54 protein-coding genes and 1 pseudogene (1 of these 55 only partly in view) are annotated in these 56,277 nt (G+C 66.5%); 28 read left to right on the top strand and 27 right to left on the bottom strand.

Going from position 1 to position 56,277, the window contains the following annotated elements; genetic code table 11:
• From HV681_RS23325 to HV681_RS23260, 14 genes are all read right to left on the bottom strand, one after another.
• Positions 1-668 carry the 5' portion of a quaternary amine ABC transporter ATP-binding protein gene (locus HV681_RS23325; RefSeq protein WP_254595051.1) on the bottom strand. 616 nt of this gene lie to the left of the window's left edge, so the window shows 668 of its 1,284 coding nt (coding positions 1-668); the start codon lies at positions 666-668; its stop codon lies beyond the left edge, outside the window.
• Positions 665-1,522, bottom strand: coding sequence for an ABC transporter permease (locus tag HV681_RS23320; protein ID WP_175125230.1), 858 nt, complete (start codon positions 1,520-1,522; stop codon positions 665-667). The genes HV681_RS23325 and HV681_RS23320 overlap by 4 nt, the downstream gene beginning before the upstream one ends.
• Positions 1,523-1,814: 292 nt before the next feature.
• Positions 1,815-2,816: an ABC transporter substrate-binding protein gene (locus HV681_RS23315; RefSeq protein ID WP_175125229.1), complete on the bottom strand. Its 1,002-nt coding sequence runs from the start codon at positions 2,814-2,816 to the stop codon at positions 1,815-1,817.
• Between the two features lie 466 nt (positions 2,817-3,282).
• Positions 3,283-4,275 (bottom strand): ABC transporter substrate-binding protein, encoded by a 993-nt coding sequence (locus HV681_RS23310; protein ID WP_175125228.1) that lies wholly within the window; start codon positions 4,273-4,275, stop codon positions 3,283-3,285.
• A 28-nt stretch (positions 4,276-4,303) separates the two neighbouring features.
• Entirely contained in the window at positions 4,304-5,083 is a 780-nt protein-coding gene (locus HV681_RS23305) for a class II aldolase/adducin family protein (protein ID WP_254595050.1), read from the bottom strand.
• Positions 5,055-5,837: an ABC transporter permease gene (locus HV681_RS23300; protein WP_175125227.1), complete on the bottom strand. Its 783-nt coding sequence runs from the start codon at positions 5,835-5,837 to the stop codon at positions 5,055-5,057. The genes HV681_RS23305 and HV681_RS23300 overlap by 29 nt, the downstream gene beginning before the upstream one ends.
• A 4-nt stretch (positions 5,838-5,841) precedes the next feature.
• Positions 5,842-6,603, bottom strand: a complete 762-nt coding sequence (locus HV681_RS23295) for an ABC transporter ATP-binding protein (RefSeq protein ID WP_175125226.1) — start codon at positions 6,601-6,603, stop codon at positions 5,842-5,844.
• A complete protein-coding gene (locus tag HV681_RS23290) occupies positions 6,600-7,685 on the bottom strand; it encodes an ABC transporter substrate-binding protein (RefSeq protein WP_175125225.1) in 1,086 nt (361 codons plus the stop codon). Before HV681_RS23290 ends, HV681_RS23295 begins: the two co-directional genes overlap by 4 nt.
• Before the next feature lie 94 nt (positions 7,686-7,779).
• Positions 7,780-9,318 carry a class I adenylate-forming enzyme family protein gene (locus tag HV681_RS23285; protein ID WP_175125224.1) on the bottom strand — a complete coding sequence of 513 codons (1,539 nt, stop codon included), beginning with the start codon at positions 9,316-9,318 and terminating at the stop codon, positions 7,780-7,782.
• A complete protein-coding gene (locus tag HV681_RS23280; RefSeq protein ID WP_175125223.1) occupies positions 9,308-10,162 on the bottom strand; it encodes a VOC family protein in 855 nt (284 codons plus the stop codon). The genes HV681_RS23285 and HV681_RS23280 overlap by 11 nt, the downstream gene beginning before the upstream one ends.
• A gap of 12 nt (positions 10,163-10,174) precedes the next feature.
• Positions 10,175-10,600 (bottom strand): PaaI family thioesterase, encoded by a 426-nt coding sequence (locus HV681_RS23275; protein WP_175125222.1) that lies wholly within the window; start codon positions 10,598-10,600, stop codon positions 10,175-10,177.
• A gap of 22 nt (positions 10,601-10,622) precedes the next feature.
• Positions 10,623-11,627 (bottom strand): zinc-binding dehydrogenase, encoded by a 1,005-nt coding sequence (locus tag HV681_RS23270; protein ID WP_217467867.1) that lies wholly within the window; start codon positions 11,625-11,627, stop codon positions 10,623-10,625.
• A 51-nt stretch (positions 11,628-11,678) separates the two neighbouring features.
• Positions 11,679-12,482, bottom strand: a complete 804-nt coding sequence (locus tag HV681_RS23265; protein WP_175125220.1) for an ABC transporter permease — start codon at positions 12,480-12,482, stop codon at positions 11,679-11,681.
• A 4-nt stretch (positions 12,483-12,486) separates the two neighbouring features.
• Complete coding sequence (locus tag HV681_RS23260; protein ID WP_175125219.1) at positions 12,487-13,293, bottom strand: ABC transporter ATP-binding protein; 807 nt, start codon at positions 13,291-13,293, stop codon at positions 12,487-12,489.
• A gap of 231 nt (positions 13,294-13,524) precedes the next feature.
• Here HV681_RS23260 and HV681_RS23255 point away from each other — a divergent pair, with 231 nt between their 5' ends.
• Positions 13,525-14,847 carry an acyl-CoA thioester hydrolase/BAAT C-terminal domain-containing protein gene (locus HV681_RS23255; RefSeq protein WP_175125218.1) on the top strand — a complete coding sequence of 441 codons (1,323 nt, stop codon included), beginning with the start codon at positions 13,525-13,527 and terminating at the stop codon, positions 14,845-14,847.
• Positions 14,844-16,011 (top strand): annotated as a pseudogene (locus HV681_RS23250) (CaiB/BaiF CoA transferase family protein). The gene HV681_RS23255 and the pseudogene HV681_RS23250 overlap by 4 nt, the downstream one beginning before the upstream one ends.
• A 4-nt stretch (positions 16,012-16,015) precedes the next feature.
• On the opposite strand, the gene HV681_RS23245 reads toward HV681_RS23250, so the two are convergent.
• Positions 16,016-17,041 carry an ABC transporter substrate-binding protein gene (locus HV681_RS23245; protein ID WP_105240043.1) on the bottom strand — a complete coding sequence of 342 codons (1,026 nt, stop codon included), beginning with the start codon at positions 17,039-17,041 and terminating at the stop codon, positions 16,016-16,018.
• A 307-nt stretch (positions 17,042-17,348) separates the two neighbouring features.
• Between HV681_RS23245 and HV681_RS23240 the strand changes: the two genes are divergently transcribed.
• The 5 genes from HV681_RS23240 (at position 17,349) to HV681_RS23220 (ending at position 23,237) form a co-directional block, all read left to right on the top strand.
• Positions 17,349-18,389 (top strand): ABC transporter substrate-binding protein, encoded by a 1,041-nt coding sequence (locus HV681_RS23240; RefSeq protein WP_175125217.1) that lies wholly within the window; start codon positions 17,349-17,351, stop codon positions 18,387-18,389.
• 4 nt (positions 18,390-18,393) lie between these two features.
• Positions 18,394-19,164 carry an ABC transporter ATP-binding protein gene (locus HV681_RS23235; RefSeq protein WP_175125216.1) on the top strand — a complete coding sequence of 257 codons (771 nt, stop codon included), beginning with the start codon at positions 18,394-18,396 and terminating at the stop codon, positions 19,162-19,164.
• The gene (locus tag HV681_RS23230) at positions 19,161-20,075 is read left to right on the top strand and encodes an ABC transporter permease (RefSeq protein ID WP_175125215.1); all 915 of its coding nucleotides are present in this window, start codon (positions 19,161-19,163) and stop codon (positions 20,073-20,075) included. The genes HV681_RS23235 and HV681_RS23230 overlap by 4 nt, the downstream gene beginning before the upstream one ends.
• A 1-nt stretch (position 20,076) precedes the next feature.
• Positions 20,077-21,774 carry an amidohydrolase gene (locus tag HV681_RS23225; protein WP_175125214.1) on the top strand — a complete coding sequence of 566 codons (1,698 nt, stop codon included), beginning with the start codon at positions 20,077-20,079 and terminating at the stop codon, positions 21,772-21,774.
• Between the two features lie 68 nt (positions 21,775-21,842).
• A complete protein-coding gene (locus tag HV681_RS23220; protein WP_175125213.1) occupies positions 21,843-23,237 on the top strand; it encodes an FAD/NAD(P)-binding protein in 1,395 nt (464 codons plus the stop codon).
• A 13-nt stretch (positions 23,238-23,250) separates the two neighbouring features.
• Here the strand turns inward: HV681_RS23220 and HV681_RS23215 are convergent, their stop codons facing one another.
• The 3 genes from HV681_RS23215 to HV681_RS23205 all read right to left on the bottom strand — a co-directional run bounded on the left by HV681_RS23215 (position 23,251) and on the right by HV681_RS23205 (position 26,623).
• The gene (locus HV681_RS23215) at positions 23,251-23,586 is read right to left on the bottom strand and encodes a 4Fe-4S dicluster domain-containing protein (protein WP_175125212.1); all 336 of its coding nucleotides are present in this window, start codon (positions 23,584-23,586) and stop codon (positions 23,251-23,253) included.
• The gene (locus tag HV681_RS23210) at positions 23,583-25,235 is read right to left on the bottom strand and encodes an FAD-dependent oxidoreductase (RefSeq protein WP_175125211.1); all 1,653 of its coding nucleotides are present in this window, start codon (positions 25,233-25,235) and stop codon (positions 23,583-23,585) included. Before HV681_RS23210 ends, HV681_RS23215 begins: the two co-directional genes overlap by 4 nt.
• 119 nt (positions 25,236-25,354) lie before the next feature.
• Positions 25,355-26,623 carry a class I SAM-dependent methyltransferase gene (locus tag HV681_RS23205; protein ID WP_175125210.1) on the bottom strand — a complete coding sequence of 423 codons (1,269 nt, stop codon included), beginning with the start codon at positions 26,621-26,623 and terminating at the stop codon, positions 25,355-25,357.
• Positions 26,624-26,780: 157 nt separating this feature from the next.
• Here HV681_RS23205 and HV681_RS23200 point away from each other — a divergent pair, with 157 nt between their 5' ends.
• From HV681_RS23200 to HV681_RS23175, 6 genes are all read left to right on the top strand, one after another.
• Positions 26,781-27,980: a Bcr/CflA family multidrug efflux MFS transporter gene (locus HV681_RS23200; protein ID WP_175125209.1), complete on the top strand. Its 1,200-nt coding sequence runs from the start codon at positions 26,781-26,783 to the stop codon at positions 27,978-27,980.
• Between the two features lie 301 nt (positions 27,981-28,281).
• Positions 28,282-28,518: a 50S ribosomal protein L28 gene (rpmB, locus tag HV681_RS23195; protein ID WP_076515521.1), complete on the top strand. Its 237-nt coding sequence runs from the start codon at positions 28,282-28,284 to the stop codon at positions 28,516-28,518.
• 37 nt (positions 28,519-28,555) lie between these two features.
• Positions 28,556-28,723 (top strand): 50S ribosomal protein L33, encoded by a 168-nt coding sequence (rpmG, locus tag HV681_RS23190; RefSeq protein WP_003810296.1) that lies wholly within the window; start codon positions 28,556-28,558, stop codon positions 28,721-28,723.
• 185 nt (positions 28,724-28,908) lie between these two features.
• Positions 28,909-30,144, top strand: a complete 1,236-nt coding sequence (locus HV681_RS23185; RefSeq protein WP_175125208.1) for an ABC transporter substrate-binding protein — start codon at positions 28,909-28,911, stop codon at positions 30,142-30,144.
• Positions 30,144-32,021, top strand: coding sequence for an ABC transporter permease (locus tag HV681_RS23180; RefSeq protein ID WP_175125207.1), 1,878 nt, complete (start codon positions 30,144-30,146; stop codon positions 32,019-32,021). Before HV681_RS23185 ends, HV681_RS23180 begins: the two co-directional genes overlap by 1 nt.
• A complete protein-coding gene (locus HV681_RS23175; protein WP_175125206.1) occupies positions 32,018-32,785 on the top strand; it encodes an ABC transporter ATP-binding protein in 768 nt (255 codons plus the stop codon). Before HV681_RS23180 ends, HV681_RS23175 begins: the two co-directional genes overlap by 4 nt.
• A gap of 71 nt (positions 32,786-32,856) precedes the next feature.
• Here the strand turns inward: HV681_RS23175 and HV681_RS23170 are convergent, their stop codons facing one another.
• From HV681_RS23170 to HV681_RS27950, 4 genes are all read right to left on the bottom strand, one after another.
• Entirely contained in the window at positions 32,857-34,626 is a 1,770-nt protein-coding gene (locus tag HV681_RS23170) for a SulP family inorganic anion transporter (RefSeq protein ID WP_175125205.1), read from the bottom strand.
• Positions 34,627-34,729: 103 nt separating this feature from the next.
• Positions 34,730-35,278, bottom strand: coding sequence for a hemerythrin domain-containing protein (locus tag HV681_RS23165; RefSeq protein ID WP_175125204.1), 549 nt, complete (start codon positions 35,276-35,278; stop codon positions 34,730-34,732).
• Between the two features lie 25 nt (positions 35,279-35,303).
• On the bottom strand, positions 35,304-36,458 hold the full coding sequence (locus HV681_RS23160) for a D-alanyl-D-alanine carboxypeptidase family protein (RefSeq protein ID WP_254595049.1): 1,155 nt from the start codon (positions 36,456-36,458) through the stop codon (positions 35,304-35,306).
• Positions 36,346-36,582, bottom strand: a complete 237-nt coding sequence (locus HV681_RS27950; protein WP_254595060.1) for a hypothetical protein — start codon at positions 36,580-36,582, stop codon at positions 36,346-36,348. The genes HV681_RS23160 and HV681_RS27950 overlap by 113 nt, the downstream gene beginning before the upstream one ends.
• 300 nt (positions 36,583-36,882) lie before the next feature.
• On the opposite strand from HV681_RS27950, the gene HV681_RS23155 reads away from it, so the two are divergent.
• From HV681_RS23155 to HV681_RS23115, 9 genes are all read left to right on the top strand, one after another.
• Entirely contained in the window at positions 36,883-37,341 is a 459-nt protein-coding gene (locus HV681_RS23155; RefSeq protein WP_063954526.1) for an HU family DNA-binding protein, read from the top strand.
• Positions 37,342-37,518: 177 nt separating this feature from the next.
• Complete coding sequence (locus tag HV681_RS23150; protein WP_175125202.1) at positions 37,519-38,031, top strand: MarR family winged helix-turn-helix transcriptional regulator; 513 nt, start codon at positions 37,519-37,521, stop codon at positions 38,029-38,031.
• A 100-nt stretch (positions 38,032-38,131) separates the two neighbouring features.
• Positions 38,132-39,292, top strand: a complete 1,161-nt coding sequence (locus HV681_RS23145; RefSeq protein WP_175125316.1) for an MFS transporter — start codon at positions 38,132-38,134, stop codon at positions 39,290-39,292.
• Between the two features lie 87 nt (positions 39,293-39,379).
• The gene (gene leuS, locus HV681_RS23140; protein WP_175125201.1) at positions 39,380-42,037 is read left to right on the top strand and encodes a leucine--tRNA ligase; all 2,658 of its coding nucleotides are present in this window, start codon (positions 39,380-39,382) and stop codon (positions 42,035-42,037) included.
• A gap of 11 nt (positions 42,038-42,048) precedes the next feature.
• The gene (locus tag HV681_RS23135; protein WP_175125200.1) at positions 42,049-42,708 is read left to right on the top strand and encodes an LPS-assembly lipoprotein LptE; all 660 of its coding nucleotides are present in this window, start codon (positions 42,049-42,051) and stop codon (positions 42,706-42,708) included.
• Positions 42,709-42,711: 3 nt separating this feature from the next.
• Complete coding sequence (gene holA / locus HV681_RS23130; RefSeq protein WP_175125199.1) at positions 42,712-43,767, top strand: DNA polymerase III subunit delta; 1,056 nt, start codon at positions 42,712-42,714, stop codon at positions 43,765-43,767.
• A 130-nt stretch (positions 43,768-43,897) separates the two neighbouring features.
• On the top strand, positions 43,898-45,178 hold the full coding sequence (locus HV681_RS23125; protein WP_175125198.1) for a glutamate-5-semialdehyde dehydrogenase: 1,281 nt from the start codon (positions 43,898-43,900) through the stop codon (positions 45,176-45,178).
• Between the two features lie 135 nt (positions 45,179-45,313).
• Positions 45,314-45,694 carry a hypothetical protein gene (locus tag HV681_RS23120; protein ID WP_175125197.1) on the top strand — a complete coding sequence of 127 codons (381 nt, stop codon included), beginning with the start codon at positions 45,314-45,316 and terminating at the stop codon, positions 45,692-45,694.
• A 4-nt stretch (positions 45,695-45,698) separates the two neighbouring features.
• Entirely contained in the window at positions 45,699-46,484 is a 786-nt protein-coding gene (locus HV681_RS23115; protein WP_175125196.1) for a 2-keto-4-pentenoate hydratase, read from the top strand.
• Between the two features lie 140 nt (positions 46,485-46,624).
• On the opposite strand, the gene HV681_RS23110 is transcribed toward HV681_RS23115, so the two are convergent.
• Entirely contained in the window at positions 46,625-48,040 is a 1,416-nt protein-coding gene (locus HV681_RS23110; RefSeq protein ID WP_175125195.1) for an amidase family protein, read from the bottom strand.
• Positions 48,041-48,124: 84 nt separating this feature from the next.
• Positions 48,125-48,994: a LysR family transcriptional regulator gene (locus HV681_RS23105; RefSeq protein ID WP_175125194.1), complete on the bottom strand. Its 870-nt coding sequence runs from the start codon at positions 48,992-48,994 to the stop codon at positions 48,125-48,127.
• A gap of 118 nt (positions 48,995-49,112) precedes the next feature.
• Here HV681_RS23105 and HV681_RS23100 point away from each other — a divergent pair, with 118 nt between their 5' ends.
• Positions 49,113-50,510 carry an MFS transporter gene (locus HV681_RS23100; RefSeq protein ID WP_175125193.1) on the top strand — a complete coding sequence of 466 codons (1,398 nt, stop codon included), beginning with the start codon at positions 49,113-49,115 and terminating at the stop codon, positions 50,508-50,510.
• Positions 50,511-50,530: 20 nt separating this feature from the next.
• Here HV681_RS23100 and HV681_RS23095 read toward each other — a convergent pair whose 3' ends face one another.
• Positions 50,531-51,157 carry a hypothetical protein gene (locus HV681_RS23095; protein ID WP_175125192.1) on the bottom strand — a complete coding sequence of 209 codons (627 nt, stop codon included), beginning with the start codon at positions 51,155-51,157 and terminating at the stop codon, positions 50,531-50,533.
• 214 nt (positions 51,158-51,371) lie between these two features.
• Here HV681_RS23095 and HV681_RS23090 point away from each other — a divergent pair, with 214 nt between their 5' ends.
• A complete protein-coding gene (locus HV681_RS23090; RefSeq protein WP_437340398.1) occupies positions 51,372-52,352 on the top strand; it encodes a 3-hydroxyacyl-CoA dehydrogenase NAD-binding domain-containing protein in 981 nt (326 codons plus the stop codon).
• 160 nt (positions 52,353-52,512) lie between these two features.
• Here the strand turns inward: HV681_RS23090 and HV681_RS23085 are convergent, their stop codons facing one another.
• Positions 52,513-52,710, bottom strand: a complete 198-nt coding sequence (locus HV681_RS23085) for a hypothetical protein (protein WP_175125191.1) — start codon at positions 52,708-52,710, stop codon at positions 52,513-52,515.
• A 195-nt stretch (positions 52,711-52,905) separates the two neighbouring features.
• Between HV681_RS23085 and HV681_RS23080 the strand changes: the two genes are divergently transcribed.
• Both HV681_RS23080 and HV681_RS23075 read left to right on the top strand, forming a co-directional pair.
• Entirely contained in the window at positions 52,906-53,178 is a 273-nt protein-coding gene (locus tag HV681_RS23080) for a GNAT family N-acetyltransferase (protein WP_175125190.1), read from the top strand.
• Between the two features lie 37 nt (positions 53,179-53,215).
• On the top strand, positions 53,216-53,620 hold the full coding sequence (locus HV681_RS23075; RefSeq protein ID WP_175125189.1) for a YchJ family protein: 405 nt from the start codon (positions 53,216-53,218) through the stop codon (positions 53,618-53,620).
• A gap of 24 nt (positions 53,621-53,644) precedes the next feature.
• Here HV681_RS23075 and HV681_RS23070 read toward each other — a convergent pair whose 3' ends face one another.
• Positions 53,645-54,514, bottom strand: coding sequence for a LysR substrate-binding domain-containing protein (locus tag HV681_RS23070; protein ID WP_175125188.1), 870 nt, complete (start codon positions 54,512-54,514; stop codon positions 53,645-53,647).
• A gap of 151 nt (positions 54,515-54,665) precedes the next feature.
• Between HV681_RS23070 and HV681_RS23065 the strand changes: the two genes are divergently transcribed.
• Positions 54,666-55,376, top strand: a complete 711-nt coding sequence (locus tag HV681_RS23065) for a haloacid dehalogenase type II (RefSeq protein WP_175125187.1) — start codon at positions 54,666-54,668, stop codon at positions 55,374-55,376.
• Between the two features lie 30 nt (positions 55,377-55,406).
• Positions 55,407-56,147 (top strand): aldolase, encoded by a 741-nt coding sequence (locus HV681_RS23060; protein ID WP_175125186.1) that lies wholly within the window; start codon positions 55,407-55,409, stop codon positions 56,145-56,147.
• The last annotated feature ends 130 nt before the right edge of the window (positions 56,148-56,277 follow it).

The raw sequence follows: 56,277 nt of genomic DNA, 5'->3' as shown, positions 1-56,277 counted from the left end.
TCGTGCGTGATGAAGACGATGGTCTTGTTGAGCTTGGCCTGCAGTTGCAGCAGCTGATCCTGCATTTCGCGGCGGATCAGCGGGTCCAGCGCGGAGAACGCTTCGTCCATCAGCAAAATTTCGGCGTCGGTAGCCAGCGCGCGCGCCAGGCCGACACGCTGCTGCATGCCGCCGGAAAGCTGATGCGGGTACTGGTTCTCGAAGCCCGACAGGCCCACCTGTTCCAGCCATTCGCGGGCGCGCTGCTCACGCTCGGCCTTGCCCACGCCTTGGACGGTCAGTCCGTACGCGGCGTTATCCAGCACCGTGCGATGCGGAAACAGGCCAAAGCGCTGGAACACCATGCTCATCTTCTTTTGACGGAAGACTTCCAGGTCGCGCTTGTTCAGGCTGACCACGTCCACGCCATCGACCAGGATGTGGCCCGCGCTGGGCTCGATCAGGCGGTTGAAGTGGCGGATCAGGGTCGACTTGCCCGATCCGGACAAGCCCATGATGACGTAGATGCTGCCTTCTTCGATGGACAGGCTGATGTCGCGCAGACCCAGCGTGTGGCCGCTTTTGGCCAGCAGCTCTTCCTTGCTCATGCCGCCCTGCGCGGCTTCCAGCCACTTCTTCGGATGCGCTCCGAAGATCTTGTAGATGTTCTTGACTTCGATCTTGCTCATCGCTGGCCTCCCATGCGCATGCGCTGTCCATACGATTGCGTGATCCGGTCGAACAGCACGGCCAGCACCACGATACCCAGGCCTGCCAACAGGCCCCGGCCCACTTCCAGGCGGTTGATGCCCAGCAGCACTTCATAACCCAGGCCGCGCGCGCCGATCATCGACGCGATCACGACCATCGACAGCGCCATCATCGTGGTCTGGTTGATGCCGGCCATGATGTTGGGCAGCGCCAGGGGCAATTGCACGCCGAAGAGCTGCTGGCGGGGATTGGCGCCAAAGGCGCGCGACGCTTCCAGCACTTCGCGGTCGACCAGGCGGATGCCCAGGTCGGTCAGGCGGATAAGCGGAGGCACGGCGTAGATGACGGTTGCGATGATGGCGGGGATCTTACCCAGGCCGAACAGCATGACGACGGGAATCAGGTACACGAAGCTGGGCATCGTCTGCATCACGTCCAGCACGGGCAGCATGCCCGAACGCAGCCAATTCACCCGCGCCATCAGCACGCCCAGCGGGATGCCGATCAGCACCGACAGGCCGGCGGCCATGATCATCAGCGCCAGCGTCTGCATGCCGGCGTCCCACAGGCCCAGCACGCCGATCACGCACAGCAGCGCGCCCATCGCCAGGCTCAGCCCGACGCGGCGGCTCACGCCATAGGCGATCGCGATGGTGACGGCGACAACCGCCCACCAGGGCGAGTTGCGCAAAAGTTGCTCCAACCACACCAACGCATGCAGCACGGGCTGGGACAACGTCTCCAGCGTGTCGGCATAGTTGGTGACCAGATGATCGACAAAGCCGTCGATCGCCCCCCGTACCTGACGGGCGGGAATAATTTCAGGAAACATCGTTTTGACTCCATTCTGGCGCGCTCGCCGCCCGTGTCGCCACCGGGCGCGCCGGCGCAGCGGAAAACAACGAGACTGAGACGGGTGCCTGGCACCTGGACGGATGATGGATCGCGCAGATCACATCCGCATCGGTGCCCTGCACCGGTATCACTGCCACCGCGGGTGGCGGCACAAGCACGCTTGCCGGGCCGGACGCATGCGCCCGGCCGGCGGCCATCCCGGCAAAGAGGTCCGGTCCCTCAAAGGGCCGGTACGCGCCACCGCGGCGCGCAGCCAGGATCACAGTGCTTTACAGCGCGCTTTGGACGCGCCCGGCGACGTCGGCGGGGACCCACTTGGTCCAGACGTCGGGTTTGTTCTTCAGGAACCACTTGGCCACGGCGGTGGATTCATCGCCGGACTCTTCCATGTGGGCCAGGGTTTCGTTGATGACCGGCAGCGGCACCGAAACCTTGGACAGGAATTCGGTCAGCTTGGGCGCATCTTCGGAGAACTTGGTGTTCACCGCCGTGAAGACGGGATTGTCGGGATAGGCGCTGGGCTCAGGCTTGGCGCACTTGGGCGACGTCAGGCACTTGTGCTTTTCGGCGTCGTAGGGCGGCAGGTCCAGCTTGACCAGATCCATGGCGCCGACCAGCGGCGTGGGGGACCAGTAGTAGAAGACAACGTTCTGCTTGCGCTTGTAGGCCGACATCAGGGCCGCCTTCTGCGCCGCGCCCGTGCCGGGCGAATACAGCGTGTAGGAGTCGTCAAGCTTCAGGGCATGGAACAGGTTGTTGCTGGTGACTTCGCAACCCCAGCCTGCCGGGCAGCCGTAGAAACGGCCCTTGCCGGGCTCTTCCGGATCCTTGAACTGGTCCTTGAACTTGGGCAGGTCGGCGGCGGACTTCAGTTCCGGCAGGCGCTCAGCCGTGTACTTGGGGATGTACCAGCCTTCGGCGCCCATGTACAGGTCACCGATGCGCTTGACCTTGCCGGTCTTCTCGGCGCGGGCCCAGGGGTCGGCCACGCTGTTCAGCCAGATTTCGGTATTGATGTCCAGATCGCCGCGCTCGAGGGCAGCCAGGGCGGGCAGCGTTTCGGTCGGCAGGGTTTCGGTCTTGCAACCGTAGCCCTTTTCCATGATGAAACGTTCGACGTCAACCAGGACCAGATTGGATTCCCAGTTCATGGCGCCGAAGGTGACCGGCCGCTTGATTTCGCATTGCGGCGCGTCGGCGGCTTGGGCCGAACCGGCAAACGCAAACAGAACGGCCGCGGCGGCCAGGGTCTTGACAGGGGTAAAACGCATTGGCTTTTGCCTCCATAGGTTCAGGCACGCACGCCGGGAACAAGCCCGGGAGGCACCGTGGAGCTAAGGGGGTTGTGCGGAAGACGGGCAGAACCGCCAATACAAACCGACACTAGCAACAAGACGGCCCGCGAGGGACGCGGCGTCTTGCAAGACAGGGAGCTTCAAAAACGGGTTTTTGAGAACTCAGAGAAAGAGAACAAACTGAACGAAGAAGGCGGCATCTTAAACGAAATTGAGATGCCGACCAACCCCGAGGGTGAATGAAACAGATACATTCGCCACGAAAAACGTCAGGGAAAACCCGGTATGCACTTGGGTAGATGGCCGTTTTCCCCAGGGGAAATTCGTCCGGGGATGTCCGATACATTTAGTTAACATTATGTTCGGATAAACACATACAGGGCGTTCCAAAGCGGGCTTGGGAAGCCCGAAATGGCCGGTTTGCGCGGCCAGTTCGGCACCCTTACTTGCGGGCCAGCGACTGCTGGTACGGCCCGGCGTCCAACGCCCCCGCCGGCAAATCCCCCTTCAGCGTCCCGTTGTCCTTGAAGATCTGGAACTCGCGGCCGAGCGTATCCAGATCCGCCGCGTTCAGCGACACCCGGTAATTTTCATCCCACAGGTCCGCGAACACCTGCGCATCCGCTTGCGGCAGATTGCCCGCTTTCTGCACCGCGCTCACCACCTGCGCGGGATTGGCCTGGCCGTATTCCAGCGCCTTGCGCAGCGCCACGATCGCCCGCACAACGGCGTCCGGATTCTTCTGCTGGTACTCCGCGCGGACCAGGCCCACGGCGTTGTAGGGCACGCTGTCGCTTTTGGTCAGCGTCTTCCACTGATCGCCAAACGTGGACAACGTGCGCACCTTCAGATCCTTCAACTGCGCGGTCGTGACATTGCGCAGCGCGGCGGCGTCCACTTCCTTTTGCGCCAGGAACTGCACCAGGCGCGGCTCATTGCCCGGCACCAGCGTGAAATCCTTCTCCTTGATCCCGTGGTTGCCGGCCAGCACGGCGCTGGCGATGGTCGCGGTGGAACTGCCCGCGGGCGACATGCCGATCTTCTTGCCCTTCAGGTCGGCCAGCGTATTGATCGGCGAATCTTCCAGCACCACGAAGGAAACGTTCGACGGCTGCGTCGCCAGCACGATCTTCACCGGGACGCCATCGGTCGCCAGCGCAAACGCGCCCGCGGCCGGAGATCCGAAAGCCAGGTCGATGGCGTTGGCGGCGATGGCGCGGGTCGGGCCATTGACGTCCGAGAAGTGCACGTACTCCACCTCCAGGCCTTGGTCCTTGAAGAAGGTGCCCGCTTCCAGCACCGCGCCGTAACCCAGCGTCAGCCCGCTGGGCCAGTAGCCGACGCGGATCTTTTCGGCATGCGCGGGCGCTGCGGCCAGGCCGCCGGCCATTACCGCCAAGAGCGCGGCGCGTTTGATCAATTGCAAGGGTTTCATAAGTGCTCCAGGTGTGAGTCCTGCCCGGTCAACGCGCCGGCGGCAGGTGTCGGTAAGTGGAATCGGTGCGGTCCAGCCCACGCAGCAGCGCGTGCCACAGTCGCGGGCTGCTGCGGCCGGCGGCGCGGTCGAAGGTTTCTGCCGCACGCTGGATGGCGTCGCGGTCGGGCACCGCGACGGACTGGCCGCTCGCCTGGATCTGCAACTGCGCACGGCAGGCAAATTCCAGGAAATACATCAGTTCGAACGTCTCGCCGACGGTCGCCCCGCACGTCAGCAGGCCGTGGTTGCGCAGCATCAGCGCCTTGTGCGGCCCCAGGTCGCGCACCAGCCGCGCGCGTTCGTCCAGGTCGACCGCCACGCCTTCGTAGGCGTGATAGCCCATGCGCCCATGAAAGCGCGCCGCGTGCTGGGTATAAGGCAGCAGCCCGCCGCGCAGGGCGGACACCGCCACACCGGCCAGCGTGTGGGTGTGCATGACGCACACCGCGTCCGGCCGGGCCTGATGCACCGCCGAATGGATGACAAAGCCCGCCCGGTTGATGCCAAGCCCGGTCGGGTCATCCAGGATTTCGCCGTCCGCGCCCACCGTCACCAGGTTGTCGGCGCGAATCTCGTCGAACAGCAGGCCGAACGGATTGATCAGGAACTGGTCTTCCGCGCCAGGCACACGCGCAGAGATATGCGTGTAGATGAGATCGGTCATGCCGAACTGCGCCGCCAGCCGATGGCAGGCGGCAAGGTCGATGCGCGTCTGCGCGCGCGCGGCGTCCAACACGTCAGGATCGGGCTTGGGTGTCTGCGCCACCGGCGGCCTCCCAGAAGACGATCTTGCGATGCAGCCAGCGCACCGTCTGCGCGCCGGCTACGCCGAATGCGGCCAACAGGATCACGCCGGCGAACATCGTGCTGACGTTCAGATTGACCGCGGCCGATCCGATCAGGTAACCCAGCCCGGCCTCCGACGACACCAGCTCGCCCACCACGGTGCCGATCAGCGCGAGCGACACGCCGATCTGCAAGCCGGCAAAAATGTCGCCGGACGCCGCCGGCAGCTTCACGTGCCGGAAGATGTACCAGCGCGACGCCGAGAACGCGCGGCACGCGTCGATCAGGTCCGGGTCCACACGCCGGATGCCGACGATGGTGTTGATGAACAGCGGGAAAAAGCAGATCAGCACCACCAGCACCACCTTGGACGCCAGCCCGAAGCCGAACCACACCAGGATCAGCGGCGCCAATGCCACCTTGGGCGTGGCCTGGATGGCGACCAGCAGCGGATACACAAATTTCTCGAACGTGCGCGATTCCGCCAGCAGCGCGCCCAGCAGCAGCGCCAGCGCGCTGCCGATGGCGTAGCCGATGAGCGTCGCGGCCACGGTATAGCCGATGTGGCGCCAGATCGTGCCGTCCTGGAATACCGACACCAGTGTGCGGAAGACGGCGCCGGGCGTGGTCAGGATGTAGTCGGGCACCTTGAAGTACGTCACGGAAAAATGCCAGGCCAGCAGCACCACGGCCAGCGTGGCCAGCGGGTACAGGACAGCGGTCAGTCGTTGCATGGATTCATCCGATGAAGTGGCGCCGAAGATGATCGGCAGCGGCGGTGAACGCGGGCTCGGCCAGCGTCGCCATCGTTCGCGGGCGCGGGATATCGACCTTGAAGTCCTCGACCACCCTGCCCGGCCGGGCCGACATGACCAGCACGCGGTCCGACAGCATCACGGCCTCGGGAATGCTGTGCGTGATGAACAGCACCGACTTGCGGTCGCGCATCCAGATCCGCTGCAACTCCAGCGTCAGCGCCTCGCGCGTCATCGCGTCCAGCGCGGCGAATGGTTCGTCCATCAGCAGCAGCCGCGGGTCGCGCTGCAGCATCCGCGCCAGCCCGACCCGCTGCTGCATGCCGCCAGACAGTTCGTTGGGATAGTTGCCGGCAAAGTCGCGCAGCCCCACGAGGTCCAGCAGTTCCCGCGCGCGGCGCTCGGCATCGGCGCCGCGCTCGCCGGCGGTTTCGCTCGGCAGCAAGACGTTGTCCAGCACCGTGCGCCACGGCAGCAGCGTTGGCTTCTGGAAGGCAACGCCGATGTCGCGGCTGGGCCTCTCAACCGGCACGCCGCCGACTTCGACCTGGCCGAGCGTAGGGGTGAGCAGCCCCGCGGCAAGCTTGAGCAGCGTGGACTTGCCGCAGCCCGACGGCCCGAGAATCGTGACGAACTCGCCCTCGCCCACCGCCAGATCCACCTCGCGCAGCGCATCGATGCTGCCGCGCCGCGTCTGGTAGGACACCGACACCGCGCGCGCCTGCAGCAAGGGCGCTGCCGTCATTGGACCGCCTTCGCCTGCGCGCGCACGGCGGCGGCATCGAACGCCGAGAACTTCGGCACGAGCTGGTTGCTGAAGATCTTGTCGACGGGAATGTCGGCGGTGTTGAACTCGCCGGCCTCGTGCATCGCGCCCACGAACGACCGGATCACCCCCAGATCGAATTCGCCCGCCACGCGTTCAGTGCCATCGGGACGGCGCAACGTGCTGTCCATGCGCTTCTTGACCAGCACGATGGCTTCGTCCAGGTTCTTCTGATAGTCGCCATCCTTGGGCTTGGCCTCGGGCTGGTACTTCCAGAACGTCTCGGCGCACAGACGCGGATTGGCGTCGCACGCCAGCACCGCCTTGGTGTAGGCGCGCCCGAAGCGGGCCAGCAGCTCGGGCTGGTCGCGCAGCGTGTCTTCATGCGCGATGAAGCCGTTGCTGTTGATCTTCTGGAAAATCGGCGGATACGGCAGGCGGCGGACCTTGGTGCCGGTCAGCTCAAGCATCGCGGTCCACGAGCTGTTGTAGTTCAGGGCGTCCACCCGGCCCTCCTTCAGCGCCAGAAAGCCGGACCCCAGCACGCCCACCGCCACGACGTCGACATCCTTGCCGGGCACCAGCGATTCCTGCCGCAGCAGCGCACGCGTCGACGGAATGGTGCCCCAGGTCAGCGCGCCGACCCCGATCTTCTTGCCCTTCAGGTCCTTGATCGTCTTGATCGGACCATCGGCCAGCACCGCCAGCTCCAGCTCGTTCGACGGGATGGTGTTGTAGAAGTAGCGCACCGGCAGCGGCGTCTTGCCGGTCTCGTAGCTGGCCAGAACGGGCTCGGGCAGCGGCAGCCCGATGGTGACCTTCTTGGACGCCACCTGGGGCAGCAAGGCGCCTGCGCCCTGGAACACGATCGTCTTGACCTCGATGTTCTCCTGGTCGAAGTAGCCCAGGTCCTTGCCCAGCCCGTATACGCCGCCGCTGGCGACGGTGAGCGGAATGCCCAGGGCCACGGTGACGGTGTCGGCGGCCTGCGCGGCCGGAAAGGCGGCCAGCGCGATGGCGGCCGCGGCTACGCGCGCCAGGGTGTGTGCGGGTTTGGTCATTGCAGTGTTCCGTTGGTGTGTGTTCGTATTCAGGTCGTGCTGGTGCGTGTTCATGCAGATCGGTACGGTGCGCGCCAAGGCGCACCACTGCGCATCAGGCCGCCGAGGCCTCGGGTTCGGTCGACGCCTCACGCGCCCGCTGCTTGAGCAGGTTGCGGTCGACCTTGTTGGTGGAAGCCAGCGGCAAGGCGTCCAGAAACCAGACGCGGCGCGGATGCTGGTAGGCCGGCGCGTGCGTCAGCACGTGCTGCTTGACGGCGTCTTCGGTCAGCACGCCGGGCGCGGCGGGCACAACGAACGCCACCGGCTTGTGGCCCTTGATGTCGTCCGGCACCGGCACGACGCAGGCCTGCTGCACGCCGGGCAGCGTCTCCAGCACTTTCTCGACCTCGCCGGGAAAGATGTTTTCGCCGCCGGACACGAACATGTCGTCGTCGCGGCCCACGAAGTAATAGAAGCCCTGCGCGTCGCGGCGCAGCACGTCGCCCGTGACGTAATAGCCGTCGGCGGTGATGGCCGCGCGGATGTCGGGGCGGTTGTGATAGCCCAGCATGATGCCGGGGCTCTTGACGTGCAGCACGCCCTGGTCGCTCTCGTGGCCCGCGGCGTCCACCAGCCTAACCTGCACCTGCGGATGCGCATGGCCGATCGACATGTCAGGCTGCGGCAGCCCTGCCGGATGGGGGCCGAACGTGACGGGGCCGGCCTCGGTGGTGCCGTACGAATTGATCACGCGAGCCTGGGGCAGCGCACGGCGGATGGCGGCCTGCAAGGCTTCGCTGACGGGCGCCGAGCCCATGCGCACGACCTCCACGCTGCTCAGGTCGGCGCGGGCAAGCAGATCCTCTTCGCGCAGCACCATCGCCATCATCGGCGGCACGGACGTGAGCCAGGTGGGGCGATAACGCGCGATGGCCTCGATGTAGGGCCGCGGCTTGAACTGCGGCAGCAGCACGATGGTCGCCTGCCCGGCCAGCGCAAGCTGGCACAGCGCCAGCGCGTTCATGTGATACATCGGCGCGGCGATCAGATAGCGCTGCCCGGCCAGGCTTTGGCCGGCGAGCCGCGTGCGCACCACCCACAGATGGCTGCGGTGCGACAGCACCACACCCTTGGGCTTGCCGGTGGATCCGGACGTGTACAGGAAGAACGCGGCTTCGTGCGGCGCCGGCGTCACGGCCTCGAACGGACCCGGGTCGAGCAAGGCGTCCAGCCCGGCCTCGCCGGACGCGCCGAACTCCACGACGGGCAGATCCGACGGTGTCTGCGCGCGCCGCGCGGCATCGCAGAAGACCAGCCGCGCGCCGCTGTCCTGGATGACGAAGTCCGACAAGGCGCGCGGAAACTTGTAGTTCACCGGCACGACAACCAGGCCCGCCCGCTGCGCGCCCAGCAGCACGGCCAGGAACTGCGCGCTGTTGGCGGCCAGCACCGCGACGCGATCGCCGCGTTGCAGCCCGCGGCGCAGCAGCCCGCGCGCGACGGCATTGCACAGACCATCAAGCTCCCCGACCGTCAGGCGCGTCTCGTTCTGCGCATCGTCCAGCGCGATCACCGCCACATCGTCGGGCTTGGCGCCCGGCGGGGTGAGCCCGCCCAGGTTGTAGGCATGAAAGCCGGGATCAGTGCTCATAGACGAAGTCCAGTAAGGTGTTCAAGCCCGGCAAAGCCACGGCCAGGCCGCTCAATCCATCGCGTTGCCAGGGCCGCGCGCGCAGGTCGTCGCCCAGCGCGGCGACGTGCCGTTCCAGCGCATCGGGATTGCCAGCGCGCAAGGCGATGGCGCCGAAGAAGCTGTCGCGGCCCAGCGCATCGCACGCAAGATCGCCGTAGCGCTGGGCATAGGCGTCGGCATCCAGCAGATCGACCGAAAAGCCGGGGCTGGGGATCGAAAAGCCGCGCCCGTCCAGATGGACCTGGCCGAACGCCGCCTGCGCGTACGCCTGCGCATCGGCCTGCGGGTGTGCGGACACCAGCGTCAGGCCCGCGAGGCCACGCACGCCATTGGCGTGCGACTGCCATTCAGGACGCCACACCAGTTCCGGCGTCAGGTGCTGGCAGTAATAGACGCGGCCGGCCTCGAAGGCGCCGGGCTGGTAGCGCACGGTGCGGAAGCTGGCTTCGTGCTGCACGCCGTCCAGTTCAAGCGGACGGGTGAAGGCATGCAGCGGCGCCACCGCCGCGCCGGCGCGCGTCAGCGCGGCATGCACGGCGTCGGCCGAGGCCGGCTTGTAGACCAGCCCGTCGATGCCCGCGGGGTTGTCCAGGATCTCCTGGCGCAAGGTGCCACCGTCGGTCGGCAGGCCGATCAGCTCCAGGTAATCGTCCTGGAACACCATCAGATGATTCACCGACCCGAACGCGTGGCGGCCTTGCGGCGTCAGCGTGAACCCCAGCGCCGCGAACAGGCGCGCGGCCGCATCGGTGCCAAAGCGCGTATTGATCACCAGGTGATCGAGCGGCAGAGCGCTGTTCATGCCCCTCTCCCCTCAGCCCTTGGGCGGCGCGGTCAGATACACGCCGCGCCCGCTGGCCAGCAGCGCGCCTTGGGCGTCCTCGATGCGCGCTTCAGCCACCGACAACTGCTTGCCGGCCTTGACGACCTTGCCACGGATGGTGAGGTCGCCCTGGATCGCCGGCCGGTGATAGTCGACCCGCAGGTCCACCGTCGGCACGCCACGGCCCGTGTGGGAGACGAGCGCCCAGTCCGCGGTCAGGTCGATCAGCGCGGCCAGAATGCCGCCGTGCGTGTAGGGGTTGTCGGGGTTGACCGACCATTCCTCGCGCCACGTGGCCTGCAGCACAATCTCGCCGTCGCCGACCGACAGCACTTTCAGGCCAAGCCATTGGTGATAGGGACTGCGCAGGAGACGCGCCTGGATATCGGCCGCGGCGGGCAGGTTCTGTTCAGACATGTTCAAAGGTTCCGATTGGGATTCAGGGAGCGACGATGATCTTGCCGATGACCTTGCGGTCGCGGATGGCGGCCAGGCCTTCGGCCGCTTCTTCAAGCGGCACCACGCGGTCGATCAGCGGCGCGATCTCGCCGCGGTCGACCTGGTCCAGCAGCGCAAGCAGGTTCTCGTCGTAGAAGCTGTTGGAACCCTTGACGGTCAGTTCAAAGCTCCAGATGTAGCGCAGGTCTTCCTTGGGGTCGTAGCCCGCGGTGGCCCCGCACGTCAGCAGGATCCCGCCTCGACGGATGCAACGCAGCGACGGCACCCAGGTGTCGCCGCCCGTGAAGTTCACCACCACGTCCACCCCGCCTTCCGTGCCGCGGCGCTGCGGCTTGCCATACTGCTGGATCGCCCATTTGGAGAAGTCAGTCTCGCGGTAGTCGACAACGTGGTCCGCGCCGATCTCTCGCAAACGCGCCAGCTTGTCCGCGCCGCTGGCGCATGCAATCACCTCGGCGCCCAGGCGCTTGGCCAGGATGACGCTGGCCGTGCCGACGCCGCCGCTGGCGCCCAGGATCAACACCTTGTCGCCGGCCTGCACGGTGCGGTGCGTGACGAGCATCCGGTGGGCGGTGCCATAGGCCACCGGCAAGGCGGCCGCCTGTTCATACGTGACGTTGGCCGGCAACGGCAGAAGCTGCGCCGCCGACACCAGGCAGTACTGCGCCATGCCGCCGTCCAGCATTTCGCCCATCAGGCCCTTCTCGCGATTCAGCGGATTGACCAGCACGCGGTCGCCCGCCTTCCAGCCTTCGACGTCCGCGCCGACCTCGGCGATGTCGCCGGCCAGATCCAGGCCGATGATCACCGGCAGCGGCACCTTGATGCCGGGCATGCCCTGCACCGTGAAGACATCGTGGTAGTTGAAGGACGAGGCGCGCACGCGCACCACGACGTGGCCGGGAGTCGCCTGGGGCACAGGCTTGTCATGGACGACCGACAGTTGGTCCAGGCCGCCGTGCGCGTTGAGCACGAGCGCCTTCATGGTTTGGGACATGTGATTGGATCCGTGAGGGGAAAAAAAGCGGGAAGAAGATCAGTCCGCCGCGGCGCGGCGCCAGCGGAACAGGTGCGTCTCAAGCGGCTTGAGCACGCAGAACTCGATCAGCACCATCAGGCCGACCAGCGTGATCGTCCATGCAAACACCTGATCGGTCTGCACGAGGTCGGCCGCCTGCCGCAGCCTGTAGCCCACGCCGTTGGACGCGCCGATGGTTTCGGCCACCAGCGACACCCGCCAGCCGAAGCCGAACGCCAGGCGCGCGCCTGAAAAGAAGTCGGGCAGGATGGAGGGCAGATAGATCGTGCGCAGGATGCGCAGCGGCGGCATGCGGAAGCTGCGCGCCAGCTCGACCAGGTCGGCGCGCACCGAGCGGGCGCCCTGCCAGACGTTGGTCAGGATCAGCGGCAGCGCGGTCATGAACACCACGAAGATGGTCGTGGCGTTGGAGATGCCGAACCAGATGATGGCGAAGATGGCCCAGATGGCCGAGGAAATTGTGTTGGTGACGGCCAGCACGGGTTCAAAGAACTCGCCCAGCTTGCGGCGGCTGCCGAACAGCAGCCCCAGCGCCGTGCCCGCCACGGCGGCCAACGAGAAGCCCGCGATGACCCGCCAGAAAGTCACGCCCAGGTCGCGCCAGAACGTATCGCTGGAAACCAACCGTCCCAGCGCGTCGGCCACGCGTGCCGGACCCGGCAGGATGTACGCGGGCACGCCGCGCGCGGCGAACGCCCATGCGGCCAGCAGCAGCGCCACCAGCAAGAGGCGCCGGCCCGCATTGCCGCCCAGGACACGCCATGCCGACACGCGGACGGCCGAAATCGAAGTCTGGTTCATGACGCTACACCCGCACGCGCAACTGACGGATCAGCTCGGCGACCTCGGGTTGAGACGGCGCGCGCGGCCTGGTCAGCGTCACGGGCGCGATCTCGCGGATGCGACCGGGCCGCGGCCGCAGAATTACCACCTGATCGGCCAGCACCACCGCTTCCTCGACGTCATGCGTCACAAACACCACGGTCATGCCGCGGCTTGCCTGGATGTCCAGCAGCTCGGCGTGCATCTGCGCGCGGGTGCCGGGGTCCAGCTTGGAGAACGGTTCATCCAGCAGCAGAATGCGCGGCTCGTTCACCAGACTGCGCGCCAGGGCCACGCGGCTGCGCATGCCGCCGGACAACTCATGCGGGTAGGCCGACGCAAAACCGGCAAGCCCCACTGATTCCAGCGCGGCCAGCGCCCGCGCCTGGCGTTCGGCGCGTGGCAAGCGCGTGGCCTCCAGGCCGAAGCAGACGTTGTCCCGCGCGGTGCGCCACGGCAGCAGCCGGTCGTCCTGGAACAGATAGCCCACCGCGCGCCAGTCGGTGTACGCCGCCGTGCTGGCGCCTTCCACCAGGATGTTGCCCTCGTCAGGATGCGCGAGACCCGCAATCAGATTGAGCAGCGTGCTCTTGCCGCAGCCTGACGCACCCAGTATGGCGACCACCTGGCCATGCGGTATGTCCAGGTCGATGCCCTCGAGCACCTGCAGCGGCGAGTCGTTGCGGCGCGCAAAGCGCTTGGACACCTTACGCAGCGAGATGGCGGCGGACGCGGGCTGGCGGTCGGGAGATATGCGATGGACGTGATGGATGGCGGAAAGATCGGTCATGAAAGGCACGGTTGATGACGATGCCTTGCACGCCGGGCTTGGGGCGAAACGACATCATGCTTCGCAGCTTATGCGTCATGCACATGCATGGGAACGAACGATTTCCCATCTGCAAATGGCGTGCAGTCCTTAGGTGAAAACCGGCTATCGGCATGCGGAAATCTTCGTAGCCAGCGGAATGTTGCGCACCTATGTTCAGGGGCTTTCACGCCCCAATTGGATACTCGAAGCATGCCAGCCCGTCTTGCCGTCACCCCCGCCGCCGCGTTGATCGACGTGCCCCGCGTCTTCTCGCTGGAGGGCTTTCATCCGCATTCCGCCGTGACCCTGACGCTGACTTCGCGACAGCCTGATGGCGAGGTCTGGCGCAGCCGCAACACCTACCTCGCCGATGCGAAGGGGACGGTCGACGTGTCCGGGCAGGCGCCCGTATCCGGCGGCTACCGCATCGCCGACGGCCAGGGTCCGATCTGGTCGCAGTCCCCGGCGCATGCCAGCGATGCTGGCGACACCGAGGACCTGCCCGCTCCCGAGGGCGCGGACGGCGTCATCCATGTACGCGCCTCGGCCAGCGACACGCACGGCAATCACGCGTCCGCCCGTTTCGAACAGCGCCACGTCGACAGCGGCGTCACGCGGCAGCCCTTGAACGAGGACGGACTGGTGGGCGTGCTGTATACCCCCGCCGGTCCCGGCCCGCATCCGGCCATCGTGGTGTTGAACGGATCGGGCGGCGGCATCAACGAAGCACGGGCCGCGCTCTTTGCGTCGCGCGGTTATGCCGCGCTGGCGCTGGGCTACTTCGGCGCGCCCGGCTTGCCTGACTACCTTTCCGAAATTCCGCTGGAATACTTCGAGCGCGCGCTGCAATGGCTGCGCGCGACGGTCAGGCCTGTTGAAAACTTCATCGCCGTCAGTGGCCATTCGCGCGGCGGCGAACTGGCGCTGCTGCTGGGCAGCCTGTATCCGCAGGCCGTATCGGCGGTGATCGCCTACGTACCCAGCTCGGTCGTACATGGCGTGTTGAACGCGGGCAAGCCGGGCACGGGCCGCTTCGGTCCCGCCTGGACGCAGGCGGGCCAGCCGCTGGCGCACGTCTGGGAGAACAACGCCGCGCAGGATTGGGGCCTCGTCGACAGCCTGCCCGAGCCCCGCCGCCAGGCGCAGGCGTTCGTGAACGCCCAGCAGGATGCGGCCGCCGTCGCGCGCGCCCGCATTCCGGTGGAACGGATAGCGGGTCCGGTCCTGGTGCTGTCCGCAGGCGACGACGGCTATTGGCCATCGACCCGGTACGCCGCCGACGTGGCACAAACCCTGCAAGCGGCCGGCCATCCGCACGCCGTGGCGCACCTGGACTATCCAGACGCCGGGCACGCCCTGCAGGCGCCCGGTGTGCCCACCACCGAGATTTCGCGCGCGCATGCGGTGTCCGGCATCGTGTTGACCGGCGGCGGCGACGCGGCCGCCAACGCGCGCGCCAACGCGGACTCGTGGGCGGCGGTGCAGCGCTTTCTGGCGGCCGCGGTCGCTGAACGCACCGCAGCCACCGCATGAGCGCGCAGCAGGCGCCCGGCGCGGGCGCACTGGCGGGCGTGACCGTCATTGAATTGGAAGGCATCGGTCCGGCGCCGATGGCGGCGATGCTGCTGGCCGACATGGGCGCGACGGTCCTGCGCATCCAGCGTCGGGATCCCGTCGAGCAAGGCATCCAGCGCGAACCGCGCTTCAACCTGCTGCTGCGAAACCGCACGTCGATTGAACTGGACCTCAAGCGGCCGGAATCCGCGGCGCTGGTGCTGGACCTCGTGGAAAGCGCCGACGCCCTCATCGAAGGCTTCCGTCCCGGCGTGATGGAACGGCTGGGCTTGGGGCCGGACGCGTGCCTCGCGCGCAATCCACGCCTGGTCTATGGCCGGGTCACGGGCTGGGGACAGTCCGGGCCGCTCGCCCAGTCGGCGGGACACGACATCAACTACCTGGCTATCACCGGCGCCCTTGACGCGATCGGCCGGCAGGGCCAGCCGCCCACGCCGCCGCTGGCGCTCCTTGGCGACTTCGCGGGCGGCGGGTTGTATCTGGCGCTGGGCATCCTGGCCGCGCTGATCGAACGCGCGCGCAGCGGTCTGGGACAAGTCGTGGACGCGGCCATGGTCGACGGCGCGGCGTCCCTGTCCACCGCTTTTCACGGGCTGGCTGCGGCGGGCATGTGGCGGGCCGAACGCGGCACCAACCTGATCGACTCGGGCGCGCCCTTCTACGACGTGTACGCCTGCCGAGATGGCCGCTATGTTTCCATTGGCCCGTTGGAGGCCAAGTTCTTCAAGCAACTACTGACGCTGTTGGAACTGCCGCCGGAGCTGGCCGGTTGGCAATCCGACCGCGCCCGCTGGCCGGCGCTGCGCGAGCAGCTGGCGCAAGCCTTTGCCGCCCGCTCGCGCGACGAATGGACCGCGCGGCTGGAAGGAACCGATGCGTGCTTTGCGCCGGTGCTGAATTTTGACGAAGCCCCGAATCACCCGCACTTGCGCGCGCGGCACGTTTATCGAGGTTGACGGCATTGCCCAACCTGCGCCCGCGCCGCGCTTGAGCCGCAGCAAGGCGCCGCCGATCGCGCCGGTCGCGGCGCCATTGCGCAGCACGTCGGCGCTGGCTGCGCTGGGCCGCTGGCTGCCGCCCGCCGCGCTTGAGCGCGCGCAGGCGCACGGCTTGCTCGACTAGACCCTCAGCTACCCGCAGCGGCGTGGGCCGGCGCGAAGAAGTAATCCTTCCAGCTTTCCGCCTGCCCTTGCAGCACGCCGATTTCGCGCAGCTTGTCGGCATATACCTTCGTCTGCTGCGGCGTGATCGTGAACTGGTTCTCGGGATCGTCCAGGATCTTCTTCACGAAATCCGCCGGCAGCTTGGAATTCTGCTGGCGGATGAAGATCGCGGCGGCCTCGTCCTTGTGCGCGGGAATCCATGCGGCGGCTTCCGCTAGCGCGGCGTAGAACGCGTTATAGGTTTTGGGATTGGCGTCGTGGAATTTCTGCGTGGTGTACAGCACGTTGAACGTCGCGGGGCCGCCCAGAATGTCGTACGAACTGATCACCTTGTGCACCGCCGGATTGCGCTCCAGCGCCTGGTAGTAGAACGGCGCGCTGGAAAAATGTGCATTCACCTCCAGGCCGCCAGAAATCAGGGCGGTCGTGGCGTCCGGATGCGGCAGGCTGATGGAGATGTCGTCAAAACGCTTGAAGTTGTCCTTGCCGTAGCGCTTGGCCGCTTCGATCTGCAAGGTGCGCGACTGGAATCCGACGCCCGCGGCCGGCACCGCAATGCGGTCCTTGGCGCCGAAGTCGTCCAGCGTCTTCACCGCCGGATTGTTGCTCAGCAGATAGTTGGGCAACGATCCCAGCGCCGCCACCAGCTTCACGTTCTGCTTGCCGCGCGTGCGGTCCCACAGCACCAGCGCGGGCGGCACGCCGGCCGACACCATGTCCAGCGCACCGGCGAGCAGCGCCTCGTTCATGGCCGATGCGCCAGATATCTGTGCCCATTCCACCTTGATGTCCACGCCGGCCTGCTTGCCGTGCTTTTCGATCAGCTTCTGGTCCTTGACCACATCAAGGATCAGATAGGCGATGCCAAACTGCTGCGCCACGCGCAGCGTGCCTTCGGCATGCACCGGTGCGGCGGCCGCGGCGAGCGTTGCAAAAGCCAGCGCGGAGGTCGCCGCAAAGCGCCGCAGGGGAAAGGGATTGATGGACATGAGGTCGCGGGCTCCTTGGGCCGGTGGGTTCGCCACGCCGCGTCATTCGCGATGTAGGGTGGCGACGCAGGGTTGCAACGTAGGTTGACCGGCGATCCTAGCAACGCGCGCGCGGCGGAGAAACGAACTATTTCTGCTATCCAAATAGCGTCGATGGCAGGCCGCTCAGCGCAGCCGCAATGCCCACGCCGAACGCGCCAGCGCAGCCGAAGGAAACAAGCATATGTCCAGATATTCTTTGTCGGCGCAGCCTTCGCTCCGTAGCATGACCCCAAGCTATTTCACATGCATATCGGGGTTTGGAATCATGAGTTCGTACAAGAAGCTGCCTTCCATCGACGCCGCGCGCCGGCGTTTGCTGTTCCATATCGGCTCGGTGGCGGCCGCTGGCGCGCTGCCCGGCGTGACGTTCGCCCAGTCCCGCGAGCAGGCCACGCTGGCCTCCGGCAGCGCGGGCTACACGTGGGCGCTGCCGTTCGTCGCCGAAAGCGCGGGCTACTGGAAGGCGCGCAACGTGGATCTGAAGGTGCTGGATTTTCCGACCGGACGGGACTCGATGCAGGCCCTGCTGGCCGGCTCGGCCAACTTCTCCACCACCACGGATACGCCGCTGGTCTTTGCCGTGTTGCAGGGACTCAAGCCCGGCATCCTGGCCAACTTCAGCCGCTACTCGTACGACATGAAGATCGTTGCGCGCGAAGGCAGCGGCATCGCCGCCGACAAGCCCGCCAGCCTGAAGGGCAAGAAGATCGGCACGCCCGCCGGCACGTCGGGCCAGTATGCACTGGCCAAATATCTGGAATTCGCAAAGCTGTCCGCCAGCGACATCACGCAGGTGAACCTGGCGCCCACCGATCTCATCGGCGCGCTGGTGCGCGGCGACATCGATGCGTTTTCCTGGACCGCGCAGGCCGGCAACGCCGCGGTGCGCCAAAGCGGCGGCAAGGCGTTCTTTCTGACCCAGGACGGCTACGAAAAATTCTTCCGCAGCCACCAGTTGCTGCTGGTCAACCAGAACACGCTGGACACGCGCCAGGCGCTGGTCAAGGACGCGATCGGGGCGTTGCTCGACGCTGAGAAGCGCATTGCGCAGGATCCGGCGTGGCCCGACCTGATCGCCACGCGCATCCGCAGCACGCCTGCGGAGGTCAAGCAGGCCACGTCGGTATTCGAGTTCAAGGTGGGATTCGATGACAGCTTCGTGGACGACCTCGTGAACCAGGCCAAGTGGGCTATCGACGCCAAGCTGGCGCCCGCGCCCGCCGGCGACCTGCGCGCGCTGTTCCGCGCCGCGATCAAGGACGCGCCGCTGTCGGCCGCCGCGCCCGACCGCGTCAAACTGGCCTGACGGCATGGGCGCCCTGATCGAATTCCAGCGCGTGTCGCAGTTCTTTGCCACGCGCGGCAACGCGCCCGCGCAGGCGCTGCACGAGGTGTCGCTGGACCTGGCGGCCGGCGAATTCACGTGTCTGATCGGCCCGTCGGGTTGCGGCAAGACGACATTGCTGCACCTGCTGGCAGGCTTTCTGCAGCCTACCGACGGCGCGGTCCGATTTCATGGCAATCAGGTGGAGCGCCCCGGTCCCGAACGCGGCGTGGTGTTCCAGGAATATGCGCTCTTCCCGTGGATGACGGCCAGGCAGAACGTGGAATTCGGCCTGCGCGCGCAATCGGTCGCCGCACCGCAACGCCGTCATCGCGCGCTGGCGGCGCTGGAGCGCGTGGGTTTGGCTGCGTCCGCAGACCGCTATCCGCACGAGTTGTCCGGCGGCATGCGCCAGCGCATCGCCGTGGCGCGGTCCCTGGTCGTCGAACCGAAGGTTCTGCTGATGGACGAGCCGTTTGCGGCCGTGGATGCCATGACCCGCGCCGCGCTGCAAAAGGACCTGCTGCGGCTGTGGCAGGAGACCGGCGTATCGGTCGTGTTCGTCACCCACAACATCGACGAGGCGATCTTCCTGGCGCAGCGCGTCGTCGTAATGGCCCCGCACCCCGGGACCATCAGCGACGACATCCGCATTGGCCTGGACTACCCGCGGCAGCGCGGATCCCTTGAATTCGCCCAACACTACAACCGGATCGAGGCCGCGCTGGCGGCCGGCGCCCAAAGGCAGGCGGCATGAACTCATTGACCCTGCGCCGCGAGTCCGTGGCCGAAACGACCCCCGATATTCCCGTCCGAGCCGATCACGCGGCCAGCGGCGATGCGCCGCCCGCGCGTGCGGGACTGGCCGACCGCTTCCAACTGGCGCACGCACATGCGGAACGCGTCCGGCGCCGCCGGCGGCTGCTGCTCAACCTGGCCGGCATCGCGCTGTTCCTGCTGGGATGGGAAGCCATTCCTCACGTGTTCTCGTGGATGAACCCGGCGCTCTTTCCGCCGCCGTCACGCGTGTTGCAGGCCGCGCTGCCGCTGATCGAATCGGGCGAACTGGCGGGCCACATCACAGCCAGCCTCACGCGGGCCGCGGCAGGATTCAGCATCGCGCTGATCCTCGGCATCACCGCCGGCATCCTGACGGCGCGGATCGCGTTTCTACACCATCTGAGCGAACCCGTGCTGCATGGCTTTCGCTCAGTGCCGTCGCTGGCGGTCGTTCCGCTGGCGGTGCTGTGGTTCGGCATCGGCGAGCTGCCGAAGATCGCGCTGATCGCCTGGGGTGCGTTCTTTCCCATCTGGATCACCACCTTCATCGGCGTGCGCGACACCAACATCGTCTACCTGCGGTCCGCGGCGGCGTTGGGCGCGGGCAGGCTGCGTACGCTCTTTCTCGTCATCCTGCCCGCCGCCCTGCCCTTCATCCTGGCCGGGGTGCGGCAGGCCATCGCCGTGTCGCTGATCGTGCTGGTAGCGGCCGAGCTATCGGGTTCGACCCGTGGCATCGCCTACATGATGTCGCTGGGCCATCAGCTCTTTCAGGTGGAGATCATGTTCATCGGCCTGGTGCTGCTGGGCACGTTCGGCTTTCTGGCGGACCGGCTGTTCGTGTGGGCAGCGCGCCGGCTCTTCCCTTGGTATCAAAGCGCCTCCTGACATGAGCCTTCCGCACAAGCGGGCAGAACCCCGCACGGTAGTGCTGCGCAACGCGCGCATCCATACGTTTCATGACGCCCGGCCTTCGGCCCACGCCATCGCGCTGGCCAACGGCCGGGTTGCGGCCTACGACGAGGAAGCCCTGGCGCTGGCCGACGGCGATTCGCAGGTGCTGGACCTGCAGGGCGCGACCGTGATCCCTGGCATCAACGACAGCCATGCCCACATGGAGCGCGAGGGGCTGAAAACACTGCGCCCCTCGCTGACGCACGCGCGCAGCGTGGCAGACGTGTTGCAGGTGGTGCGCGAGCAGGCGCGGCTGACGCCGCCCGGCGAATACATCGTCACCATGCCGGTGGGCACGCCCCCCTATTTCTTCGGCGGCGCGGCGCAGTTGGCGGAAGGCCGGCTGCCCAGCCGGCAGGAACTGGACGCCGCGGCGCCCGACCACCCCGTCTACATCCCCGCGCCCTTCGGCAACTGGGGCAAGCCGCCCGGCAGCGGCGCGCTCAACAGCCTTGCGCTGGCGCGCAATGGCCTGACGCCGGCATCGCAGCCGCGCTGCAGCGGCATCGAACTGGGCCGCGATGCCGCCGGAGAACTGGATGGCAGCATCGTCGAGCGCAACGCCCGCCCCGCCGTCGAATTCGACCTGCTGCCCGACGTGCCGCGCTTTGGCTTTGCAGATCGACTGAAGGGCCTGCGCATCTCGCAGCGGCTTTATCACGCCAAGGGAACCACCAGCATCTATGAAGGCCACGGCTGCGCGCCCGAGACCATCTCGGTCTATCGCAAGCTGTGGGAAGACGGCGAGCTGACCATGCGATCCACACTGGTCGTGAGTCCGGCGTGGAGCGACCTGGCCGAGGCGGCGCGCGCCATGCGCGACTGGCTGGCCACCGCGCGCGGGCGCGGACTGGGCGACCCGTGGTTTCGGGTCAGCGGCATCCATATTGCGTATGGCGGCGATCCCGTCGTGGCCTGCTGCGCACGTGCCAACCTGCCCGACACCGGCTGGTCCGGCTTCGTCGAACAGGCGGTCACGCCATCGGATTTCCGGGCGCTGTGCCTGCTGGCTGCCGAACATGACCTGCGCGTCAACGTCATCGTCTCCGACAAGCTGCACGAGGTCGTTCCAGTGCTGCGCGAGGTCAATGCCCGGTTCCGGCTGGCCGGCCGCCGCTGGGTCGTCCAGCACATCGCCCGCTCGCGCATCGACGACCTGAAGGCGCTCAAGGCGCTGGACGTGCTGGTCACGACCATTCCCACGTATTTCCTGTGGAAAGGCGGCGCGGCGTACCTGGACGACCCCGATGGCGGTGAAAGCGTGGTGCCGCATGCCGAGATGCTGGCGCTGGGGCTGGACGTGTCGCTGGCGACCGACAATATTCCCTATGATCCGTTTCACACGCTGTGGGTCGCCGGCGTTCGGCAGGAGCGGATGACGGGGCGCGTCATTGGCGACGGGCAGACGCTGACGGCCCGCGCGGCGCTGCGCGCGTTCACCGTGGCCGGCGCCCGGCTGAGTTTCGACGAAGACTGGAAGGGCCCGCTCGCGCCGGGGTTCGCCGCGGACCTGGCGGTGCTGGATCAGGACCCTATCGAGTTGCCGGCCGCGGCGTGGCGGGAAGTTCGCTGCACGATGACTATCGTGGGCGGGCACATCGTGCACGGCGGGCCGGACGCGGTTTCATCGTGATGCCGGCATCGGGGTTGCCGGCTTTGATCGCGATGGCTTCAATTTCGTCGGCTTCGATTCGATCCTCTTTGACTTCGCCTGCCTCGACTTCGCCGGTGGCGATCGTCGGCGGCGGCGCTGCAGGCACGCTGCTCGCCCTGCACCTGACCCGTTTGCACGGCATCCGCGTGACGCTCTACGACGGCGCGGGCGCTTTCGGCCGCGGCGCGGCCTATAGCGCCACGTCGCCCTGGCACCGCCTGAACGTGCCGGCGCACAAGATGGGCGGCTGGCATGCGGACGACGCCGACGGCTTTCTGCAATGGCTGGCCGACCGTGATGGCGGCACGGCGCAGTCGCATGGCCACCGGTATGTCGAGCGCGCCGTATACGGCGAATGGCTGTCGTCGCACCTGTTCGACGCAGTGCGCGCCGGCTATGTCCAGCTTGTGACCGCCCAAGTACGAGGGCTTCGGGTCAAGCCGGGCGGCGTCGCGCGCTGGGAGCTGCTGCTGGACAACGGCCAGCGGCACGACGCCCACGCCGTGGTGCTGTGCCAGGGCAACGCGCTGCCGCGTGCGCTGCCGGGCTTGGCGAACCATCCGCGCAGCATCGGCAATCCGTGGCTTGCACGGTCGCTGTCCCGCATCGGCAAGCACGATGCGGTCCTGGTGGCCGGATCGGGCGCCAGCGGTGTGGACGTCGTGCTGGAACTGCTGCACACGGGCCATTGCGGGCGCATCCATCTGGTTTCGCGTCGCGCCTTGCTTCCGCAGCCCGAGACCTTGCCCACTCACCCGGCCGCGCCGCGCCCCTTCCTGTTCGATCCGTCCCGCGATCCACCAGCCCTTCGCGACCTCTACCGCACGGTGCGCGGCGCCATCGGGGCCGATCTGGCCGACTCCCGTCCGTGGCAACCCACCATGGATGCCGTGCTGCGCCAGGCGGACACGCTGTGGGATGGCCTGACGCTGGCCGACCGCGCGCGCTTTCTGCGCCATGTGCGCCCGTATTGGATGGTGTTCCGCCATCGCGCCGATCCCGCGGCCCTCGCCCGGCTGCAAGCCGCGCAAGACAGCGGCCAGCTACGCCGCACCGCGGCGCGCATCCTGTCGGCCGCCACGGAGAACGAACGGCTGCACGTCACGCTGCAACGCGCCGGCCAGCCCGCATCTGCCATCACGGCGGACTGGGTCATCAACGCGACCGGTCCCGAGGAGCGCATCGCGCTGCGCAACGACCCGCTGATCGCGGGTCTGCTGCGCGACGGCCACGCGCGGATCAACGATTTGGGATTGGGGCTGCACGTGACGGCGGACGGCGAAGTCCCCGCCGCCGACGCACGGCAGACGCCCGCGCTGTTTGCGCTGGGGCTGCCCACGCGGGGCGTGTTCTGGGAAGTGACCTCGGTGCCCGCGCTGCGCGCGCGGGCGGCGCCCCTGGCCGCGCGTCTGGCGCAACGCCTGCGGCGGGAAACCCGCTGACGAACCAGCCGGACTAACGCGCCGGCCCGCCCCCCAGCAGCTTGAACGACTGGTCCGCCGCACGCAGATCGCGCGATTCGCGGTTCCAGCCAATCTGACGCCGGTAGCTGCCCAGCAATCCGGCCCGCACAAGCTCGTCTTCGGCCACCGGCGCAGGCGCGTCGGCCTGGGGCGACACGTACATGGCGTCTTCGGGGCACCACGCCTCGCACATGAAGCAGGTCTGACAGGCGTCCTGGCGCGCGATGACCGGCGCAGCCCCTTCCACGATGTCGAACACGTTGACCGGGCACACCCGGACGCAGATGTTGCAGCCGGTGCAACGGCTCTCGCTGATGAGCTCGATCATGCCGCCAGCCTCGTTTGCGGTGCGGATTGCGGCACGGATTGCGTTGTGGATTGCACGCCGCCCCCGTCGACCGCGCGCGGCTGCACCCACACCTCGTCCAGCCCGCCAGCGCTCAGGTGATGGTATTGCGCGGCGTCCTGTTCCAGATAGTCGTAGCGTTTGTGCATGCCGCGCGTCTCGCGGCGGGCGAGCGCGCTGCGGTACATCCAGCGTGACGTGGCCAGCATGGCCGCCGCCTCGCGTGTGGCCAGCAGATCCACCGCGGCCGCGGGCGCCGCTGACCGCAAGGCGTGCCACTGCGTGTCCAGCCGGGCGACCGAAGGCTCAAGCACGTCCGCCGTCCTGAAATAGTTCCGCTCGAATGGCATGACCTCGTCCTGCACCGCCTTGACCAGCGCGGCCGCATCCGCGGCACGCGCGCCGTTCCCGCGCAGGCCCGCAGCCCCCGCCGCGATGGAGGTACGTCCGCGGCCGCGCGCGGCCAGCGCATGGCCGGCAGCGCCGGCGCCGGCCCAGGACCCGGACGAAATGGCCCAGGCGGCGTTATGGCTGCCGCCCCCGGTAAAGCCGCCGCAGATGGGCTCGCGCGTTGCGGCATCACCAGCGGCGTACAGCCCCGGCACGGTGGTCGAACAATCCGGCCCCGCCAGCCGCAGGCCACCCGTGCCGCGCACGGTGCCCTCCAGGCGCAATGTCACGGGAAAGCGCTGCGTAAACGGGTCGATGCCGCTGCGGTCAAATGGCAGGAAGAAGTTCGGTTGGGCGGCGCGCATCGCCTGCCGCGTGGCCTCGTCGGCCTGATCCAGGCGCGCGTAGACCTTCTGACGCAGCAGTTCCCGCGCGATGACCGAGCGCCCACCCTTGGACGCCGCGCCCGGAATCGGCACACCATCGGCGTCGGTGAAGGTCGCCCAGCTATAGAACAGCGTCTTGGTCACCGAGCCGAATTCCGGCGAGATGCCGTAGGCATTGGAAAACTCCATGCCCGACAGCTCCGCGCCCAATTCGGCCGCCATCAGCAGGCCGTCTCCGGTCAGCACGTTGCAGCCCAAGGCCCGGCTCAGGAAGGCGCAACCGCCCGTGGCGATGACGACCGCCCCTGCGCGCACCGACCACGCACCGCCCCGCTGGCGGTCCACGCCCGCCGCGCCGGCGACCGCGCCGTGCTCATCGCGCAGCAGCTCCAACACCGGGTGATGATCGAGAATTTTGCCGCCGGCCTGCTTGACCTGCTTGCGCATCAGCCGCATGTATTCCGGGCCTTGCAGCGAATTGCGCCGCGACACACCGTCGGCATCCACCGGAAAGGGATAGCCCCAGTCCGCCAGGGTATTGATGCCGTCCCACGTCCGGTCCAGCACACGGCCCATCCAGCCATGGTCCGCGAGGCGGCCGCCCATGTCGTAGCGGCTGGCCATCGCGGCGGCGCGCTTCTGCGGATCCCGATCGACATACCAGACCGCGGTGCCGGCCGCCGCCGTGGCGCCGGACGAACCGCAATAGCCTTTGTCCGCCAGGATGACGCTTGCGCCGGCCTGGGCGGCGCAGACCGCGGCCCACGTCCCGGCGGGGCCGCCGCCGATGACCAGCACATCCGCCTCGTAGCCCGAATTGGCGCTGCCTTGCGGCGCCGCGTGTTTGCCGGCCATGAAACCCCCTGCTGTGATTGCTTGCAATAGGAAGGTTCGATGGTATGCCGCCAGTCCGCCGTCACGAACGACGGATCGGCGATTTGCAAATCACCGGGGTGATGCGCTTTGTCCGGCCATCACTGCCCGGGCGGGTCTCCGTACATATAGTCCCGCCGCCACGGATACGACAGATCGGCGGAAAGATCCAGTTCATCCGCGCGCCCCGTCGCGGGATGCTGCGCAAGAATCTGATGCAGCGCGATCCACCCATGCTCGAAGGCCATCGCGCAACCGGCCAGATACAGCCGGTAGGCGCGCAGCGAGCGCTCGCCCCGGTCCGCGCCCAGAATGCGCGCCGCGTCCGGCAACCGCGCTTCCAGCCGATCGCTCCACGCCCACAGCGTGCGCGCATAGTGCGGACGCAGGTTCTCCACGTCCAGGTCTTCCAGGCCGCCGTTGGCCAATGTCTGCATCACGACGCTGACGTGCGTCAGCTCGCCGCCCGGGAAGATGTACTTCTCGATGAACTCGCCCATGCCGTTGCCGAGTTCTGCGTTATCCACGCCGGCGGCGGTGATGCCGTGGTTCATGATGAGCCCGCCCGGCTTGAGCAGGCGGCGCAGCGTGGCGAAGTAGCTTTGCAGTTGCGCGCGGCCCACGTGCTCGAACATGCCCACCGACGCAATTTTGTCGTAGGGCTGCGATGCGTCCAGCTTGCGGTAATCCAGCAGTTCGATGCGCACGCGATCGGACAGGCCTTTTTCCTGGATCAGCCGGCTGACGTGCGCGTGCTGGTTGCGCGACAGCGTGATGCCCGTGGCGTCCACGCCGTAGCGTTCGGCCGCCCACAGCAGCAGCCCGCCCCACCCCGCGCCCACATCCAGGAAGCGCTCGCCCGCCGCCAGGCGCAGCTTGCGGCAGATGAGATCCAGTTTGGCTTCCTGCGCCTGCGCGAGCGTCATGCCCGGTTCGCGGAAGTACGCGCAGGAATACACGCGGCGCGGATCCAGCCACAGCGCGTAGAAGTCGTCGGACAGGTCGTAGTGAAATTCGATCTGCCGGGCGTCGCGCTCGATGGAATGGCGCCACACCGACATCACCTTGCGCACCAGGTCGGTCAGCCAGCCGCCGCGCGCCGCGTCCATCGGAGAGCCAGGCAGCAGGGCAGCGGCCGCCGCCATCACATCGCGCATGCTGCCCTCGATATCGATGCGGCCTTCGACATAGTCCTGGCCTAGCACGCCAACGGCCCCTTCGGCCAGATGCGCCAACGCGGTCTTGTCATGCGTCACGAACCGCACGCGCGGGTCGGGTGGGCCGAGCACGGCGCCATCGGACAGCACAAGCTGGACGGGAACAGGCAAGGCCTGAAGTTTGCGCTCCACGACAGATAGCAAAGGATTCACGGCTTATCCTCCGGATGCATAGGGACACCAGGGACGCTAACGGAAAATGCCCGCCATCTTCCTGTAAGCCCGCCCATGATAAAGTCCCCGGCTTGGCGCGGCGAATACAGCCTCTGCACTGCCACGCGCCCTGTCCCTGCGTTTTACCGCGATCTACATGCCCCCAATGCAATCTACCCGCAGCAGCCTGCCCGGTTGGCTCATTCTCATGGGCGCGCTGACGGCCATCGGCCCGTTCGCCATCGACATGTATCTGCCCGCGTTCCCCACGATCGCGGCGAACCTTGGCGTGGCCCGCGGCGATGTCGAACGCACCTTGGCCGCGTACCTGATCGGCCTGGCGCTGGCGCAGGTGTTCTACGGCCCGATGGCGGACCGCTACGGCCGCAAGCCGCCGCTGCTGGTGGGCCTGACGCTGTTCATGATCGCCTCGCTGGGATGCGCGCTGTCGGGTTCGGTCGAAGCCCTGACCGGCTGGCGCGTCGTGCAGGCCATGGGCGGCGCGGCCGGCATCGTGATCCCGCGCGCGGTCATCCGCGACCATTACGAAACCCATGAAGCCGCACGCGCGATGTCGCTGCTGATGCTCATCATGGGCCTCGCGCCCATCCTCGCGCCGCTGATCGGCGGCCAGCTGCTGGCCATCACCTCGTGGCGCAGCCTGTTCTGGGTGATGCTGGCGGGCGGTGCGATGCTGATGGCCGCGGTCATCATGATCATGAACGAATCGCTCACGCCGGACCGCGTGGTGCCGCTGCGCTGGAGCACCATCCTGCAGAACTACCGCGGCCTCTTCGCGCACCGCGGCTTCATGGCGCACAGCCTGGCGGGCGGGTTCGGGCAGGCGGGCATGTTCACCTACATCATCGGTTCGCCGCGCGTCTTCATCGAACTCTACGGCGTGCCGCCGCAGTACTACGGCCTGCTGTTCGGCACCAATGCGCTGTCGCTCATCATCTGCTCGCAGATCAGCGCCCGCCTGCTGCGCACCCACACGCCGCGACAACTGCAGCGCCGCGCGCTGGTCACGCTGGCCTGCGCCAGCCTCGCCGCCGTCGCCCTGACACTGGCCGGCCTGATGACGCTGCCGTTGCTGATGCTGTGCCTGATCGCCTACATGGGCAGCCAGGGCTTCGTGAACCCCAACTCGGCGGCACTCGCGCTGTCGGACCAGGGAAAGCGCCTGGGCGCGGCGTCGGCGCTATTGGGGACGCTTCAATTGTCGTGCGGCGCCCTGGCGGGTTTTGCCGTCAGCGCCTGGCAGGCCGACACCGCCCTGCCCCTGACGACCACCCTGGCGGCCTGCGCCTGCCTGTCCTGGACGGCCGGCCGTGTGGCGCGTTCGCACACGACTTAGTCCTTTGGCTTGATTTATTTAAGAATTCCGTATTAGAATCGCGGTCTTCACATGAAGTTTCCCGTGCGGGACTACTATGCTTTGTAGTTCAGCACTCTGACCCCCAACCGCGTGTTGTGAATTCAAGCGGGTGGCAGGCAGCGGGTATAAGCACTGGGGTGAAATCACTTTCCCCCTCATCCACTAAGACTGGGTGGCCGGCCAAGGCAGCGCACAGCGCAGCCCACACAGCCCGGCGGCTAAACCCCCGTCTACCCCCCGAAGCGATGCGCGGCAAGAACGACACTAAAGAGGTGCATCCATGGCACGCGTATGCCAAGTGACCGGCAAAGGCCCGATGGTGGGCAACAATGTTTCGCACGCGAACAACAAGACCAAGCGCCGCTTCCTGCCCAACCTGCAATCGCGCCGGTTCTGGGTTGAAAGCGAAAACCGCTGGGTTCGCCTGCGTGTTTCGGCCAAGGCCATCCGCACGATCGACAAGAACGGCATCGAAGCCGTGCTGGCCGACATGCGTGCCCGCGGCGAACTGGCCTAATCGGCCGCCCCGCCAATCTACATACTAGGAGCACGACATGGCCAAAGGTATCCGCGAAAAGATCAAACTCGAGTCGACCGCCGGCACGGGTCATTTCTACACGACCACCAAGAACAAGCGCAACATGCCCGAGAAGATGCTGATCAAGAAATTTGATCCGGTCGCTCGCAAGCACGTCGACTACAAGGAAACCAAGCTGAAGTAATTCAGCCGGTATCCCGCAAAAAAGGCCCTGTCATGCAGGGCCTTTTTTATTGCCGTTATTTTCTTGCCATTCGTTTTCCACCGCCATTTGCCGCCGCGCTGGAGGCCATGTTTCAATTAGGCCGCACCCGCGGCGCCCCAGGCGCGCGCAGGGGCCCGATTCATTCAACGCTGCGATAACCCGCCATGATCCGTCCCTGCCTCACCCTGCTGCGCCGCGCCGTTGCGCCCGCTCTCATCGCCCTGGCGCTGACGCCGGCCGCCCCCGCCGCCGCGAAAGACAAGGAACCGCCGATCCGCATCGGCGAGATCAACAGCTACAAGGCCATTCCCGCCTTTCTGGGCCCGTACAAGAAGGGCTGGCAGTTGGCGCTTGAAGAAGTCAACGCCGCGGGCGGCGTGCTGGGCCGAAAGCTCGAGGTTATCTCGCGCGACGATAACGGCAACCCCGGCGACTCGGTCCGCGCCGCGCAGGAACTGCTGGCGCGCGAAAAAGTCGAGCTGCTGTTCGGCGGCTTTCTTTCCAACACGGGTCTCGCACTGACCGACTTCGCCAAGCAGCAAGAGGTTTTCTTCCTGGCCGCCGAGCCGTTGACCGACAAGATCACCTGGCAGGAAGGCAACCGCTATACCTACCGCCTGCGTCCCTCCACCTGGATGCACGTGGCGGCGCTGGCCCCCAAGGCGCTCGCGCTGCGCAAGAAGCGCTGGGCCATCGTCTATCCCAATTACGAATACGGCCAATCCGCCGTAGCCACGTTCAAGGCCATGATGCAGTCGTTCCAGTCCGACGTCGAATTCGTCGCCGAACAGGCCGTGCCGCTGGGCAAGGTGGATGCCGGCGCGGTCGTGCAGGCATTGGCCGACGCCAAGCCCGACGCCATCTTCAACGTGCTGTTCGCCGCCGACCTGACCCGCTTCGTGCGCGAAGGCAACACGCGCGGCCTGTTTGAAAACATGCCCGTCGTGTCGCTCTTGTCCGGCGAACCCGAGTACCTGGAACCGCTGGGCGCCGACACGCCCACCGGCTGGATCGTCACCGGCTACCCCTGGTACGCCATCGACACCCCGGCCAACAAGACCTTCGTCGAAGCCTATAAAAAGCGCTTCAATGAGACGCCCAAGGTCGGTTCCGTCGTCGGCTATGCGTCGCTGATGTCCATTGCGCAGGGCCTGAAGGCCGCCGGTTCCGTCGACACGGAAAAACTCGTCGACGCTTTTGCCGGCCTGAAGGTGGACACGCCCTATGGCCCCATCCAGTACCGCAAGATCGACCATCAATCGACGATGGGCGTCTATGTGGGCGTGACGGCGGTCGAAGACGGCAAGGGCATCATGAAGGATTTCGCGTACATCGACGGCGCCCGCCTGCAACCGCCTGACGAGCAGGTGCGCAAGATGCGGCCGGCGCCGGCCCGCTGATGAATGTATCCGGGCTGCTGCTGCAGCTACTCAATGGCCTGGCCGACGCCAGCGCGCTGTTTCTGGTCGCCGCCGGCCTGTCGCTGATCTTTGGCGTGACGCGCGTGGTCAACTTCGCGCACGGCTCGTTCTACATGCTGGGCGTGTATCTGGCCTGGACCTTCACCAGCCACTTCGGCGGCGGCGCGGGCTACTGGTTCGGGCTGCTGCTGGCGGCGCTGGCCACCGGCCTGATCGGCGCCGCGGCCGAGCTGCTGGTGCTCAAGCGCCTGTATCGCGCCCCCGAACTCTTCCAGTTGCTGGCCACTTTCGCGCTGGTCCTCATCATCGGCGATGTGGCCCTGGCGGTCTGGGGTCCCGAAGACCTCTTCTCCGCCCGCGCACCGGGCCTGTCGGGCGCCGTGCAAATCCTGGGCCGGCGCTACCCCGAATACGACCTGCTGCTGATCGCCGCCGGTCCCATCGTGCTGGGCCTGCTGTGGCTGCTGCTCATGCGCACGCGCTGGGGCCGGTTGCTGCGCGCCGCCGCTGAAAACCGCACGATGCTCGCGGCGCTTGGCGTGAACCAGGCCTGGCTGTTCACGTCGGCCTTCACGCTGGGCGCCTTCCTTGCCGGCCTGGGCGGCGCGCTGGCCGCGCCGCGCGTGCCCGCCACGCTGGGCCTGGACCTGGAGATCATCGCCAGCGCCTTCGTGGTGGTGGTCGTGGGCGGGCTCGGATCGATACCGGGCGCGTTCCTGGCGGCCGTCCTGATCTGTTCGGTCAAGGCGCTGTTCGTGTTCCTGGGCCAGGTCGCCATCGGCCCCTGGGTATTCAACCTGTCCAAGCTCACGCTGCTGGCTGAATTCGCGGTGATGGCCGTGGTGCTGGTCGTGCGGCCTTGGGGCCTGATGGGCAAGCCGCCCGCGCCGGCCTCACACGCCGGTCCGCCCGAACGCCCCATCGCTCCCGCTGGGCCTCGGCTGCGTCTGGCCTACGCCGTGCTGCTGGTTCTGTTGGCGCTGGTGCCCGTCGCCACGCTGTACTGGCCCTATCTCAGCATCCTGATGACCGAGATCCTGATCGCCGCGCTGTTTGCCGCCAGCCTGCACTTTCTGACCGGACTGGCCGGCATGACCTCGTTCGGCCACGCCGCGTGGTTCGGGCTGGGCGCCTACGGCGCCGCGTTGCTGCTGAAACTGGCCGCCATCCCCATGGAAGCGGCGCTGCTGCTCGGCCCGTTCGCCGCAGCCCTTGGCGCGCTGGTGTTCGGCTGGTTCTGCGTGCGCCTGTCCGGCGTGTACCTGGCCATGCTGACGCTGGCCGTCGCGCAGATCCTGTGGGCACTCACCTATCAATGGGATGACGTGACCGGCGGCAGCAACGGGCTGACCGGCTTGTGGCCCTCGGCATGGCTCTCGCAAGGACCGTGGTTCTATTACCTGTCGCTGGTGCTGTGCGCGGCCGGGGTCTGGTGGCTGCGGCGGCTGGCGTTTTCCCCGCTGGGCTTTGCGCTGCGCGGCGTGCGCGATTCGTCCTTGCGCGCCGAAGCGCTGGGCATGGACACGCGCCGCATCCAGTGGGCCGGATTTGTGGCCGCCTCGTTCGCGGCGGGCCTGGCCGGATCGCTCTACGCATTTTCCAAGGGCAGCATCGCGCCCGACGTGCTGGCGGTAAGCCGCTCGGTGGACGGGCTGGTCATGGTGCTGCTGGGCGGCATCCAGACGCTGGCCGGTCCGCTCGTTGGCGCGGCGTCGTACACCTGGCTGCAGGATGCTGCGGCGCGCAGCACCGAATACTGGCACGCAGTGCTGGGCCTGGCCATCCTGGCGCTGGTCATGGCCTTCCCCGAAGGGCTGGCCGGCGCGGCGGCCCGCCTGCGCAGGAGGTCCGCATGACGACGGCAGCTCCCCTGCTGCAGGTGCGCAACCTGCGCAAATCCTTCGGCGGCATCGACGCGCTGGCCGACGTATCGTTTGACCTGCACGCCGGACACATGCTGGCCTTGATCGGCCCGAACGGCGCGGGCAAGTCGACATGCTTCAACGTGCTGGGCGGGCAGTTGCGCCCGGATTCGGGTTCGGTTCGGCTGGACGGGCAGGAGCTTGTTGGCCTGTCGGCCGGCAAGATCTGCCGGCTGGGCGTGGGCCGCAGCTTCCAGACCGCGGCCACGTTCCGGTCCATGACCGTGCTTGAAAACGTGCAGACAGCCCTGCTGTCTCGCGACCGGCTGCTCTTCAATCCATGGCGGCGCGCCGCCCGCCATGCCGTTGATGAAGCCAGGACCCTGCTGTCGCAAGTGCAGATGGCGGACAAGGCTGACGAGGCCTGCGGCACGCTGGCCTATGGCGACGTCAAACGGGTGGAGCTTGCGATGGCGTTGGCGCACCAGCCGCGTCTGTTGCTGATGGACGAGCCCACGGCCGGCATGGCCACCAACGAACGCCACGCGCTGATGCGCCTGACCCGCCAACTGGCGGATACGCAACGCCTTGCCGTCCTGTTCACGGAACACAGCCTGGACGTCGTGTTCAAGCACGCAGATCGCATTGCGGTGCTGGTGCGCGGCGGCCTGCTGGCCGAAGGCGCTCCCGCCGCCATCGCGGCTGACGAGCGGGTCAAGGCCGCTTATCTGGGCACCGAAGCGCCGCAAGGCGCCTGACGTCAACGCGGGCCGCGGACCGTCAGGACCGCGACGGCGCCTGCGTCAACAAGCCCGCCGCAACCATCGCATCACCCATCCCGCTGCGGGCTGTCCGGCTGGCATTCCCAGAAAATCCGGGCCGTGCATCCCGCGCAAATGTTCCGGTCCAGCTTCGCGTAGATCGCATGCAATGCCGTCGCCTTGTCCGGAAAGATGTGATCGGCGCCCAGCCGCTCCAGAAATCCTGTGCGGCGCCACATGTCCATGACCTCTGGCCGAGGCCGGTGGAAATAAAGGTCGCCGCCCATCGCGCGCCGGGCCGCCAGTTCGTCGTCCCAGACCTGCGCGCCGGCCAGGTCGATGAAATTCATGCTCTTGGCCATGATCAGCAGATGGCGGGGCGCGCCGGGCGCCGAGCGCAGGTCATGCAGCCGCTGCGCCACGTGCGCCGCCGCGCCGAAATATACCGACCCTTCCATGCGCAGCAGCTTCAGTTGGGGACATTCCGGCAACGCGTCCGGCTGATGCTCCAGCACGACGAAGCGGCGATCCAGCCCGCGCGAATCAAATCCCATCGTGCGCATGGCCGGCCGCGACGTGCGGTGCAGATACACCATCAGCGACAGCACCGTGCCCAGCAGGATTGCCACTTCCATGCGGATGGCGATCGTCGCGGCCAGCGTGGCGCCGGCGATGGCGCATTCGCCAGGCTGCGTGCGCAGCAGGTGCCGCCAGCGCGGCACGTCCAGCAGCGTCCAGGCCACCAGCAATAGCAACCCCGAGATCGCGGCATGCGGAATCAACGCCAGCAACGGGGCGGACACCGCCACCAGCAGCATCAGCAACAACGCGGAAAACACTGACGCCAGCGGCGTCTTCGCGCCGGCCTCGAAGTTGGGAATGGACCGATTGAGCGATCCGCACGACAGATAACAGGAAAAGAACCCGCCGACGACGTTGGACAGACCCTGCCCCACAAACTCGCGGTTCGCGTCGATGCGCTGCCCGGAACGCGTCGCCACCGCCTTGGCGATGGAAATGGACTGCGCCAGCGCCACGATGGTCAGCGCGAACGCCAGGCTCAGCAGATCGGGAAGCGCGCGCCAGTCGACGCTGGGCACATGAAACGGCGGCCACGGTTGCGCGATCGCGCCCAGCACGGGAACCGGCGCGTCCCCGGGGGCCAGGATCCACGTATTGAAAACCCATGCCGCGAACGTCCCCGCAGCCAGGCCGAGGAGCATGTAAGGTTTGCGCTTGTCGAACCTGCGTGCCAGCAATGCCGTGACCAGGGTGACCAGCGTCACCAGCAAGGCGCCGGGATGCACCTGCCCGAGATGCGTGGCGACGCTTTCCAGCACCGCCCCCGCGCCGTGCGCTTCTGGCGACGGCAGGCCCAGCGCGTCCTTCAAAGCATGCACCGCGATCAGCACGGCCGCGCCGCTGGTAAAGCCGAACAACGCCGACGGTGATATGAAGTGCGCCAGCGATCCCAGCCGCAAGACACCCACCAGCCACTGCATGACGCCGACCAGCACGGTCACGGCAAGTGCAAGCTGGATGTAGGCGGGGCTGCCCGCAGCCGCCAGCGGCGCCAGCACGGCAAAGAGCGCCAGCGAATTCGCGTTGGTCGGGCCCGACATCACATGGCGGCTGGAGCCGAACAATGCGGCCACGATACAGGGCACGATGGCCGAATACAGGCCGTACTCCGGCGGCAGGCCCGCCAGCGTGGCAAACGCAACGCCCTGCGGCAGCACCAGCAACGCCCCCAACAGGCCCGCCGCCAGATCGGCGCGCAGCGTCAACCGGTTGACGTCGTCCACCCACGAGCCGAAAAGCCGGCGCGCGACGTTCATTCCCCCCTGCATCATCCTGTCTTGTTCCCTGGGCATCGGCGTTCACGCCGGTCCGGCTAGGGTAAACGCTCGACCTTGACCACGCAACGCGGCAATCAGCGGATCAGCCCGCTTCACCGCCGCGGCGCGCCTTCATGGCCTGGCCGATCGCGGCCAGCGCATCGTCAGAAATCAGCCGCGCCGCCATCGGCAGCAGCTCGTCCTCTTCGCGCCGGATGTGCGCGTTGTAGGCGTCGGTGAAGGCCTGGACCTGCTGCGCCGGCAATTGCGCCGGCCGACCCGCCGCGATGTCGGACAGCGTCTCGCGCAGGGGTTCCCACAGTCCGGCCAAATGCCGATGATCAGCCATCAGACCGTCAACCAGCGCGTGCAGGCACACCGCGTCGGACCCCGCCATGGAATCGATCAGGGCGGGAAACAGGTCCTCTTCTTCGTCTTCGTGGTGATGGGCGGCGGCCGTGTCGAAATACCGGCGCACACTGGTGGCGGCAGTTTGCGCCGCAGCGTCGCTGCCATGCGCGGGCAGGTGCGCCGCCAGCCGCGCCAGCGTGGCGCATTGGCGCGCGATGCGTCCGTGGCACGCCGACAGCAGCGCCAGCGGATCGTCAGGGCCCGGCGCCGCGGCCGGTCCGCCTGGAAAGCTCACTGCCATCGCCTACCTCCGAAATCGTGTTGCGTTATCCCTGCGTGCCGCGCCACCACAAACGGATGGAATCCCACGCGCGGCCGGCAATGCCCGCCTCGGCCACCGGCTCCAGCGCGACAACCGGGAAGTGCATGGCGGGCTTGCCGTCGACCGTCACCCGCAGTTCGCCCACCGTCGATTGCGCGGCGATCGGCGCAACCAGCGGCGCCTGCGGCGCCCAGACCGATTCGACCTTCGCGCCGGCGGGCACGGTGACGTACGCGTCCCGCGAGAAGCCGACCTTCATGCTGTCCGCCTCGCCCTTCCAGACCTCCGGCGTCGCGACGGTTTGCCCGCTCGCGTAGAGCTTGATGGTATTGAACCCCTGGAAGCCCCATTCCAGCAACTCGCGGCTTTCCTGCGTGCGCAGCTTGTCGGACGCAGTGCCGACCACCACCGTGATCAGCCGCCGCTGATCGCTGCCATTGGGCCGGCGCGCCGAGGCAATGATGCAATAGCCGGCCGATGCCGTATGTCCGGTCTTCAACCCATCAACGCTGGGATCCAGCCACAGCAGCCGGTTGCGGTTGGGCTGCGTGATCTTGTTGAAGGTGAACTGTTTGGCCGAATCGTAGGTCTTGTAGAGCTGAGGAAAATCGCGGATGAAGCGCGTGGCCAGGATCGACAGGTCGCTCGCGGTGGAGTACGTATTCGGATCCGGCAGCCCGTGCGGACTGGCGAAACGCGTAGCGTGCAAGCCCAGACGCGCGGCGGTGTCGTTCATGCGTTCGACAAAGGCTTCGACGCTGCCCGACACGGCCTCGGCCAGCGCGACGGCCGCGTCATTGCCCGATTGGATCATCAGCCCGCGCAGCAGGTCGTCCACCGATACCTTGGAGTTGGGCTCCAGGAACATCTTCGAGCTCCCCGCCGGCACCTTCCAGGCCCGCGTCGAGATCGTGACGAGCTGGTTCGCCGTCAGCTCTTTCTTGGTCAACGCCTCGAACACCACATAGGCCGTCATGATCTTGGTCAGGGACGCCGGCTCGATGCGCGTCGTGGCCGCGTGCGACGCAATGACCTGGCCGCTGGTTTCATCCAGCAGCAGCCAGGCCTTGGCCGACAGCGCTGGCGCGGGCATCGATTGCGCCATTGCGCTGGACATACAAGCGGTCGCAACGAGCAGGCTCGCCGCCAACTTCTTCATCAACATATAGCTGCTTCACTTCCATGTTCTGGTTTTCTTCGGGTGCGCGCGATTGCAAGGGAAAGGCCTGATTCCAGGCACTTTCCGCGCCTGCTGCCGCGCGCGCCGCCCGCAATTGGAACATGCGCCGCCAGATAGGTTCATCCGCATGCCTCGCGACGGCGTCTGACCGCGCGCCTTCGCAGCGTTTTCCATCGCGCGCGCGGCCTGCGGCTATGGCCCGCGAAAACGCCGGCGAATGTCACGACATCTTGCGAAACCCCTTGCAGAAAGCACTTTTCTGCGTCGAAAACAACAAACAGTGGCTTAAAACCCGTTGGAAAGCCGCTTTTACCGCCACTCTTCCGCTATCATCGGGCGCGTAGCGTCAAATGCCGATATCCGGCACGCGCTGCTCCATGTCCTCAACATACGGATTTTGACCATGGCCACGAAAGCTAAAGCTCCTGCCAAGAAAGTCACCAAGACCGCCGTCAAGGCGCCCGCAAAGAAGGCAACTGCCGCCAAGCCCGCCGTGAAGCCGGCTGCCAAGAAGGCCGTCGCCGCCAAGAAGGTCGCTGCCGCCCCCAAGGCCATCAAGGCCGCGATGAACAAGACCCAGCTCATCGCCTACATCGTTGAGCAATCGGGCGTCGAAGCCAAGTCGGTCAAGGCCGTCCTGGCCAGCCTGGAAACTTCGGTGCTGGGTTCCGTGGACAAGAAGGGCGCTGGCGAATTCACGCTGCCCGGCCTGTTCAAGGTTGCCGTGCAAAAGGTTCCCGCCAAGGCCAAGCGCTTCGGCAAGGATCCGTTCACGGGCGAAGAGCGCTGGTTCCCCGCCAAGCCGGCTTCGGTCAAGGTGAAGGTTCGCCCGCTCAAGAAGCTGAAGGACGCCGCGCAGTAATTTCATTACGCGCAGTCTCCGGTCAAGCCGGAAAGGCCCGCCTCGCAAGAGGCGGGCCTTTCTTTTTTTCACGCGTGCTTTGCATTGTGCCGCCCACGCTTTGCGTTGATCCCGAGCCGCTGCTAGAATTTTGTCTTTACGTGAAGATACTTCACATTAAAACAACAGCCACTCGCCATGAATGACCTCGTCGATCTCGTGATTTCGCAGTGGGCCAAAGAGTGCCCGTCGCAAGACTTCTCCGCCATGTCGGTCGTTGCGCGTCTCTTCCGCCTGAATGCCTTCGCGGCCCGCAACGTCAACCGCACCTTTCGCCAATACAACCTGCACCAAGGCGAATTCGACGTGCTCGCCACGCTCTACCGCACCGGCGCCCCCCACGCCATGAATCCGCAAAAGCTTGTCGAAGCCCTGTTGCTCACGTCCGGCGCCATGACCAATCGCCTGGACAGACTGGAACAGGCCGGGCTGCTCGTGCGCAGCCCCAATCCCGAGGACCGGCGCGGCGTCATCGTGTCGCTCACCGCCGAAGGACTGCGCGTCATCAAGGTCGTGCTCAAGGACTATCTGGCCGATCTGAATGAATTTCTCGAACCGCTGTCGGCGGCCGAGCGCCGCCAATTGGCCGGTCTGCTGAAGAAACTGCTGCTCAAGCAGGACCAGGACACGCCCGGCAGCGTCGGTGCGTAACCCGTAGCGACCGCTTCATCTTCAATACCATTTGCGCTTCAGATCAGTGACTTCCCCCGAACAAACCACCCCGACCCTCACCGCCCCCATCATCCTCCTGATGTCGGTGGCGACCGGCCTGGCCGTCGCCAGCAATTATTACGCGCAGCCCCTCTTGCACACCATCGGCCAGCAGTTCTCGATTTCGAACGCAACGGCCGGCACGATCGTCACCACCGCGCAGCTCAGCTACGCCGTGGGGCTGATGCTGCTGGTGCCGCTGGGCGACATGTTCGAGCGCCGTTCGCTGATCGTGCTGATGAACCTGCTGTCGGCGGGCGGCCTGCTGATTTCCGCCTTCTCCACCAGCATCTCGATGCTCATCATCGGCACCGCGCTGACCGGCATGCTGTCCGTCGTCGCCCAGATCCTCGTGCCGTTCGCGGCCACGCTGGCGGCGCCCCACGAGCGCGGCAAGGCCGTGGGCACGGTCATGAGCGGGCTGCTGCTGGGCATCCTGCTGGCCCGCACCGCGGCGGGCGCGCTGGCCGACGTGGGCAGCTGGCGCACGGTGTATTGGGTCGCCGCCATCCTGATGCTGTGCATGTCCGCCGTCCTGTGGCGCGTATTGCCTCGCTACCAGAGCCCCACGGCAATGAGCTATCCGCAGCTGCTGGGCTCCATCCTGCGCATGTTCGTCGAGGAACCCCTGTTCCGCGCCCGGTCCCTCATCGGCGGGCTGCTGTTCGCCGCCTTCAGCATGCTGTGGACGCCGCTGACCTTCCTTCTGGCTGGCCCGCCCTATGAATACAGCAACACCACCATCGGCCTGTTTGGCTTGGCGGGCGCCGCCGGGGCCTACGCCGCCAACCGCTTCGGGCGCCTCGCCGACCGCGGCCTGGGCAACCTCGCCACCCGCGTTGGCCTGCTGCTTCTGCTGGGTTCCTGGGGACTGATGGCCTTCGGGCAGGTGTCGGTGCTTGCTCTGCTGGCCGGCATCCTGGTGCAGGATCTGGCGATCCAGGGCGTACACGTCACCAACACCAGCTCCATCTACCGCCTGCGGCCCGAGGCGCGCAGCCGCCTGACCGCCGGTTACGTCACCTGCTACTTCGTCGGCGGCGCGTCGGGTTCGCTGGTTTCGTCCTGGTTGTACGCCCATTTCGGCTGGCCCGCGGTGGTGATCGCGGGCGCCGTCCTGGCGGCCCTCACGCTGGCTTATGGCGCGCTTGCGCCCAGTGCGCGCATCCCCGAAATGCCCTCGCCCCCTGCCAGCGCCTAGCACCTCCTATAATCAGGGGTTTTGACCGCCACCGCGCCCCGGCGCGATGGGGCGGCTCACCCCTTTTTTGCCACCGCGCACGAGCCCATGCAGGAACGCTACCTCCCCACTACCGTCGAAGCGGCCGCCCAACAAGACTGGCAGGCCCGCGACGTCTATCTGGTCCACGAACACGCCAAGAACCCCGACGGCTCCGAAAAGCCCAAGTTCTACGCCTGCTCCATGCTGCCCTATCCCAGCGGCAAGCTGCACATGGGCCACGTGCGCAACTACACCATCAACGACATGATGGCCCGCCAGCTGCGCATGCGCGGCTACAACGTGCTCATGCCCATGGGCTGGGACGCCTTCGGCATGCCGGCGGAGAACGCCGCCATCAAGTCCAAGGTGCCGCCCGCCAAGTGGACCTACGACAACATCGCCTACATGAAGAAGCAGATGAAGGCGATGGGTCTGGCAATCGATTGGACGCGCGAAATGTGCGCCTGCGATCCGCAGTACTACAAGTGGAACCAGTGGCTGTTCCTTAAGATGCTCGAAAAGGGCGTCGCCTACCGCAAGACCCAGGTCGTCAACTGGGATCCGGTCGACCAGACCGTGCTGGCCAACGAACAGGTCATCGACGGCCGCGGCTGGCGTTCCGGCGCCCTCGTTGAAAAGCGCGAGATCCCCGGTTACTACCTGCGCATCACCGATTACGCCGACGAACTGCTGGGCGCCGTTCAGAACGACCTGCCGGGCTGGCCCGAGCGCGTGCGCCTGATGCAGGAAAACTGGATCGGCAAGTCCGAAGGCCTGCGCTTTGCCTTCCCGCACCAGATCGCCGGCCAGGACGGCCAGCTGATCCAGGACGGCAAGCTGTACGTCTTCACCACCCGCGCCGACACGATCATGGGCGTGACGTTCTGCGCCGTGGCGCCCGAACACCCGCTGGCCTCGCACGCGGCGGCCAACAATGCGCCGCTGGCCGCGTTCATCGAACAATGCAAGCTTGGCGGCACCACCGAGGCCGAAATGGCCACGCGTGAAAAAGAAGGCATGCCCACGGGCCTGTTCGTCACGCACCCCATCACGGGCGCGCAGGTCGAAGTCTGGGTCGGCAACTACGTGCTCATGACCTACGGCGACGGCGCCGTCATGGGCGTGCCGTCGCACGACGAGCGCGACTTCGCCTTCGCCAAGAAATACAACCTGCCCATCGTGCAGGTCGTGGACGTGCCCGGCAAGGACTACTCCACCGACGCCTGGCAGGAATGGTACGGCGACAAGCAATCGGGCCGCACCATCAATTCCGGCAAGTACGACGGCCTGTCCTACAAGGAAGCCGTGGACGCCATCGCGGCCGACCTCGGCGAAAAGGGCCTGGGCGAAAAGCAGACCACGTGGCGCCTGCGCGACTGGGGCATTTCGCGCCAGCGCTACTGGGGCACCCCGATCCCGATCATCCACTGCGAAGACTGCGGCCCGGTGCCGGTCCCGGAAAAGGACCTGCCCGTGGTCCTGCCCGACGACCTCATCCCCGATGGCAGCGGCAACCCGCTGGCCAAGAACGAGGCCTTCCTGTCCTGCGCCTGCCCCAAGTGCGGCAAGCCCGCGCGCCGCGAAACGGACACGATGGACACGTTCGTGGACTCGTCCTGGTACTTCATGCGCTACACCTCGCCCGGCAACGACAACGCCATGGTCGACCAGCGCAATGACTACTGGATGCCGATGGACCAGTACATCGGCGGCATCGAGCACGCCGTGCTGCACCTGCTGTATGCGCGCTTCTGGACCAAGGTCATGCGCGACATGGGCCTGCTCAACTTCGACGAGCCCTTCACCAAGCTGCTGTGCCAGGGCATGGTGCTGAACCACATCTACTCGCGCAAGACGCCCCAGGGCGGCATCGAGTATTTCTGGCCTGAAGACGTCGACAACGTCTACGACGATCGCGGCGCCATCGTCGGCGCCAAGCTGAAGTCGGACGGTTCGGCCATCAACTACGGCGGCGTGGGCACGATGTCCAAGTCCAAGAACAACGGCGTCGATCCGCAATCCCTGATCGACACGCTGGGCGCCGACACGGCCCGCCTGTTCGTCATGTTCGCCAGCCCGCCCGAGCAGACCCTCGAATGGTCCGACTCCGGCGTCGAAGGTTCCAACCGCTTCCTGCGCCGCCTCTGGTCCATCAGCTACGGCCATCGCGAAGCCATTGCCCGCGGCCTGGCCCAAGGTACGGACTGGACGCAGGCGCCCGCCGCCGTCAAGGATCTGCGCCGCGAGGTCTACGGATTGCTCAAGCAGGCCGACTACGACTACCAGCGCATCCAGTACAACACCGTCGTGTCCGCCTGCATGAAGATGCTGAACGCCATCGACGACGCCAAGCTGCCGGAGGGCGCCGAGGCCGACGCAGCCTATGCCGAAACCGTCGGCGTCCTGCTGCGCGTGCTGTACCCGGTCGTGCCGCACGTCACCTGGCACCTGTGGCAGGATCTGGGCTACGCCAAGGAACTCGGCGACCTGCTCGATGCGCCGTGGCCGCACGTGGACGAAGCCGCCCTCGTCGCCGACGAGATCGAACTGATGCTCCAGGTCAACGGCAAGCTGCGCGGCTCCATCCGCGTGGCCGCCAAGGCCCCCAAGGAAGACATCGAAAAACTGGCCGCCAGCCAGGAAGAGGTCGCCCGATTCCTGGAAGGCCGTCCGCCCAAGCGTGTCATCGTGGTTCCGGGCAAACTGGTCAACGTCGTAGGCTGATGAGGTCAAGCATGTACTTCGCCGGGCAACAATCGCAACTCTCCCGCCAATCCTGGCTGCTGCGCGGCGCCTGCCTGGCGCTGTTCATGCTGCTCACCGCCTGCGGTTTCGCGCTGCGCGGCGTGACCCCGATGCCGTTCGAACGCCTGTACGTGGGCATCCCCGATACCACCCAGTTCGGCGCGGACGTGCGCCGCGCACTGCGCGCGGCCTCGCCCGACACCAAGCTGGTCGACACGCCCAAGGAAGCGCAGGCGATCCTCCAGCAGGTCAATGACTCGCGCACGCTGCGCGAGGTCTCGCTCAACGCTCAGGGCCGTGTGGAATCCTACGAACTCGGCATCAACTACACGTTCCGCCTGATCGACGCCCAGGGCCGCGCGCTGGTCCCGGACACGACGCTGTCCATCTACCGGGAAATGCCGTACGACGATCAGGTCGTGCAGGCCAAGCAGGGCCAGATCGACACCCTGTTCAAGGCCATGCAACGCGATCTGGTCTCGCGCGTGCTGCGCCGCATCACCGCGCCTGACGTGCACAAGGCATTCGAAGCCGCGCAGGAAGGCGACGACGAAAACACGCCGCTGTTCAACCCGAACGAACCGCAGCGGCCGCGCGTGCCCACCCCCTGGCAGACGCCGTCCGTCACCGACCCGACCAACGTCCGCTAGCCCATGGCACAGCCTCTGGACGCGGATCGGCTGGCCGAACACCTGCAGCGGCCCGGCAATCGGCTGGCGCCGCTGTACACGGTCTCCGGCGACGAACCGCTGCTGGTGACAGAAGCCGTCGACGCGTTGCGCGCTGCCGCGCGCAACGCCGGCTACACCGAGCGCCTGTCCATGGTGATGGACGCGCGCAGCGACTGGAGCGCGGTCCTTGCCGCCACCCAGAGCGTGTCGCTGTTCGGCGACCGCCGCATCCTTGAAATCAAGATCCCCACCGGCAAGCCGGGCAAATCCGGCGCCGACACGCTGACCAAGCTTGCCGAACAGGCCGAAAAGCAGCCCGAGGCCGATACGCTCGTCTTGATCGCCTTGCCGCGCCTGGACAAGGCCACCCGCGAAAGCCGCTGGATGCAAGCGCTGGTGCGCGCCGGCATGGCCGTCGACATCGCCAACATCGAACGCGGCCGCCTGCCCGCCTGGGTCGGCATGCGCTTGGCGCGCCAGAACCAGCGCGCGGACAACGCCACGCTGCAATGGATGGCGGACAAGGTCGAAGGCAATCTGCTGGCCGCCCACCAGGAAATCCAGAAGCTCGGTCTGCTCTACCCCGAAGGTCAGCTCGCCCCCGAGGACGTGGAGCGCGCCGTGCTGAACGTCGCCCGCTACGACGTCTTCGGCCTGCGCGACGCCATGCTGGCCGGCGACATCGGACGCACCATCCGCATGATCGACGGCTTGCGCGCCGAAGGCGAAGCCCTGCCGCTGGTGCTGTGGGCGGTCGGCGAAGAAATCCGCCTGCTTGCCCGTATTGCCGAGGCGCGCGCGTTGGGACAGGATGCCAACGGCCTCATGCGCCGCCTGCGCATCTTCGGCGCCCACGAACGCTTGGCGCTGCAGGCCCTGAATCGGGTCCAGCCCGGCGTCTGGCCCGCCGCCGTGCAGCACGCCCACGAAGTCGACCGCCTCATCAAGGGCCTCTCGGTGCCCGGCCGCCTCTCGGATCCCTGGGAAGAAATGACCCGGCTGGCCCTGCGCGTGGCCGCCGCCGGCGGACGACCGTGAAGGCGGCCTCGCCGCCGCCTTCGCCTCGTCCCCCTTGCGCTCCCACACCCGGCCCCCAGACCGGATCTCGCCCGGCCCGACAGCCGGATATACACTGAATCTCCAGGCGGCGCCCGCGCCGCCCCATCACATGATCGACGCCGCCATGTCCTCGTCCTCCATCGAACAAGCCATGCTCACCCTGGGCGAAAACGCCCGCCGCGCCTCGCGCGCCATGATGCGCGCCGACAGCGCCGCCAAAAACCAGGCGCTGATTGCCATGGCCGACGCCCTGGCCGCCAGCCACGACGAACTGAAAGCCGCCAACGAAAAAGACGTGGCCGCTGCCCGCGCCAATGGGCTGGAACCCGCGCTGCTGGACCGTCTGACGCTGTCGGACAAGACGCTGGCGCACATGGCAGAAGGCCTGCGCCAGATCGCTGCCCTGCCCGATCCGATCGGCAGCATCACCGCCACCACCGTCCGGCCCAACGGCATGCGCGTCGCCCAGATGCGCGTGCCGTTAGGCGTGATCGGCATCATTTACGAATCGCGCCCCAACGTCACCATCGACGCCGCTGCCCTGTGCCTGAAGTCCGGCAACGCCGCCATCCTGCGCGGCGGCAGCGAGGCCCTGCACTCCAACGTGGCGCTCGGCCGCATCGTGCAAACGGGCCTGGCCGCCGCCGGCCTGCCGCAGGATGCGGTGCAGGTCGTCGCCACCGCCGACCGCGCGGCCGTGGGCGCGCTCATCACCATGACCGAACACATCGACGTGATCGTGCCGCGCGGCGGCAAGGGCCTCATCGCCCGCCTGTCCCAAGAGGCGCGCGTGCCGCTCATCAAACACCTGGACGGCAACTGCCATATCTACATCGACGCCGCGGCGGATCCGGACAAGGCCCACGCCATCGCCCTGAACGCCAAGACCTACCGCTACGGCATCTGCGGCGCCATGGAGACGCTGCTGATCGACGCCGTGGCCGCCGTGTCCATCCTGCCCAGCCTGGCCGCCGCCTTCACCGAACACGGCGTGGAACTGCGGGGCTGCCCGCGCACACTGGCGCTGCTGCCCCACGCCACGCCCGCCACCGAAGAAGACTGGGCCATCGAATACCTGGCGCCCATCCTGGCCGTGCGCATCGTCGACACGCTGGACGACGCCATCGAACACATCGCGCGCTACGGCTCGGGTCACACCGACGCAATCGTCACGCAAGACCTGTCGGCGGCCCAGCGCTTTCAGCGCGAGGTCGACTCCAGCTCGGTCTACGTCAACCTTCCGACCTGCTTTGCGGACGGCTTCGAGTACGGCCTGGGCGCCGAGATCGGCATCTCCACGAACCGTCTGCATGCGCGCGGCCCCGTGGGCCTGGAAGGCCTGACCACGCTCAAGTGGGTGCTGAACGGCGAAGGCCAGACCCGCGGCTGACAGCGCGGGCGCGCCCGCGCTCGTACTGACGCGGCCCTGAACACGGGGCCGCGCCAAGCCCTCTACAATAGGGCCAGCTTTTTTGCCTGAATTTGTCCATCCCACGCGGCCCGGCCGCGCATCGTTGAGATCCCCATGCATTCACCCGTCATGGCCATGGCCTTCAGCCTTTTCGTGCTCTGTTTCATCACCTGCACGATCAGCGGCATCGTGCTGTTCTTCGTCAAGACCAAGCAGGTCAATGCGGCGCTCAAGCACCCGTACCTGCAGCACCGGCCGTTCAAGCAGTTTCCGCTGGCGATCCAGGCCGCGATCATGCTGGATTACTTCTTCCGCCTGATGTTTCCGGGCACGCGCTTCTGGCTGATCGGCAACGCCAACGACCTGCTGTCCCACGTCGAACCCAAGAAGATCCCGCTCGCCCTGAAATGGCCGATCGTCGGTTTCTGGGGCTCGTGCTGGCTGGGTCTGATTGCCATGATCGTGTTGTGGATCATGCTGTTCCTTGGAGCCTGAACGCATGCAGATCAAATTTGAAGACTATCCCGGCAGCGTCGATGCGGCGCGCTTCCTGATTGCCGCGCGCCAGTCGGGCATCGCCGGCCCGCGCCTGCCCGCCGAATGCCGCCCGCAGTCCTTGGGCCAGGCATTTGCGGTGCAGCAGCGCACGGCCGAACTGCTGCGCGCGACTCGCCAGGACAGCATCGCTGCCTGGAAAAGCGCGCTGCCGTCTCCGGAAAAAACCGTCGTGGCGCCCATCTACGCATCAGGCACGGCGGACGCCGGGGCCGGCCCCATCGCCGCCGGCAGCGACATCGTGCGCATTGAGCCCGAGATCGCATTTGAGCTTGCCCGCGACCTGCCGCCGCGCGACACGCCGTACACCGAAGCCGAGATCGACGCCGCGGTGGGCGGCGCCCGCCTGGCGCTGGAAGTCCTGGGCTGTCGCTACGCGTCCCCGGAACACGCCAGCCTGCCCGAACTGCTGGCGGACCACATGTTCAATCAGGGACTGGTGCTTGGCCCCCGCATCTCGTCGCCCGATGCGGCGCCGGGCTGCATGACCATCACGCTCAAGGTCGACGGCGTCGAAGTCGAGCAGCACGCCGGCATCCACCCCAACGATCGTCCCAAAGCCGGACTGTATTGGCTGGCCAATTTCCTGCGAGAGCAAGGTCTGGGTCTGACGGCCGGCCAGCATGTCATCACCGGTTCGTACGCGGGCTTCCTGGACGTCCCCGCGAAGAAGGACGTCGAACTGACGTACGGTGACCTAGGCGTGCTGAAGGTGCGTTTCGGCGGTTGAACACGCACGCCGGTGGATGAGGCGGGGCCAGCCCTGGCGCAACCCACGATTCACTGCGACGGTCGCGGGTCACAGCTACCGGCCAAAAGCAAAGCCACGGTCACCGACCACCGCCCCCCGGCCCGTCGCCGTTGACGCTGTTATCGAAGCGCCGGCTCCGCGATGCCGACCGCCTCGCCGCCCGCCTCGATGATTTCACCGGCTGCCAGGCACAGGTCCTCGCGGAAGCGCCCCGCCACCACCTGCACACCCACCGGACTGGGCCCCGCGCTGCTCATCGCGCTGCCCATGGCCACGGACAGTCCGGGCAGGCCCATGAACGGCAGCCCGATCTGGGTCATCTGCGCGCGCCAGACCCGCGCGTAGGCCGCGTCGCCCTGCAGGTCGAGGTTGTCGGGGAACGGCAATTCGGCCGACACCGGCAGCAATAGCACCGGATACTCGGCAAAAAACACCTCCCACAGGCGCGTGAGCGTCGCACGGCGCGTCAACACTGCCGAAAAGCTTGTCAGATCGGCGCTTGCCGCCTTGTCGCGCTGCCCGGCCAGCGCCACCAACGCGCCACGGTCGCCCTCTTTTTCCGCTGCCGCCACCATGGCGTCATAGCCGTCGGCCATCCACATGCGGATCTGCAGGTCAGCGGCCTCCTGCATCGGGGGTATCGCTTCCAGCGTATCGACCGTCCAGCCTGCCTCGCTCAGCCGCCGCGCCGCTTCCTGCAATGCCTTCACGATGGCTGGATCGGTGTCCATGCCGTCGGGGTTCAAACACAGCGCGGCGCGCTTCGGCACATCCGGGCCGGTCAGCGGCGCGGGCACCCACCACGGATCACGCGGATCCGGCGCGGCCAGCGCGGCCAGCCCCAACCGGATATCGGCAATGGTGCGCCCCAACGGACCCGACACCGCCGTGATCTGCCCGCCAATCGACCGCTCCGGCAGCGCGGCGTTATACGCCGCCACCCGGCCCAGCGACGGGCGCAGGCCATGCACGCCGCACGCGTATGCCGGATAACGGATCGAACCGGCGATGTCCGTGCCATGCGCCAGATGCCCGATGCCGGCCGCCACCGCAGACGCGGCGCCGCCCGACGAGCCGCCGGGCGTCAACGCCGGATTACGGGGATTGCGCGTATCGCCATGCAGCGCGTTGCCGGTAAACCAGCGCAGCGAAAACGCCGGCGTATTGGTCCTGCCCACGATCACCGCACCGGCGCGCCGCAAGTTGTCGACGACGGGACTGTTCCGTTCGGCGATCAGGTCCTTCTGCAGGCGCACGCCGTTGGTCGTGGCAAAGCCCGCCTGATCCACGTTGACCTTCACGGTGACGGGCACGCCCGCCAGCAGGCCGGGATCTTCCCCGCGCGCGAGCGCCGCGTCCACCTCTGCGGCCTGCGCCAGCACGTCCTCAGGCCGGTGATCCACCACCGCGTTGATCGCGGGATTGACGGCATCGAGCCGTTGCAGCGCGCTTTGCGCAGCCTGCACGGCGGACACCTCACGCTTGCGGACAAGGGTGGCAAGCTCAACTGCGGACAAACGCCAAAGATCGGACACGCGCGACTCCTGAAAATGTGGATTTTTCTGCGGGCCAGCAAACCTTAGCGCCAGTCTCGCCACTCCACAACCCTCGGCTTGCCGCTAATTGCTCTCTTCGAAGACGTCGACAATCGCGTCCGCCACCGCCCGCACGCGCGCGGTGCGGTTCAGGTCGCCATGCATCACCAGCCACAGGTCATAGGCCTCGCTGCGGGCTGGCCAGATCCGCACCAGTTCGGGATGGTCCGGCGCCATATGGGTCGGCAACTCGCCGATGCCCAGTCCCGCCACCACCGCGTCGATGATCATCAGCCCGGAATTCACCTCGACGCCGATGCGGCCGTTGCGGGTGGGCTCGCCGCATAGCGAGTCCGACCAGCCGGGCAGCACGGCCTGCTGATACGCGATCAAGGTGTGCCCCGCGAACGCGGTGCCGGGCTTGGGTTCACCATGCGCGGCCAGGTACGACCGCGACGCGTACAACCCCACCTCCTTGCGCGCCAGATGGCGATGGATCAGGTCGGGGTTGTCGGGCTTGATGTTGCGGATGGCCAGATCGGCCTCGCGGCGCGTCAGATTGCTGATCTGAATGCCGGTGGACAGCACCACGCGGATATCCGGGTGCTCGGCATGGACCCGCTTGATGGCTTCCATGATGAAGTAGCGAGCCACCGTTTCCGAAGTCGCTATCCGGACAACGCCGGACAGTCGGTGATCCAGCCCCTGCATCTGGCGTTGAAGCTGGTCAGCCGCCTGCTCCATGCGCTCGGCGGCGGCAAAGGCCAGCTCGCCCGCCGCTGTCGGCACGTATCCGCCCGGCGTGCGCAGGAAAAGTCGCGCGTCCAACGACGCTTCCAATGCCGCCAAACGCCGGCCGGCAGTGGCCTGGTCGATCTGCAGAACCGCCGCAGCGCCGCGCAGCGTTCCCACGCGGTGGATCGCCAGAAATATCCGTGCGTTATCCCAATCCATTTCAAGCCTTTGATGCAATTCTGCATGACTATAAAGCAGTAATTCGGCTTTTTTGCATCAAAGGATCCGCCTAAGCTTTGCCCTCTCCGCGCGTTGCGCCATCAGAAAGAAACTTGCCATGTCCTCCGCCTGCCGCCCCGTCATTTCAATGGACGTGCCGCCCGCTTCCTCCACGGGATGGGTGCCCTTGGTCACCCTGGCCGTCGGCTTCGTCATGGCCATGCTCGACGTGACGGTGGTCAATGTCGCAATCCCCAGCATCGCGCTCCAGTTCACCGTGCCGCTCACGGACCTCGTCTGGATCGTCGACGGCTACACCCTGACCTTCGCCGCGTTGCTTCTGGTTGCCGGCGCGCTGGCCGACCGCTATGGCGCCAAGACGCTCTACCTGACCGGGCTGGGCGTGTTCACCGCCGCGTCCCTGCTTTGCGGGCTGGCGCCGAACGCCGACATGCTGATCGCGGCGCGGATGCTGCAGGGCGTTGGCGCGGCGCTCTTCATGCCCAGCTCGCTCAGCCTGCTCACGCACGCCTATGCCGACGAAAATGTGCGCAACCGCATGCTGGCCGCATGGTCAGCCATTGTGGCCGTCGCTGGCGCATCCGGACCGTTGCTTGGCGGCGCGCTCATCCACCAGTTCGGCTGGCGCAGCATCTTCCTCATCAACATCCCGCTGGGTCTGGCCGGCCTGTGGCTCGCCCGCCGCCGCATCGCAACCGCGCCGCGGCGTCCCCGCGCGCTCAACCCCTTGAGCCACCTGCTCGGCGTCGTCGCGCTGTCTTCCTTGTGCTTCGTCCTGATCCAGGGCAACGCGTATGGCTGGACCTCCCCGTCGATCGCTGCCACGGCGCTGCTGAGCCTCTCCGCCACGGCGCTGCTCGTGCACCGCGAACGCCGGCACGCCCAGCCCATCATCCCGCGTGCGCTCTTCGCCACCCGTCAATTCGCCGCCGCCAACGGCGTGGGCTTTCTCATCAACCTCGCCTCATATGGCCAGTTGTTCCTGCTGAGCCTGTTACTGCAACACGCGCGCGGCGCCGATGCGTTGCAGACGGGCATCGAACTCGTGCCGATGCTGGCGGTGTTCTCCATCGGCAATCTCATCTCGGGCCGCGTGTCGTCGCGGTGGAGCGTGTCGGCCTCGCTGCTGGGCGGCGTCACGCTCGCAGCGCTGATGAGCGCCGTCGGCATCGCCACCTTTACACCCGGCGTCGCCTACTGGCCCTTCGCCGTTGTCGTCGCCCTGGCCAACCTGGGCGTTGGCATCGCGGTGCCTGCGATGACCAGCATCGTCATGCAGGTCTCTGGCAGCCAGCACGCCAACAGCGCAGCGGCAGCCTTGAACGCCAATCGCCAATCCGGCGCGTTGGTCGGCGTTGCAGTCATGGGCACCATCCTGCATCTCTTGCCGGACTGGCATGCCAGCCTGCCCGCGGCCTACAGCGTGATCACGGTCAGCTACGTCATCACCGTCGTGCTGACCGTGCGCTTCCTGCGCCGCGCCCGCAACGCCTGAGCGCGCGTCGGTATCTTGCTTCAGCCGCCCGCCATAATCGCGACGCCGCGCCCAGCGTAAAACTTGTCGAAATCAGCCAGCGGCAGCTCCACATCCGCTTGCGAACCCGGCTCGCCCGACGGGTTGTGAAACCTCACAGACGTGGGCGTGGCGCGCGTCACCAGCACCAGATGTCCGCCTTTTTTCGGTGGCTCCATGTCGGGCCATCGAATCCAGGGGTGGACCGACGCCATGAAGAAATCCGACTGCGCCATCAGACCCGGCAGGTCCGACGCGGGCAGATCGACGCACACCTGCGCATGCAAACCGAAAATGTCGGCTACATATCGCACGAACGGCGCATAGATCAGGCCCTTGATGTTTCCGTCCGCTTCCTCCACGTAGGCGCCATACGGCAAGCTGCCGCGGGCGAGCGCCAAGGTTGGATGAACGCGCCCGGTCCGCGCCGCCAGCACCATCTTCAAACATGCCATCCCGCAGACATGGCTGGCCCAGCGCACATACTCGTGCAGATCCCGTGCGCCGGAATCGCGCCATGCGGGGTCGTGCGCCAGATCCAGCTCCTTGCGAATGATCTCGCCCGCCCGATGCGCGGACTCCCATTGGCAGAAATACGGAACGGTTTCGCGCGCGGGCGTCGGACTCATGCAAGGCTCCCGAGAGGTCGGAAAGCCCTTATGTTGCCGCCGCACTGCCCGCGTGGCAACGGCCCTTGCTTTGCTTCACAATGCAGCAAACCCAACAAAGGAGACCTGCATGTCCAGCATTGCGCCGTCTAGTTCTGCTTCGTCCGGTTCTGCTTCGTCCGGTTCTGCCTCGTCCGGCCCTGCTTCGTCCGGTCCTGCTTCGTCCAGCTCTGCCTTGCCCGGTCCTGTTTCGTCCAGTTCCGTTCCACCCAGTTCTATTTCTTCCAGCCCCGGCCCCATCCGCCGGGTCGCCATCGTCGGCGCCGGCACCATCGGCGCCAGTTGGGCTGCCCTGTTCCTCGCGCACGGGCTGGAAGTCGTCGTCAGCGATCCCGGCCCGCATGCACAGGCCCAGACCCTTGCCCGCGTGCAGGCGGCATGGCCGGTCCTGGCCGAGCTCGGCCACGTGCGCCCCGGCGCCACCGCCGACGCGTTGCGCTTCGACCCCGACCTGCAAACCGCCCTGGCTGGCGTCGACTTCGTCCAGGAAAACGCGCCCGAGCGCGAAGATTTCAAAACCGACCTCTTCGCCCGCATCGACGCCATCCTGCCACCGCACGTCATCGTCGCCTCCAGTTCGTCCGGCCTCATCATGAGCCGTCTGCAATCGCGCTGCCGCCATCCCCAGCGTTTCTTGATCGGCCACCCGTTCAATCCGCCCCACCTCATCCCGCTGGTCGAAGTCGTCGGCGGCGATCAGACTTCCGCCGACACCATAGACCGCGCTATCGACTTCTACCGCAGCATGGGCAAACACCCCATCCGGCTGAACAAGGAAGTCCCGGGCCACATCGCCAACCGCCTGCAAGCCGCCCTATGGCGGGAGGCCATCCACCTGGCCGCCGAAAACGTCGCCAGCGTCGCGGACATCGACGCCGCCGTCTCCCAAGGCCCCGGCCTGCGCTGGGCCCTTTTCGGCCCCCACATGACGTTCAACCTGGGCGGCGGCGAAGGCGGCCTCGCCCACTTCATGCATCACTTGCTAGGCCCCGTGCAGACCTGGTGGGATGACCTCGGCACCCCCGAGGTCACGCCAGCACTGCAACAACGCCTGATAGAAGGCGTCAACGCCGAGGCCGGCCACCAAAGCATCGCAGACCTCGTCGAAGCCCGCGACGCGCAACTCACTGCGTTGATCAAAGTGTTGCGCCGGTGAGACCCTCGGAAAGGGACGCCGGGGCGTTCAGTTCGGCGGCGCTAACATCTTGGGAGTCGACATCGAACGTCCGCAGCCAAAGCCAATCCAAGCGCCGCGTGGCGGGGCGACCGAGGGTGCACCGCGGTTTATGTATGAAGCCGATATTGGAAAATCTTGCTCAAACGTCATGCGCAATGGGCTGGCGCGCCTTTGCGCCGGCATGCTTTTCCACCGGCACGCTTTTGCACCAACACGCTTTTCCACCGGCACGCTTTTCCACCGGCACGCTTTTCCAACGGCACGCTTTTCCACCGGCACGCTCTTCCACCGGCACGCTTTTCCAACGGCACGCTTTTCCAACGGCAAGGTTTTCCACCGGCAAGGTTTTCCACCGGCGACGCTATTGGCAACGCCTCTCCACCGGCGACGCTTTGCGCAGGTCCGAAACTTGCTCCGCTTTTAAGTGCCTGATCGTGAGAAGGGTGCCCCGTCGTGAGACAGGAACCTGCTCTCGGCAAGAAATGCGTTCTCTATCCGACCGTCTTCGTCACCAACGAAGGAGTTTTCTCGAATGATTTCCGTAATTCACGACACCGACCGTTCCCGCTTCACCGCCACCGTCGACGGCGTAATCTGCGTCCTGGACTATCAGCTCGAAAACGGCGCCATGGCCATCACGCACACGGGCGTGCCCAGTGCGGTCGGCGGCCGCGGCATCGCCGCCGAACTGACCCGCCAGGCACTGCTCACCGCGCGCGAAAACGGCTGGAAGGTCCGCCCCTACTGCTCCTACGCCGACGCCTACATCCGCCGACATCCCGAATACACTGACCTGTTGGCGTAATCCTCTCTCGCAAGACAACTCACTTCAACTCCCCGCCGTGCCGAAGCAACCAAGTCACACCAAAGCGCCTTGCCCCTGCGGCAGTCCTCGTTCCTACGCCGACTGCTGCGGCCGCTGGCACGACGGCCCGCAATCGCTTCAAGCCCCCACTGCCGAAGCCCTCATGCGCTCGCGATACAGCGCCTTCGTGCTGGACAAGCTGCCCTACCTGCTGGCCACTTGGCATCCCACCACGCGCCCCGCGTCACTCGAGTCCAATTCGCCCGGTTTGAAATGGCTTGGCCTGCAGATCAAGGCCGCAGCCGACCAGGACGCCGAACACGCCACCGTCGAATTCGTAGCCAGAAGCCGCCTGGACGGCCGCGCCAGCCGCATGCACGAGACCAGCCGCTTCGTGCGCGAGAACGGACAATGGTTCTACCTCGACGGCGACGTGCGCTGATCCCAGCGCAGCCAATTGCCAGCGTTAAGGCGCGTACGGTGCCAAGTCCCCGTCAATGGCCTGCTTCAGCGCATCCAGCAGATCGATCCCGACGGCGCCAAGCCCGCGCGCGTCGCCCACGATCGCCAGCTCGGTGGGCGGCACATCGGCAAATCCGTCTGCAGCGGCCAGTTCAACGTGCGTCTCCAGCCGCGCCGAGGTCGGCAACAGACTGATCCCCAACCCCGCCGCGACCGCTGCCTGCACGCCGGCCAGACTATGGCTGTGGTACGCGATATGCCACGGCTGCCCGGCGCTTTCCAGCGCATAGATCATCCGCTTGCGATAGACACATCCCTGCGGAAATAGGACCAACGGCACCACCGCTGCCTTCTCATTGCGCTGTCGACCGCCCACCCACACCAGGCGTTCCGGCCATGCCGCAAGGCAAGGACCATCGCCAGGCTCCCGCTTGACCAGCGCCAGCTCCAGCTCGCCGGACGCCAGCCCGGCGCGAAGATCTGTGCTCATGCCGCTAAGCGTTTCCAACCGCACCTGCGCGTGGCGCGCGGCAAATTCCGCCAGCAGCACTGTCAACCGCGACACATCGAAGTCCTCCGGCACACCCAGCCGTATCACCCGCGCGGTCCGCGGCGCCGACAACACGTGCTCCGCCTCCCCTGCGATCGCCAGCAAGCGTCGCGCATAGGTCAACATCAGCTCGCCGTCCTCGGTTGCCGACACATTGCCGCCGGCACGGTCGCGAAGCAGCAACGTCTTGCCCACGCTCTGCTCAAGCTTGCGCACCTGCTGACTGACGGTCGATTGCGTGCGATGCACCCGGCTGGCGGCACGGGTGAAACTGCCTTCGTCCACGACGCAGACCAGCGTCTTCAATAGTTCAAGATCCAGCATCCGGTTCAACTCGTATTGGACAGCGCCCGCCATGACCTTCACACAGGACAGGCTTATTTAGCAATCAACTGAGTGTACGATTTTTATTAATTTCACAACTGCGCCACCAGAATCTTACGCTGTAGATTCCACCCTCGCTGAAGGAACCGACATGCCCCTCGATCACACTCGACCCCAATGGCTCACCTTTGACTGCTACGGCACGCTCATTCAATGGGACGAAGGCCTGCAGGCCGCAGTGGAAAAGATCCTCGAGGCCCACCCCGGGTCCACACCACGGCCCTCCGCTGCGCAGTTCCTGCATGAATACGACGATCACGAGCACCGCCTCGAGCGCACCCCGCCCTACCGCAACTTCGCTGACGTAACCCGCGAATCATTGCGGCTCACCCTGGCGCATTTTGGCCTTCCGTACCGGCCCGAAGACGCAACGATGCTCACGAGCAGCATCTCCCGCATGCCACCGTTTCCTGAAGTCGTCGACACGCTCGCCAAGCTCAAGCAAGCCGGTTTCCGCCTTTGCATCATTTCCAACACGGACGACGACATCATCGCCGGCAACGTCGCCCAACTGGGCGGCCATATCGACCGCGTCATCACGGCCGAGCAGGCCCACGCCTACAAGCCGTCACGCGCCATCTTCGCCCACGCCCATCAAGCGCTGGGAGTCACCCCAGCAGACGTCGTGCACATCTGCGCCAGCCCGCACCTGGACCTCGTCGCGGCCCGGGACATCGGCTTCCGATGCATCTGGATCGACCGCGGCACCGGCCGCAAGCCCTTGCCTGACTACCGCCCTGAAGCTACCGTAGCAACTCTGGATCGTGTGCCTGACCTGTTCCGCGACGCCGGCTGGCTCTGATCCCCCTCTCATCTTTTTTTGAAGGTTGCCATGAACCAGGAACCCGGTTTCGCCGACGCTCTCTTCCATGCCGATCCCGTAACCGCCTTGCGCACGGATCTGGCGCTGGCACTACGTGCGGCGGCAGCTCACGGCTTGGGCGAAGGCGTCTGCAACCACTTCAGCGTCGCGTTGCCCGGCGACCCCGATCATTTCCTTCTCAACCCTCGAGGCCTGATGTGGAACGAGGTCCAGGCGGAAGACATCGTGCTCGTCGACGCGTATGGCAACAAACTCGCCGGCCGGCACGAGGTTGAACCGACAGCCATGTTCATCCACGCCGCGATCCATCGCATCGCCGGCAAGGCCTGTGTGCTGCACACCCACATGCCCTACGCCACCGCGCTCACCCTTACTTCCGATCGCGGCTTGGACACCACCCTGTCCCAAAACGCCATGCGCTTCCATGGCCGGCTTGCCATCGACGCGGAATACAACGGACTCGCGTTGGACGTGACCGAAGGCGAACGCATCGCCCACGCCATGCAGGGCGCCGACATCGTCTTTTTGGGCAATCATGGCGTCGTCGTCTGCGGGGAACGACTCGATTACGCGTACGACGACCTCTTCTTCCTCGAACGCGCCTGTACCGCGCAAGTCCTCGCACAATCCACCGGGCGTCCGCTCGAACCCGTCAACGCGGAAATCGCAGCGAAGGTCGCCGCACAGATCCAAAGCGAACGCCTGCAGTCCGAGCTGTTCTTCGAAGCCCTGCGCCGCCAGCTGCCCTAACCTCGAAAACATCGAACCCAAACAAAAACCCCTCGCGGCGCCAGCCGCGAGGGGTTTCTTAATTAAAGCGATATACCAAGGATGTTTTGAGGCCAGCAGCGCATAGCCGCGCCCCGCGCCGACGTATTAG

Source organism: Achromobacter animicus (assembly GCF_902859585.1).
GTDB classification, from domain to species: Bacteria; Pseudomonadota; Gammaproteobacteria; order Burkholderiales; family Burkholderiaceae_B; genus Achromobacter; species Achromobacter animicus.
This window is presented reverse-complemented; position numbering and strand designations above follow the sequence as displayed.

Bases quoted from the DNA above. Each gene is read 5' to 3' on its own strand.
- HV681_RS23315 (WP_175125229.1), bottom strand. From the start codon at position 2,816: ATGCGTTTTACCCCTGTCAAGACCCTGGCCGCCGCGGCCGTTCTGTTT.
- HV681_RS23265 (WP_175125220.1), bottom strand. From the start codon at position 12,482: ATGAACCAGACTTCGATTTCGGCCGTCCGCGTGTCGGCATGGCGTGTC.
- HV681_RS23320 (WP_175125230.1), bottom strand. From the start codon at position 1,522: ATGTTTCCTGAAATTATTCCCGCCCGTCAGGTACGGGGGGCGATCGAC.
- HV681_RS23095 (WP_175125192.1), bottom strand. From the start codon at position 51,157: ATGAGTCCGACGCCCGCGCGCGAAACCGTTCCGTATTTCTGCCAATGG.
- HV681_RS23165 (WP_175125204.1), bottom strand. From the start codon at position 35,278: ATGGCAGTGAGCTTTCCAGGCGGACCGGCCGCGGCGCCGGGCCCTGAC.
- HV681_RS23070 (WP_175125188.1), bottom strand. From the start codon at position 54,514: ATGCTGGATCTTGAACTATTGAAGACGCTGGTCTGCGTCGTGGACGAA.
- HV681_RS23125 (WP_175125198.1), top strand. From the start codon at position 43,898: ATGATCGACGCCGCCATGTCCTCGTCCTCCATCGAACAAGCCATGCTC.
- HV681_RS23120 (WP_175125197.1), top strand. From the start codon at position 45,314: ATGCATTCACCCGTCATGGCCATGGCCTTCAGCCTTTTCGTGCTCTGT.
- HV681_RS23170 (WP_175125205.1), bottom strand. From the start codon at position 34,626: ATGAACGTCGCGCGCCGGCTTTTCGGCTCGTGGGTGGACGACGTCAAC.
- HV681_RS23080 (WP_175125190.1), top strand. From the start codon at position 52,906: ATGATTTCCGTAATTCACGACACCGACCGTTCCCGCTTCACCGCCACC.
- HV681_RS23290 (WP_175125225.1), bottom strand. From the start codon at position 7,685: ATGACCAAACCCGCACACACCCTGGCGCGCGTAGCCGCGGCCGCCATC.
- HV681_RS23245 (WP_105240043.1), bottom strand. From the start codon at position 17,041: ATGTCCATCAATCCCTTTCCCCTGCGGCGCTTTGCGGCGACCTCCGCG.
- HV681_RS23115 (WP_175125196.1), top strand. From the start codon at position 45,699: ATGCAGATCAAATTTGAAGACTATCCCGGCAGCGTCGATGCGGCGCGC.
- rpmG (WP_003810296.1), top strand. From the start codon at position 28,556: ATGGCCAAAGGTATCCGCGAAAAGATCAAACTCGAGTCGACCGCCGGC.
- leuS (WP_175125201.1), top strand. From the start codon at position 39,380: ATGCAGGAACGCTACCTCCCCACTACCGTCGAAGCGGCCGCCCAACAA.
- HV681_RS23235 (WP_175125216.1), top strand. From the start codon at position 18,394: ATGGGCGCCCTGATCGAATTCCAGCGCGTGTCGCAGTTCTTTGCCACG.
- HV681_RS23175 (WP_175125206.1), top strand. From the start codon at position 32,018: ATGACGACGGCAGCTCCCCTGCTGCAGGTGCGCAACCTGCGCAAATCC.
- HV681_RS23215 (WP_175125212.1), bottom strand. From the start codon at position 23,586: ATGATCGAGCTCATCAGCGAGAGCCGTTGCACCGGCTGCAACATCTGC.
- HV681_RS23255 (WP_175125218.1), top strand. From the start codon at position 13,525: ATGCCAGCCCGTCTTGCCGTCACCCCCGCCGCCGCGTTGATCGACGTG.
- HV681_RS23200 (WP_175125209.1), top strand. From the start codon at position 26,781: ATGCCCCCAATGCAATCTACCCGCAGCAGCCTGCCCGGTTGGCTCATT.
- HV681_RS23180 (WP_175125207.1), top strand. From the start codon at position 30,144: ATGAATGTATCCGGGCTGCTGCTGCAGCTACTCAATGGCCTGGCCGAC.
- HV681_RS27950 (WP_254595060.1), bottom strand. From the start codon at position 36,582: ATGTTCCAATTGCGGGCGGCGCGCGCGGCAGCAGGCGCGGAAAGTGCC.
- HV681_RS23270 (WP_217467867.1), bottom strand. From the start codon at position 11,627: ATGAAGGCGCTCGTGCTCAACGCGCACGGCGGCCTGGACCAACTGTCG.
- HV681_RS23225 (WP_175125214.1), top strand. From the start codon at position 20,077: ATGAGCCTTCCGCACAAGCGGGCAGAACCCCGCACGGTAGTGCTGCGC.
- HV681_RS23065 (WP_175125187.1), top strand. From the start codon at position 54,666: ATGCCCCTCGATCACACTCGACCCCAATGGCTCACCTTTGACTGCTAC.
- HV681_RS23260 (WP_175125219.1), bottom strand. From the start codon at position 13,293: ATGACCGATCTTTCCGCCATCCATCACGTCCATCGCATATCTCCCGAC.
- HV681_RS23240 (WP_175125217.1), top strand. From the start codon at position 17,349: ATGAGTTCGTACAAGAAGCTGCCTTCCATCGACGCCGCGCGCCGGCGT.
- HV681_RS23150 (WP_175125202.1), top strand. From the start codon at position 37,519: ATGAATGACCTCGTCGATCTCGTGATTTCGCAGTGGGCCAAAGAGTGC.
- HV681_RS23210 (WP_175125211.1), bottom strand. From the start codon at position 25,235: ATGGCCGGCAAACACGCGGCGCCGCAAGGCAGCGCCAATTCGGGCTAC.
- HV681_RS23160 (WP_254595049.1), bottom strand. From the start codon at position 36,458: ATGAAGAAGTTGGCGGCGAGCCTGCTCGTTGCGACCGCTTGTATGTCC.
- HV681_RS23155 (WP_063954526.1), top strand. From the start codon at position 36,883: ATGGCCACGAAAGCTAAAGCTCCTGCCAAGAAAGTCACCAAGACCGCC.
- HV681_RS23060 (WP_175125186.1), top strand. From the start codon at position 55,407: ATGAACCAGGAACCCGGTTTCGCCGACGCTCTCTTCCATGCCGATCCC.
- HV681_RS23275 (WP_175125222.1), bottom strand. From the start codon at position 10,600: ATGTCTGAACAGAACCTGCCCGCCGCGGCCGATATCCAGGCGCGTCTC.
- HV681_RS23300 (WP_175125227.1), bottom strand. From the start codon at position 5,837: ATGCAACGACTGACCGCTGTCCTGTACCCGCTGGCCACGCTGGCCGTG.
- HV681_RS23295 (WP_175125226.1), bottom strand. From the start codon at position 6,603: ATGACGGCAGCGCCCTTGCTGCAGGCGCGCGCGGTGTCGGTGTCCTAC.
- HV681_RS23100 (WP_175125193.1), top strand. From the start codon at position 49,113: ATGTCCTCCGCCTGCCGCCCCGTCATTTCAATGGACGTGCCGCCCGCT.
- HV681_RS23185 (WP_175125208.1), top strand. From the start codon at position 28,909: ATGATCCGTCCCTGCCTCACCCTGCTGCGCCGCGCCGTTGCGCCCGCT.
- HV681_RS23280 (WP_175125223.1), bottom strand. From the start codon at position 10,162: ATGAACAGCGCTCTGCCGCTCGATCACCTGGTGATCAATACGCGCTTT.
- rpmB (WP_076515521.1), top strand. From the start codon at position 28,282: ATGGCACGCGTATGCCAAGTGACCGGCAAAGGCCCGATGGTGGGCAAC.
- HV681_RS23310 (WP_175125228.1), bottom strand. From the start codon at position 4,275: ATGAAACCCTTGCAATTGATCAAACGCGCCGCGCTCTTGGCGGTAATG.
- HV681_RS23285 (WP_175125224.1), bottom strand. From the start codon at position 9,318: ATGAGCACTGATCCCGGCTTTCATGCCTACAACCTGGGCGGGCTCACC.
- HV681_RS23135 (WP_175125200.1), top strand. From the start codon at position 42,049: ATGTACTTCGCCGGGCAACAATCGCAACTCTCCCGCCAATCCTGGCTG.
- holA (WP_175125199.1), top strand. From the start codon at position 42,712: ATGGCACAGCCTCTGGACGCGGATCGGCTGGCCGAACACCTGCAGCGG.
- HV681_RS23105 (WP_175125194.1), bottom strand. From the start codon at position 48,994: ATGGATTGGGATAACGCACGGATATTTCTGGCGATCCACCGCGTGGGA.
- HV681_RS23230 (WP_175125215.1), top strand. From the start codon at position 19,161: ATGAACTCATTGACCCTGCGCCGCGAGTCCGTGGCCGAAACGACCCCC.
- HV681_RS23145 (WP_175125316.1), top strand. From the start codon at position 38,132: ATGTCGGTGGCGACCGGCCTGGCCGTCGCCAGCAATTATTACGCGCAG.